Raw genomic sequence first — 54,894 nt, 5'->3', positions numbered from 1 at the left:
CGGGAAGGCCGCCAGGCAGCGCGCGCGGTGGATGAGTTCCTGATGGGGGAGAGCGACCTGCCACGTTGACAGGGTGGGGCGGCCTTCCCGGTCGCCCTTTGGGTCTCGTGAAACGGCAAGCTGAACGGTTGCCTTTGACTCACCGCCGCAAAACCAAGCCGCATACCGGAAGGTGTGCGGCTTTTTTGTTGGCAACTGGTGAACGGTTGGGCCCGTAAGGTGGTGTACTCCCCCTGAGTAATGGTGAATTTTCTGGATTTTGAGATTACTGGCTGTGCGCTTATCTTTTATACTGTCTACCAGTATCTGCAAAAACCTGCATCATGCCCCATTCGGTCGAAGACAAACGCCGTGCCATTACGCGCCTGAACCGCATTCGTGGGCAGGCTGATGCGCTGGCGCGCGCGGTGGAGGCGGGCACCGACTGCGCGCCCATCCTGCAGCAGCTGGCTGCGATGCGCGGCGCCGTGCATGGCCTGATGGCTGATCTGCTCGACAGCCATCTGCGCGAGACCATGGCCAGGCAGCCCGCGCCCTCGCAGACTGATATCGAAGAGATGCTGGCGCTGCTGCGCTCGTACCTCAAATAGGCGCGCTGCCCTGGCAGCGTTTGACCGTTCCACCCGTTTTTGACCCAAGGAGTCCACCCATGAAATCCCGCGCCGCTGTTGCCTTCAAAGCCGGAGAGCCCCTGCAGATCGTCGAGATCGACGTCGCGCCGCCCCAGGCGGGCGAGGTGCTGGTCAAGATCACCCATACTGGCGTGTGCCACACCGATGCCTTCACGCTGAGTGGCGATGATCCCGAAGGCCTCTTCCCCGCCGTGCTGGGCCATGAAGGCGCAGGCATTGTGGTGGAAGTGGGCGAGGGCGTGACCAGCGTCAAGCCTGGTGACCATGTGATTCCGCTCTACACCGCCGAATGCGGTGAATGCCTGTTCTGCAAAAGCGGCAAGACCAATCTGTGCACCGCCGTGCGCGCCACCCAGGGCAAGGGCGTGATGCCCGACGGAACCACGCGCTTCTCGTACAACGGCGAGCCCATCTACCACTACATGGGATGCTCCACGTTCAGCGAATACACGGTGGTGGCCGCCGTGTCGCTGGCCAAGATCAACCCCGATGCGAACCCCGAGCAGGTCTGCCTGCTGGGCTGCGGCGTAACCACGGGCCTGGGCGCCGTCAAGAACACCGCCAAGGTGCAGGAAGGCGACACGGTGGCCGTGTTCGGCCTGGGTGGGATTGGCCTGGCAGTCATTCAGGGCGCCAAGCTGGCCAAGGCCGGCCGCATCATCGCCGTCGATACCAACCCTGGCAAGTTCGAGCTGGCCCGCACCTTTGGCGCCACTGACTGCGTCAACCCCAAGGACCATGACAAGCCGATCCAGCAGGTGATCGTCGAGATGACCGGCTGGGGTGTGGACCACAGCTTTGAATGCATTGGCAACGTCCACGTCATGCGGGCCGCGCTCGAATGCGCGCACCGTGGCTGGGGCCAGAGCGTCATCATCGGTGTGGCAGGCAGCGGGCAGGAGATTTCGACCCGCCCCTTCCAGCTGGTGACCGGCCGCAAGTGGATGGGCACGGCCTTTGGCGGCGTCAAGGGCCGCTCGCAACTGCCTGGCATGGTGGAAGACGCGATGGCGGGCAAGATCCAGCTGGCACCGTTCGTCACCCACACCATGGGTCTGGCGCAGATCAACGAGGCATTCGACCTGATGCATGAAGGCAAGTCGATCCGCTCGGTCGTCAATTACGCCGAATAAAACCTCGCCGCACGCAATCGGCCCGCAGGCCCGACAATGGCGGGCTGAATGCTTTATTGCGGCAGCAGCCGCGCCCTTGTCTCCATGTCCTTCTCCACACTCGGCCTTGCGCCATCGCTCGCCCATGCCGCCCAATCGCAGGGGCTGATTGCGCCCACGGCCATCCAGCAGCAAGCCATCCCCGCCATTCTGGACGGTGGTGACCTGCTGGCTTGCGCGCCCACAGGCTCGGGCAAGACTGCCGCCTACGTGCTGCCGCTGTTGCAGGCCTGGATGCTGAGCGACGCGGGCGACAGGCCCGGGACGCGTGAAACCCAGGCCCTGGTTCTGGTGCCCACGCGTGAGCTGGCCACGCAGGTGGCAGAGCTGGTCTATTTTGTGGGCGAGGCACTGGGCCGCCGCCCCAAGGTGGCGGTGCTCACGGGCGGTGTATCCATCAATCCGCAACTGCTGGCCCTGCGCGGGGGCGTGGACATGGTGATTGCCACCCCCGGGCGTCTGCTGGATGTGGTGGACCACAGCAAACTGCGGCTGGACACCATTCGCACCCTGGTGCTGGACGAGGCCGACCGCCTGATGGACCTGGGTTTTGCCGACGAGCTGAACCGCGTGCTGGCCCTGGTGCCCGCCAAGGCGCAGCGCCAGACCCTGCTGCTGTCTGCCACGTTTGCCCCCGCCGTGCAGGCCCTGGTGCCCCAGCTGCTGTGCGACGGCCATGCGCGGGTCGAGATCGCATCCACCCACCTGGAAGACGCCACCATCGAGCAGCGCGCGCTGTACGTGGATGCCGCCAAGCGCACGCCGGTGCTGCGCGATCTGATCGAGCAGTACAAGGGCCAGCGCATGCTGGTGTTCGTGGCCAGCCGCTACAGCGCGGAGCACGTGGCCAACAAGCTGTACGACCGGGGCATCAACGCCACGGCCTTCCATGGCGAGCTGAGCCAGGGCGCACGCCAGCAGGTGCTGCAGGAGTTTCGCAGCAGCCAGTGGCAGGTGCTGATCACTACCGATCTGGCAGCGCGTGGCATCCATGTCGATGCGCTGCCGCTGGTCGTCAACTACGACCTGCCGCGCTCGCCGACCGATTACACCCACCGCATTGGCCGCACAGGCCGCGCAGGGCTGAGCGGCCTGGCCATCAGCCTCGTCACGCCCGCAAGCCTGGCGCACTGGAAGCTGATTGCCAAACGCAATGCGCTTGCTGTGGAGCTGGAGCAGTTGCCCTCCTATCCGGTGACCGAGCCCGAGCCCACGCTCCAGCCGCAGGAAGACGGAAACAACGGCGGCATCAAGGGCAAGCGCATGAGCAAGAAAGACAAACTGCGCGCGGCAGCACAACAGGCAGGCATGCCTGCGGCCCGCCCTGGCAAGACGACGCAGTGAATTAAAAAAGGATTTCCATGGTTGACGCCACCTCTACCCTCAAGCTCAACGCCGCCCATGCCTCTTTTGGCGGTGCGCAGCGCTTCTACGAGCACTTCTCCAGCGAGACGGGTCTGGTGATGAAGTTCTCCATCTATCTGCCGCCCAAGGCAGTTGAGGGTGAAAAGGTGCCTGTGCTGATGTACCTGGCAGGGCTCACCTGCACCGAAGAGACTTTCATGGTCAAGGCTGCAGCGCAGCGCCTGGCTGCCGAGCTGAATGTGGCTCTGCTGACGTGTGACACCAGCCCGCGCGGCGCGGGCCTGCAAGGTGAATCGGAGAGCTGGGATTTTGGCGTGGGGGCCGGTTTTTACCTCGATGCCACCGCCAAGCCCTGGGCGCTGCATTGGCGCATGGAAAGCTACATCCTCCATGACCTGCTACCGCTGGTGGGCGCCAGGCTGCCCGTCGATCTGCAGCGCCTGGGTATTTTGGGTCACAGCATGGGCGGCCATGGGGCGCTGACCCTGGCGCTGCGCCATCCCGGGGTGTTCAAATCGGTATCGGCCTTTGCACCCATTGCCAACCCCATTCACTGCCCTTGGGGCCAGAAAGCCTTTTCCGGCTACCTGGGCGACAACCAGGCAGCGTGGGCGCAGCATGATGCCACCGAGCTGATGACCGCGCAGTCGCAGGCGCCATACCCGGCAGGCATCCTGATCGACCAGGGGCTGGCCGACAAGTTTCTGCTCGAAAAGCAACTGCTGCCCGAAGCCTTCGAGGCTGCCTGCGCCAAGGCAGGCCAGCCGCTCACGCTGCGCCGCCATGCGGGCTACGACCACGGCTACTACTTCATCCAGACCTTCATGGATGAGCACCTGCGCTTTCACGCGCGCCAGTTGTAGGCTTGTGCGCGCTCCCGACCTGCTGCGGCCGGGCTACTTGCGCGCCTCGGTCAGCATCCGCAGGGCAAGACCCGCCAGTACGGTGCCCATCAACCAGCGCTGAACCTGTATCCAGCTGGGGCGCTGCGCCAAAAACACGGCGATGGAGCCTGCCAGCATTGCGATGGCGGCATTCACGCTGACGCTGATCACGATCTGCGTCAAGCCCAATGCGATGGACTGCGAAAAGACGCTGCCATGCGCGGGGGTGATGAACTGGGGCAGCAGCGACAGGTACATCACGGCAATCTTGGGATTGAGCAGGTTGGTGAGAAAGCCCATGGCAAACAGTTTTCGCGGGCTGTCCTGCGGCAGTTGCCGCACTTCGAACGGTGAGCGCCCCCCGGGTTTGACGGCTTGCCACGCCAGGTACAGCAGATACAGCGCGCCGCCAATGCGCAGCGCATCATAGGCAAATGGGATGGCCATCACGATGGCGGTGATGCCCAGAGCCGCGCACACCATGTAGAACACAAAGCCCAGTGCCACACCGCCCAGGGAGATCAGACCTGCGGTGCGCCCCTGGCAGATGGAGCGCGAGATCAGGTAGACCATGTTGGGCCCTGGTGTCAGCACCATGCCCAGCGAGATGAGGGCAAAGGCCAGCCAGTTGTTGAAATCAGGCATCGTCAATACTTTTCCGCAAGGTTGGAGGGCAAGCCGCACATCAGGTGCTGCGCGGCGATCCTACATCATAGACGCGCAGGTTTCTGTCACCCATCTCCAGCGCAGGCCATGCGGCGCGCCAGGTTTGGATGTGGCTGGATGCGAAATGCGCGTCCAGCGCGGTCTGGTCACTCCACAACTCCTTCACATGGATCAGGCCCGGCTCCAGCACGTCTTCGCCATAGCTGTACTCCAGGCACCCGGCCTCGGCGCGCGAGGCCTGCACCATCGCACGCATCGCAGGTCTGGCGCGCTCCAGGTTGGCGGCAGGCAGGCGGACGGTACCAACAATCAACAGCATGTGTTTTCCTTTCATGGATGCAAGCCAAGCAGGCAAGGGGCGGGGGGCGCCATCGAGATCCGCATTCGCGCCCCTCAGCCGGGCCGATTCTGGCGGTCAGCGCATCCAGCCTGGCACCCGGGTTTCCAGCAACTGGGGCACAGTATCGGCTGCGGTCCACAGCACCGCCAGCTGTTCCCATTCGGCGGCCCAGCGCTGGGCATCTTCGCGGCCCATGCCGATGACGAGAAAGCCCGGTTCGGCGGGCCAGCCGTTGGCAGGGTGCTGGGCCACGGTGGGCAGTGCCGCGTAGCCGGCGGCGCCCAGGGCGCGGCCCAACTGGGCATGGCGCTCGATGTTTTCGTCCTTGTCCAGCAATTCGCCCATGGGGTTGAAGGCGGTGATGAGGCAGGCGCAATCGGTCTGGTGCTGCTGGTAGAGAGCCGTGAGCACGGGCTGGGGCTGGCCCACCTGCAAGCCAAAGGGTGCTTGGTGCAGCACGTGGTACTGGGTTTCTTCAAAGGCCTTGCGCAGTGCGGGCGAGAGGGTGGTCATAGTTTGATAGCTGCCAGCGCTTTTTGGGTAAGCGCTGGCGGCATATTCCATTGAAAATCACGGCAGGGGCCAGCCTGTGCCAGCCAGGGTCGCCATCGTAGCGGCTTGCCGACGTCCGACTAGCCCGGCAGAGTTTTCCATAAAGGCGACACGAAATTCGTGTGATCGGAGACAATACCCGCTTCGCCCGCACTTGGTATCTTGTCCCGAACAAGCCAGGTGCTCTTATTTTGTCTTTCTCTTTGCGTTGTTGGACACCATGAAAAAACGTTCCTTCGTTGCCACCCTGGCGCTGTCTGCCCTGCTTGCCGCTTGCAGCAAGAATGAAGCTCCCAAGCCTGCGGCAGAAACGCCGGCGCCAGCGCCTGCACCGGTCGCTGCTGTGGCTTCCAAGCTGGTGGTGGGCCTGGACGACAACTTCCCGCCCATGGGTTTCCGTGACGAGAAGAACGAAATCGTGGGTTTTGACATCGACATGGCCCGCGAAGCGGCCAAACGCGCGGGCATCGAAGTGGAATTCAAGCCCATCGACTGGAACGCCAAGGAAGCCGAGTTGCTGGGCAAGCGCGTGGATGCGCTGTGGAACGGCCTGACGATTCTGGAAGAGCGCAAGGAAAAGATCCTGTTCACCGATCCGTACATGGTCAACAAGCAGATCATCATCGTGAAGGCTGGCTCGCCCATCAAGACCAAGGCCGACATGGCTGGCAAGGTGGTAGGCGCTCAGGAAGGCTCCAGTGCCGTGACGGCGATGGAAAAGGACAAGGAACTGTCGTCCAAGTTCAAGGAAACCAAGCTGTTTGGCGACAACATTGCTGCGCTGATGGACGTGGAAGCCGGCCGCCTGGATGTGGTGGTGGTGGACGAAGTGGTGGGCCGCTACCTGGTCAACAAGAAGCCTGACAACTATGTGGTGCTCGCAGACGACTTCGGCACCGAAGACTATGGCGTGGGCTTCCGCAAGGACGACGAGGCCACCCGCAACAAGATCAACGACGTGCTGGGCGAAATGAAGAAGGATGGCAAGGCCGAAGAGATCGCCAAGAAGTGGTTTGGCGCGGACGTGATCAAGCACTGATAGCGGATTGCAGGGTGCACACCGCGCCCTGCTGGTGCAAGAAATCTGCAAAAAACATAGCTGGTAGCGCGCAGCCATATTGACTCTTTGGCATGAAAGCCATTGAAGTTCAATGTGGATGAGCGCCACCAGCTCTCTTTTTGATAGAAGTGTGTGGCGGCGAGATGCGCCGCACACCGTCAGGCATACGGCGCGCGAGGCAGGGCGCCACCTGAGGGCATGCGATGGATTATGTAATTTCACTTCTGGGGCCGCTCTCCAATGGCGCCCTGGTGACTCTCAAGCTGTTTGTCATCACTCTGGTGCTGTCGGTGCCGTTGGGCCTGGCATTGGCGCTGGCGCGTATCTCGCCCTTCAAATGGCTCTCGCGCCTGGTCGAGGGCTACATCTGGCTGATGCGCGGCACGCCCTTGATGCTGCAGTTGCTGTTCATCTACTTTGCGCTGCCGTTCGTGCCAGTGGTCGGCGTTCGCCTGCCTGATTTTCCTGCGGCCGTGGTGGCGTTTGCGCTCAACTACGCCGCCTACTTTGCCGAAATCTTCCGTGCCGGCATCCAGAGCGTGGACCGTGGCCAGTACGAAGGCGCCAAAGTGCTGGGCCTGTCGTATGGCCAGACCATGCGCCGCATCGTGCTGCCGCAGATGATCCGCACCATCCTGCCGCCGGTCAGCAACGAAACCATCACCCTGGTCAAGGACACCTCGCTGATCTACGTGCTGGCACTGAACGACCTGCTGCGCGCCGCGCGTGGGATCGTTCAGCGCGATTTCACCACCACGCCTTTCGTGGTGGCTGCGGCCTTCTATCTCATCATGACCCTGGTGCTGACCTGGGGCTTCAACCGTTTGGAGAAACGCTATGCCAAGTACGACGCTTGATTTCACCCAGGCGGGCGTCATGGTGCAGGCCCGCGGCATCCACAAGGCCTTCGGCGGTGCCGAGGTGCTCAAGGGCGTGTCGCTCGATATCCACAAGGGCGAGGTCGTGGCAGTGATCGGACCGTCGGGCTCGGGCAAGAGCACATTCCTGCGCTGCCTGAACCACCTGGAGGTAATCGATTCCGGCTCCGTCGTGGTGGGCGGCGCCACCCTGGTGCAGAACAATGCCCAGGGCGTGGCGCAGTATGTGCCCGACGCCGAACTGCGCACCATTCTGCGCCGCATGGGCATGGTGTTTCAGTCGTTCAACCTCTTCCCGCACCTGACGGTGCTGGAAAACATCATCGAGGCACCGATGATCGTCAAGGGCATGACGCGCGACCAGATCATGCCCAAGGCGCAGGCGCTGCTGCGCAAGGTGGGCCTGTCGGAAAAGGCCGATGCCTACCCCGCCCGCCTGTCGGGCGGCCAGAAGCAGCGCGTGGCCATTGCGCGCGCACTGGCCATGGAGCCGGACATCATGCTGTTTGACGAGCCGACCTCCGCGCTGGACCCGGAGCTGACCGGCGAAGTGCTGCGCACCATGCGCGAGCTGGCCGAAGAGCACATGACCATGCTGGTGGTCACGCACGAAATGGGCTTTGCCCGGGAAGTGGCCAATACCGTTGTGTTCATGGACCAGGGTGAGCTGATCGAGGCCAAGCAGGCGAGGGCCTTTTTTGAGGAATGCAGCCACCCGCGCATCCGGTCGTTTCTGGAAAACATGCTCTGAGCGAGCGAAAGGGAAAGCTCCAGCGCGCAGAAAGATGCTGCCGGAGTGGCCATATTGACCTCAAGCGCCCGTCTGCCGGGCGCTTTTTGCTATTGAAAAAGAATTTTTCATAGCAGCGCCGTGGGTCGATGGCGCAGGGCTGCCGCACTGCAGCAAATCGTGCAACCGCCGCGCCAATAGCCTGCGGCGGCAAGGGGCCTCCCGCTGGCAAAGTGGCGATGTGATGCTATAAATACATGCGTGAATGTTTGTTGCAAATGTTGCTGCCAGAAGGTCGCTGCGTTCACCAATTGACGACAATGAGGATGACGGCGATCACGTATGATGATCAAGCCGGTTCCATCCGGTTTTTCTATGCCATCTACCGCTTCCACACCACTCGCAGAGCTACGCAACGTCACCTTTGGATATGGCGACCGCACCATCCTGCGCGATGTGTCGCTGACGATTCCGCGCGGCAAGGTAACGGCGCTGATGGGGGCGTCCGGCGGCGGAAAAACCACGATCCTGCGGCTGATTGGCGGCCAGGTGCGCGCCCAGGCTGGCGAAGTGCTGGTGGGCGGGCAGGATGTGGGTGCGATGAGCCAGGCCCAGCTGTATGCAGCACGGCGCCGCATGGGCATGCTGTTCCAGTTTGGCGCGCTGTTCACTGACATGAGCGTGTTCGAGAACGTGGCGTTTCCGCTGCGCGAGCACACCGATCTGGCAGAACCGCTGATCCGCGACATTGTGCTGATGAAGCTGCAGGCCGTGGGTCTGCGTGGCGCGCGCGATCTGATGCCCTCGCAGATATCGGGCGGCATGGCGCGGCGCGTGGCGCTGGCGCGGGCGATTGCGCTTGATCCCGAATTCATCATGTATGACGAGCCCTTTGCCGGGCTGGACCCGATTTCGCTGGGCACCTCGGCGCAGCTGATCCGTGAGCTCAACGACGCCATGGGACTGACGACCATCATCGTCTCGCACGATGTTGAAGAAACATTCAAGCTGGCCGATCAGGTGATCATTCTGGGCCCGGGCGTGGTGGCCGCACAAGGTTCGCCCGAAGAGGTGAAGGCCAGCACCGACCCACTGGTGCACCAGTTTGTGGGAGCACTGCCACAGGGCCCTGTGCCTTTTCATGTTCCAGGGCCCAGCATGGAAGAAGACTTCGGAGCGGGCGGCTCAGGCGTGGCCGGCTCAGTTGCAGCCGGCCCAGGCGCGGCTGCCAGGAAAGGAGGCCGCTGATGCGTTGGTGGCACCCTTCCGACATTGGTTTTGCATTGCGCAGCAAGGCGGTGGGCGTAGGCCAGGCTACGCGGTTGCTGCTGCGCTTGGTGGGCGCACTGGGCTACGTACTCAAGCGCCCGGCGCTGCTGCGCGACCAGATTCACTTTCTGGGCAATTATTCGCTCGCCATCATCGGCGTGTCGGGCCTGTTCGTGGGCTTTGTGCTGGGCCTGCAGGGCTACTACATCCTGCAGCGCTACGGCTCGACCGAAGCCGTGGGCATGATGGTGGCACTGACCCTGCTGCGCGAACTCGGGCCCGTGGTGACCGCCTTGCTGTTTGCCGGGCGTGCCGGCACGGCACTCACGGCCGAAATCGGCCTGATGAAAGCCGGCGAGCAACTGTCTGCCATGGAGATGATGGCGGTCGATCCCGTGGAGCGCATCCTGGCACCGCGCTTTTGGGCGGGCCTCATCACCATGCCTTTGCTGGCGGCCGTGTTCAGCGCAGTGGGCGTGGTCGGCGGCTGGATCGTGGGCGTGCTGATGCTCAATATCGACGGCGGCGCCTTCTGGGGCCAGATGCAGAATGGCGTCGATGTGCTGACCGATCTGGGCAATGGCGTCATCAAGAGCTTCGTGTTCGGTGTGACGGTGACCTTTGTGGCGCTGCTGCAGGGCTACGTGGCCAAGCCCACGCCTGAGGGCGTGTCGCGCGCCACCACGCGCACGGTGGTGATGGCATCGCTGGCGGTGCTGGCGCTGGATTTCCTGCTCACCGCAACCATGTTCAGTATTTGATGCTATAGAAAATAGAGTGACAAGAAACGGATTTGCATATGCAACCCTCTAAAACCGATTTTTGGGTCGGCCTGTTCGTGATGCTGGGAGCTGCCGCGCTGGTGTTTCTGGCGCTCAAGGCGGGCAACCTGCTGACCCTGGATTTCAGCAAGGGCTATGAGGTCACTGCCCGCTTCGATAACATTGGCGGCCTCAAGCCGCAGGCGGCGGTGCGCAGCGCTGGCGTCAAGGTGGGCAAGGTCAAGAACATTACGTTCAATGACAAGACCTTCCAGGCCGATGTGCACCTGGAGTTGAACAACGGCTATGCCTTTCCCAAGGACAGCTCGTTCAAGATCCTGACCAGCGGCCTGCTGGGCGACCAGTATGTGGGCGTCGAGCCAGGCTATGACGAGAAAACCCTTGCTGCCGGTGACACCATCACCAACACCCAGTCGGCCGTGGTGCTGGAAAATCTGATTGGCCAGTTCCTGTATGGCAAGGCTTCGGAAGGCGCGAGCGCCAAGCCGCAAGAATAATCCTAGATATAACAAGAGAACAACGATGACCAAGACGCAACCCCGATTTGGCGCGCGCCGCAGCTGGATGATGGCCGGGGCGCTGGGTGCCAGTGCCCTGATGGCCGGCTGTGCCACCGGCCCCAATGCCGACCCCCGCGACCCGCTGGAGCCCTACAACCGTGCGGTGTTCAAGTTCAATGACGCGCTGGACAACGCGGTGCTGGAGCCTGTGGCCACCGGCTACAAGGACATCACGCCCAAGCCCGTGCGCACGGCTGTGACCAATTTCTTTTCCAACTTGGGCGATCTGTGGTCTGTCGTCAACAACGCCTTGCAGCTCAAGGGCGAGGGCACCTACAACAGCGTGGTGCGTTTTACCACCAACACGGTGTTCGGTCTCGGCGGCCTGATCGACATCGCCTCGGACATGGACATCGAGCGCCGCAAGCAGGATTTTGGCCTGACCATGGCGCATTACGGCATGCCTGCTGGCGCCTATATTGTCTGGCCGCTGCTCGGCCCTTCGTCGGTGCGTGACTCGGTGGGCTTTGTCGTGGACTGGCAAGGCGATCCCGTTGGCTACGTCAACGACATAGGCGCGCGCAACTCCATCTATGCGTTGCGCGTAGTCAACACCCGCGCCAACCTGCTGGGCACCACCTCGCTGGTGGAGGCTGCAGCGCTCGACAAGTACAGCTTCACCCGCGACGCCTACCTGCAGCTGCGCCACCGTGCTGCAACGCCTGACGAGGTGGAGGACGAGACCCAGTGGATGAACGAATCCGCTGCCGAGCCCGCCCCGATGGGCAAGGTGTTCAAGAAGTAAGACATAAAGATTTACACCAGACACACGCCGGATTGAACTTCTCCGTCGGCGTTCGCGTCAAAAATGCAGTCATCTGCACTTGCAGAAGGCTGCTTGAAAGGAATGGACATGATGAATCGTCGCGCATGGGTGCAATACTCTGCCGCGTGGGCTGCAGTGGCATGCCTCGCGGGAGCGCCGCTGGCAGCGAGCGCTGCCGACATGGCTCCCGACGCCATGATCAAGCAACTGTCTGAACAGGTGCTGAACACCCTGAAGACCGACCAGAGCATCCGCGCAGGCGATGTGAGCAAGATCACCTCCTACGTCGACAGCGTGGTGATGCCCAATGTGGATTTCCGTCGCATGATGGCGTCTGCCGTCGGCCCCAAGTGGCGCACTGCCACGGCGGCCCAGCAGCAACAGCTGCAGGACGAGTTCAAGAAGCTGATGGTCAACACCTATGCGGGCGCCCTGCACCAGGTGAGCGACCAGACCATCAGCGTCAAGCCCGTGCGCATGCAGGAAGGCGACAAGGAAGTGGTGGTGCGCTCCGAGATCCTGGGCCGTGGCGATCCGATTCAGCTCGACTACCGCCTGGAGAAGACGCCTGGCCAAGGCATGGGCTGGAAGATCTACAACCTGAACGTGATGGGCATCTGGATGGTGGAGACCTACCGCAACCAGTTCCAGCAGGAGCTGAACAAGCCCGGTGGCAGTCCCCAGACGCTGATCGACTCCATCGTGGCCCGCAACAAGGCCAACGCAGGCAAGTAAGCCATGACCGCGCTGCGCCTGCCATCCACTCTCACCAACGCCCAGGCCACCGCCTGCCTGCAGCAATTGCAGGCGGGCTTGGCGCAGTTGCCAGCAGGCAGCGCAGCGGTGGTGGATGCCAGCGCGCTGGCGGTCTTCGATTCTGCGGCGCTAGCCGTATTGCTGGAATGCCGGCGCACGGCGCTGGCCGCAGGCCAGACTTTTCAGGTGGCGGGCCTGCCGGCGGCCGTTGCATCGCTGGCGCGCCTCTATGGCGTCGATGGCATGCTGCAGGTGGCATAACCCTGCTGCAGGCTACGCTTAAAGCACCCCTGTTGCATCTTTCTCCCCAGTTCAGCAGCCCGCGCGCGCTGCGCCTACAATGGCTGGCTCATGTCCGCCATCGCCTTCCAATCCGTCTCCAAGGTCTACCAGACTGCCAAGGGTTCTTTCCAGGCATTGAATAACGTCAACCTCGACATCGAGGAAGGCGAATTCTTTGGCCTGCTCGGCCCCAATGGTGCTGGCAAGACGACCATGATCAGCATTCTGGCGGGCCTGGCCCGCGCCAGCGGCGGCTCCGTCAAGGTGCTCGGCAGCGACGTGCGGGAGGACTATGCCAATGCGCGCCGCAAGCTGGGCATCGTGCCGCAGGAGCTGGTGTTCGATCCCTTCTTCAACGTGCGCGAGTCGCTGCGCATCCAGTCTGGCTACTTCGGGGTCAAAAACAACGATGCCTGGATTGACGAATTGCTGGAGAGCCTGGGCCTGGCCGACAAGGCCAACGCCAACATGCGCCAGCTCTCGGGCGGCATGAAGCGCCGCGTGCTGGTGGCGCAGGCGCTGGTGCACAAACCACCCATCATCGTGCTCGACGAGCCTACGGCAGGCGTGGACGTGGAATTGCGCCAGACGCTGTGGCAGTTTGTCAGCAAGCTCAACAAGCAGGGCCATACGGTGCTGCTCACCACCCATTACCTGGAGGAGGCCGAAGCCCTGTGCAACCGCATCGCAATGCTGCGCTCGGGCCATATCGTTGCGCTCTCCACCATGGCCGAGCTGCTGCAGGGCGGCTCGTCCAACGTGCTGCAGTTCAAGACCGATGCGCTGTTGCCTGCCGACCTGGCTGCGCAGGCCCGCATCACCGGCCGCATCGTACAGCTGCCCGCTGCCAGCGCGGTCGATGTGGAGCGCATTCTGGCGCAGTTGCGCAGCGTGGGCGTTCCCGTGGAAGATCTGGAGATCCGCCGCGCGGACCTGGAGGATGTGTTCTTGCAAGTGATGTCCCGCGATGCCGCATCCCCCCACGCCACTGCCCAGCTGGGCCAGGGGGTGGCGCGATGAACGGCTGGCAAACCCTGTTCTACAAAGAGGTGCTGCGCTTTTGGAAGGTGAGCTTCCAGACCATTGCGGCACCGGTGCTGACCGCCGTGCTGTACCTGTTGATCTTTGGCCATGTGCTGCAAGGCCGGGTGACGGTGTTCAACGACGTCAGCTACACCGCATTCCTGGTGCCCGGCCTCGTGATGATGAGCCTGCTGCAGAACGCATTTGCCAACAGCTCATCGAGCCTCGTGCAAAGCAAGATCATGGGCAGCCTGGTGTTCGTGCTGCTCACGCCGCTGTCGCACTGGGGCTGGTTCTTTGCCTTTGTGGGCGCGGCCGTGGTGCGCGGCCTGGCGGTGGGCGTGGGCGTGTACGTGGTCACCTTGTTCTTTGCGCCGCCCCATTTCGCGTCGCTGCCCTGGGCCCTGATGTTTGCGGTATTGGGCGCTGCGCTCATGGGCACTCTGGGCCTGATTGCCGGGCTGTGGGCCGACAAGTTCGACCAGATGGCTGCGTTCCAGAACTTCGTCATCGTGCCAATGACATTCCTCTCGGGCGTGTTCTATTCCATCCAGTCGCTGCCGCCGTTCTGGCAGAAGGTCAGCCACCTCAACCCGTTCTTCTACATGATCGACGGCTTCCGCTACGGCTTTTTCGGCCAGAGCGATACCTCGCCCTGGCTGAGCCTGGGCATTGTGGGCGTGGCATGGCTGTTGGTGAGCGCACTGGCCGTGCATCTGCTGCGCACCGGCTACAAAATCAGAAACTGAAATGACTGCTGACGAACTTCAAAACATCATTGCCGCGGGCCTCGCCTGCGACCATATCTCGCTGGAAGGCGATGGCCGCCACTGGTTTGCCACCATCGTCTCGCCCGCATTTGAAGGCAAGCGCCTGATTCAGCGGCACCAGTTGGTCTACGCCACGCTGGGCCAGAAAATGCACACCGACGAGGTGCATGCCCTGTCGATGAAGACCCTCACGCCCGCCGAGTGGGCGGCGCAATCGGTTTGATACTATTGTTTTGATAGCTGCTGGCGCGCATCCACCATGCGCTGATGGCTGGTTTCATTCAAAATCAGCAGCGAAAGTGCTTCCATGGACAAGAACACCATGATCACCCTGGCCCTCTCCAAGGGCCGCATCTTTGACGAAACCCTGCCACTGCTGGCCGCTGCCGGCATCGAGGTGCTGGAAGACCCGGAAAAGTCGCGCAAGCTGATTTTCCCCACCACCCAGCCCGATGTGCAGGTGGTGCTGGTGCGTGCCACCGATGTTCCCACCTATGTGCAGTATGGCGGCGCCGATGCCGGTGTGACCGGCAAGGACACCTTGCTGGAGCATGGCGGCAGCGGCTTGTTCCAGCCACTGGATCTGCAGATTGCCAAGTGCCGCGTGAGCGTGGCAGTGCGCAACGATTTTGACTATGAGCAGGCCGTCAAGCGTGGTGCCCGCCTGCGCGTGGCCACCAAGTACACCGAGATCGCGCGCGAGTTCTTTGCCAACAAGGGCGTACACGTCGACCTGATCAAGCTCTACGGCAGCATGGAGCTGGCGCCGCTCACAGGCCTGGCCGATGCCATTGTCGATCTGGTGAGCACCGGCAACACGCTCAAGGCCAACAACCTCAAGGAGGTCGAGCACATCATCGATATCAGCTCGCACCTGGTGGTCAACCAGGCCGCGCTCAAGCTCAAGCAGCAGCGCCTGCGCCATATCATTGATGTGTTTGCGGCAGGCATTGCCAAAAACAACTGATCCCTTTCTTGGCCACCCGGTCGATTGCCTTCCTCACGGGATCCTGATGGCCAAGACATGGAAAATGATGGACTTCACACCCTGGTAATCACTATGGAATTCGTAGCTGCTCCCGCCCGACTGTCAACTGCTAGTGCCACTTTTGAGCATGATTTTGCGCAGCGCCTGCATTGGTCGGCCGATACGGATGCAGCCATCGAGCAGCGCGTGGCAGACATCCTGGCCGATGTGCAAAAGCGCGGCGATGCGGCTGTGCTGGAGTACACCGCACGCTTCGATGGTCTGCAGGCCGAGGGCATGGCTGCGCTGGAGCTCAAACAGGACGAACTCAAGGCGGCCTTCGAGGGCCTGCCCTCCGAGCAGCGCGAGGCCCTGGAATCGGCCGCACGCCGCGTGCGCAGCTACCATGAGGCGCAGAAGAAGGCCAATGGCGAAAGCTGGAGCTACCGCGACGAAGACGGCACGCTGCTGGGCCAGAAGGTCACGCCGCTGGACCGCGTGGGCATCTACGTGCCGGGCGGCAAGGCGGCCTATCCCTCCAGCGTGCTGATGAACGCAATCCCCGCCCATGTGGCAGGTGTGCAGGACATCATCATGGTCGTGCCAACGCCCAAAGGCGAAAAGAATGCGCTGGTGCTGGCTGCCGCCTATGTGGCGGGTGTACACCGGGCCTTCACCATCGGCGGCGCGCAGGCCGTAGCGGCCCTGGCCTACGGCACGGCCACCATTCCCAAGGTGGACAAGATCACCGGCCCCGGCAACGCCTATGTGGCCAGCGCCAAGAAGCGCGTGTTCGGCATCGTGGGCATCGACATGATTGCCGGGCCCTCCGAGATTCTGGTGCTGGCCGACGGCACGACGCCCCCCGAGTGGGTGGCGATGGACCTGTTCAGCCAGGCCGAGCATGACGAGTTGGCGCAGTCCATTCTGCTGTGCCCCGATGCCGCCTACATCGAGGCCGTGCAGCGCGAAATTGACCGACTGCTGCCCGAGATGCCGCGCATGGCCATCATCGCCAAGAGCCTGACCGACCGTGGCGCGCTGATCCTGACGCGCGATATGGAAGAGGCCTGCGCCATCTCCAACCGCATTGCTCCTGAGCATCTGGAAGTCTCCAGCAGCGACCCGCACCGTTGGGAGCCATTGCTGCGCCATGCAGGCGCGATCTTCCTGGGCGCCTACACCAGCGAAAGCCTGGGCGACTACTGCGCTGGCCCCAACCACGTGCTGCCCACCAGCGGTACGGCGCGCTTTTCGTCACCCCTGGGTGTGTACGATTTCCAGAAGCGCTCCAGCCTCATCGAAGTGAGCGAAGCCGGTGCGCAGATTTTGGGCAAAACAGCTTCCGTGCTCGCCTATGGCGAAGGCCTGCAGGGCCATGCCCGCGCGGCGGAAATGCGGCTGAAGCGTTAAGGCTCTTGGCCCGTACGGTGTCCTGAACCACCCGGCACGCCAGCAGCTGTGCCGGGCGACTGGTTCAACGCCGCTCGCAGGCCGCAGGCACATATGCCCGCCATTGCACCACCAGCGGCTGCTGCTTTTGTGCGCGTGGCCAGGGAATGCTCCAGGTGCCTTCCTGCATCCGCATATCGGGGCGGCTGCCCAGGTCTTGCAGAACGGCCACCGGCGCTGGCTCTCCGTCCTCGGCGTCTTCCGGTCTCCATGCCCAGAGCGCGCCGTGGCGCTGCACGCGCTCGGCCGTCACCCACGGGGTAAAGCGCGGGTCGCCAAAAAGCAGTACCGATGGCTGGCTGGGCGTGTGGATGGCAATCAAGCCAGCGGTCCAGGCATCGCCGGCCACGGTGTTCAGCGGGCAGGTGGAGAGCTGGTTCCAGGTCTGGTTGGCCTGCTGGGCCAGGGCTGCGGCGGGCCAGTCGGAGCGCACGGGGCGCTTGCGCCAGTCGTGCACGTAGGCCAGGTACGAGCCTGAGAGCAGCGAAATCAGCACCAGCCATACGGTGATGCCGCGCAGCAGGTAGGGCCGCATGCTGGCAAGCCACGCCGTAGGCAGCAGACTGGCTACCAGCAAGCCGGTGAAGGGCCAGATGGGAACGCCCCACATGTCACGCAGGCGCACTCCGGCCAGCAGGCCCACCAGTACCAGCAGCAGGCCCGGGGCCAGAGCGATCAGCAGCAGGTAACGCGGCTGGCTGCTGTGGATGTGCCAGCCGGGTTGCACAGGTGGCAGCTGCTTGGTGAATCGGGTTCGCGCCCAGGCGAACAGCACCACCAGCAGGAGCGGCAGGTGGTTGAGCATCTGGGTCAGCAGAAAGGACAGGGCCCCCATCTGCGGCGAGGAGCCGACCTTGGCGGCGCGCCCCTGCGCATAGGCAAAAGGCAGCCAGTCGTTCTGCTGCAGCCAGAGAGCGTGCGGGGCAAAGACGAGCGCCATGGCCCCAATGGACAGCCACGGGCCGGGCTGGCGCAACACGCTGCGCGCCGGTGTCAGCACGGTGAAAAGCGCCAGGCATGCCAGCAGCAGGCCGATGGAATACTTGCACAGCAGCCCCACGCCCGCCAACAGGCCCAGGGCCAGCCACTGGCGCAGTTTTCCGTCTTGCCAGGCGGCCAGATAGAAGTAGCAGATGCCCGCCCAGAAAGGCATCTGCGCGATGTTGTGGTTGAACTCCAGCGCAGGCCGGGTGTAGAAGACCACGCCCATGGTCAACACCGTGCCGATCAGTGCGCGGTCGCGCGAGACGAGGCGGCAGGCCGTGAGCCACACCAGCCACAGCGTCAGGCCAACGCACAGCTGGCTCAGAATGAAGGGTCCAAAGCGGCCAAACGCCACCCAGAACACATGCAGCGCAATAGGGGGTAGCGGTGGGTGCTTGTAGGTACCCCATTGCCACTCCCGGCCCCAGCCCAGGCTCTCCACAACGTCCAGTGGAAAGCTGGGTGCAAGAAAGGGCGGTACGAGCGACCAGGCCAGCGCATAAATGGCTGCGATCCAGAAAAGGGCACGCGGCAGGGGTGTTGACGGCAGAGAGGCGCTGGTCATGAGAGGTTGAGCAAAATCAAATGGCGGATGAACGGGCGATGCAGGGGCACACTGTAAACGCTCCGGGCCGCACTGGTGGCCTGGATCGACAGCGGTTGCTGGCGGTGTGGCTACGGGCTGGGGTTGCCCGCAGGCGCTTTCAGCACGGCAGACAGCTGGGCCAGGGCCTCGTCACAGGGCGCGCGCAGTTTGAAATCCAGCTCGGCATCGGCTCGCGTGGCGCCCAGGTTGATGGCTGCCACTGGCAATCCCTGCTGCTTGGCCGCATGCACGAAGCGCAGGCCGGAATAGACCATGAGCGAGCTGCCGACCACCAGCAGGGCGCGGCTGGCACCGAGCTGCTCCATCGCATATTGCTTGCGGGCAAGCGGCACATTCTCGCCGTAAAACACCACATGGGGCTTCAGAATGCCGCCGCACACCGGGCACGCAGGTACCGAAAAGGCTGAAAAATCCACGCCGCTCAGGTCGGCATCGCCATCCGGTGCGGCAGGTGCATTGTGGTGGTGCCAATGCGGGTTGGCGGCCACCAGCGCATGTTGAAAAGCGGCACGTGGGCTGATGGTGCCGCAGCCCATGCAGATGACCTCGTCGAGGCGGCCGTGCAGATCCACCACATTGCGGCTGCCTGCCTGCTGGTGCAGGCCGTCAACATTCTGCGTGATGACGGCTTGCACCAAGCCTGCGTGCTCCAGCTGCGCGAGCGCCTGGTGTGCAAGATTGGGCCGCGCCTGTGAAAAAACGGGCCAGCCTGCCAGGCTGCGCGCCCAGTAGCGCTGGCGCGTGGTGGCATGTGCCATGAAGTCCTGGAAATTGACCGGGGCGGGGCGCTTCCATGCACCGTGCTCGTCGCGGTAGTCGGGAATTCCGCTGCCGGTGCTGATGCCGGCACCGGTGAGCACCGTCCAGGGGTGGTGGCGGGTCAGCACGGCGGTCAGATCCTGCAGCGTGCAGGAGGAGGGCGAGGAAGAGGTGATCGACATGGGTGGCACTAGAGATGGCCGCCATCATGGCATGGGCCGAAAGCCAGGGTGAATGGGTCGGCGGGGCTGTGTTTTGAAGCACGAATTTCGTGTGGCACGAAATTCGTGTAAACTTCGATCCATGAAGAATTTGACCATCACCGTGGACGACAGTGTGCTGGAGTGGGCGCGCGTAGAGGCGGCCCGCCGGGGTACCAGTGTTTCGCGCATGGTAGGCGACTTCATGGCCGAGATGAAGCAGCGCGAAGACACCTACGAGCGGGCCTATCTCGCCTGGCGTACCGACGAGCGCACCTGGCAGGGCGGCGTTGGCGCTGCTGAAAAGGAAGCGCGCAGTGCACAATTGGTGCGCGCTGGTGGCCAAAATGGCAAAAATAACCCCAGCGACAAGAAGGAGCAGGCATGAGCACGGTGTTTGTGGACACCTCGGTCCTGATCGCATCCGAAAACGTATCGGACGGCGCGCTGTACGAGGCCACCCTGGGCTGGCTCGACTGGCTCTGGCGCACACGCACGGGCCGCACCGGCAGCCAGGCCCTCACCGAGTTCTACGATCAGGTCACCACTGCCGCCAACCCCATGCCCCAGGGCGATGCCCGGGCTGCCATCCGCCGTTACCAGACCTGGACGCCATGGAAAACCGATGCCGCCACGCTGGAGACCGCATGGGCCGTGCAGGCCCGCCATGCCTTGGATTTTGGCGACTGTCTGGCTGTGGCCTGCGCCCAGCACAGCGGCTGCCGCCACATGCTGAGCCTGCACCTGCCCCATGGTGCAGAGTTTGGCGGCGTGACCGTGCTGCACCCGCTGCTGCAGTCCGCTCCCCAAGAAGAGAAGGCGTAAGAACGTGTTTACGATCTCCTCGTGCTGCGTAGAGATCGTAAACACGTTCTAAGCGCCGTCCCAATTGGTCAACCCGTGCCCTGTGTGAAAGACTCCACCCCATGACCGTTCCAGACACCCAGTCCAAAGCCCTGCAACGCATCCGCGCCGATGTGCGCGCCATGCAGGGCTACCATGTGCAGGCCTCGCAAGGCCTGCTGAAGATGGACACGATGGAGAACCCGTACCGCCTGCCTTCCGAGCTGCAAAAGCAGCTGGGCGAGCGGCTGGGAGCCCTCGAAATCAACCGCTACCCGGGCGAGCGCCAGGAAGTCCTGAAAAACATGCTGGCCAGCTATGCAGGCGCGCCGGCGGGCTCGGTCGTGCTGCTGGGCAATGGTTCGGACGAACTCATCACTCTGCTGGCGCTGGCTACTGCGCAGCCTGCCCAGGGCGGCCGCGCCACCATGCTCGCGCCGATGCCCGGCTTTGTCATGTACCCGCTGTCGGCCAAGCTGCAGGGGCTGGACTTCATCGGTGTCGATCTGACGGCCGATTTTGACCTGGACGTGCCCGCCATGCAGGCGGCGATAGCCACCCGCCAGCCTGCCATCACCTACCTCGCCTATCCCAACAACCCCACGGCCACGCTGTGGGATGAAGACAAGGTGCAGGCCGTCATCGATGCGGTAGCGCAGGTGGGAGGCCTGGTGGTGATGGACGAGGCCTACCAGCCCTTTGCCTGCCGCAGCTGGATCACCCGCATGCAGGCAGAGCCGCAGCGCAACGCGCATGTGCTTTTGATGCGCACGCTCTCCAAGTTTGGCCTTGCGGGCGCGCGCCTGGGCTACCTGATCGGGCCTGCGGCCATCGTCAATGAGCTGGACAAGGTGCGGCCGCCCTACAACGTGAGCGTGCTCAATTGCGAAGCTGCTATCTTTGCGCTGGAGCACGAAGCGCTCTACGCGGAGCAGGCCGCGGCCATCCGCGCTGAACGCCAGCCGCTGATCGACGCGCTGGTGGCCATTGCCGGTGTCGAGAAAGTCTGGCCGTCCGAGGCGAACATGGTGCTGCTGCGCGTGCGCGATGCAGGCCGGGTGCAGGCCGAGATGAAGGCGCGCGGTGTACTGGTGAAGAACGTCTCTGCCATGCACCCCCTGTTGAACAACTGCCTGCGCCTGACCGTGGGCACCCGCGAAGAAAACGCCCAGATGCTGGCGGCATTGAAAGAAAGCCTATGAGCAATATCATCCCCTCTGCAGCCCAACCACTGCCCCGCATCGCCGAGGTGCAGCGCAACACGGCGGAAACCCGCATCGCCGTGCGCGTCAACCTCGACGGCACCGGCAAGGCGCGCCTTCACTCCGGCATCGGGTTTCTCGACCACATGCTCGACCAGATCGCCCGCCACGGCCTGATCGATCTGGACATCGAATGCGCAGGCGACTTGCACATTGACGGGCATCACACAGTCGAAGACATCGGCATCACCCTGGGCCAGGCCTTTGCCAAGGCCGTGGGCGACAAGAAAGGCATCCGCCGCTACGGCCACGCCTATGTGCCGCTGGACGAAGCGCTCTCGCGCGTGGTGATCGACTTCTCGGGCCGCCCCGGCCTGCACATGGAAGTCAAGTTCACCGCAGGTAGCATCGGCCAGTTCGACACGCAGCTGGTGTATGAGTTCTTCCAGGGGTTTGTGAACCATGCGGGCGTTACCCTGCACATCGACAACCTCAAGGGGTTCAACGCCCACCACCAATGTGAAACCATCTTCAAGGCCTTTGCACGTGCGCTACGCTTTGCGCTGGAGCATGATGAGCGCATGGCGGGCGTCATCCCTTCCACCAAGGGTGCTCTCTAAATAAGAGCGTGTAGCAATTGCTGCATATAGTTTTTAATGTGAATTCATTCTGAAATCCCCTATCAAAAAGCGGTAGCTGCTATGAATTTGAAGGACAACACCGTGGCGGTGGTTGATTACGGCATGGGCAACCTGCGTTCGGTATCGCAGGCGGTGCAGGCCGCCGCAGCCGGCTCGGCGGTGCAGGTCGTGGTCACCTCGGACCCGGATGTGGTGCGCGCTGCCACCCGCATCGTGCTGCCCGGCCAGGGCGCCATCCGCGATTGCATGGCCGAACTCAGGGCCTCCGGCCTACAGGAGAGCGTGCTCGAAGCTGCGGCCACCAAACCGCTGTTTGGCGTGTGCGTGGGCATGCAGATGCTGCTCGACCACAGCGAAGAAGGTGATACCCCGGGCCTGGGCCTGATTGCCGGACAGGTGAGAAAATTTCAGCTGGCGGGCCGCTTGCAGGCAGACGGCAGCCGGTTCAAGGTGCCGCAGATGGGCTGGAACCAGGTGCGCCAGGCGACCCCGGCGGGCAAGCCGCATCCGGTCTGGCAAGGGGTGCCGGACGAATCGTATTTCTACTTCGTGCACAGCTTCTATGCCGAGCCCGCAGAGGCCAGCCAATGCCACGGCACGGCCGAGTATGGCGAGCGCTTTGCATGTGCGATTGGCCGCGATAATATTTTTGCGACACAATTCCACCCAGAAAAGAGTGCGGACCAGGGCCTGGCGCTGTACCGTAACTTCCTGCACTGGAATCCCTAAGTCTTTTTCTCAATCCTTTTTGTTTTCAACGTCAGCCAACCACCACCATGCTGCTCATTCCTGCCATTGATCTGAAGGACGGTCACTGCGTACGCCTGAAACAGGGCGATATGGATCAATCCACCACGTTCGGCGAAGACCCTGTCGAGGTTGCGCGCCGTTGGTTTGATGCGGGCGCGCGCCGCCTGCATCTGGTGGATTTGAATGGCGCATTTGCCGGTCAGCCCAAGAACCTGCATGTCATCAAGGCGATCCTCCAGGAGTTCGGCGATGAACTGCCGGTGCAATTGGGCGGCGGCATCCGCGACCTGGACACCATCGAGCGCTATATCGATGCCGGCATGCAGTACGTCATCATTGGCACCGCAGCCATCAAGAACCCCGGTTTTCTGCAGGATGCCTGCACTGCATTTGCCGGTCACATCATCGTGGGCCTCGATGCCAAGGACGGTATGGTGGCCACTGATGGCTGGAGCAAGATCACCAACCACTCGGTCATCGAAACGGCCAAGCGCTTCGAGGACTGGGGTGTGGAGTCGATCATCTATACGGACATCGGCCGCGATGGCATGTTGACTGGCATCAATGTAGATGCCACGGTCAAGCTGGCACAGGCCATCCGCATTCCGGTGATCGCATCGGGCGGCCTGTCGGGCATGGCCGATATCGAGGCGCTCTGCGCGGTCGAATCCGAAGGCGTGGAAGGCGTGATCTGTGGCCGCGCCATCTACACCGGCGACCTCGATTTCGAAGCGGCGCAGAGCCGCGCCGATGAGTTGAGCGAAGGCTGAAGCCAGCTGCTCCGCTTGCCAAGCCGCACGCTGTGCGGCTTTTTCTATTGCAACAAACCGTTGGCGTGTGTGTCAGGGGGCTGTCTGAAAAATGCCAGCCGCAGCGGTGGAAAGGCGATGCTGGCGCGTTGTCGTACTGGCGAATCCTGGTTGAACATTGATAAATGTCAACAAATGCCAGTTGTTACCGCGTGGCACATATGATATGGGCCAAATTCGCCGCAATTTCCCGGCGTATCGGACAATAGGCCTCGCGCGAAATGTCAGAATCCATAGCAGATGCTGGACACGCATTCCGCAGACTGTTAGAAAGCACCCCGTGATACTCGTGACTGGCGGAGCCGGCTATATCGGCTCTCACCTCTGTGTTGCCCTCGCAGAAGCAGGGCTGCCTTTTTTGATCCTGGATAACTTCAGCAATGCGCGCCGCTCGGTGTTGCAGCGGCTGGAGAAGATCTTGGGTTTCGCGCCTCCGTGTATCGATGCTGACGTGCGCGACACCGCCATGCTTGAGCAGTTGTTTGACGAGCAGCATTTCGATGCGGTGATCCACAACGCCTTTCTCACATCATCAGCGGACGCCGCGCGCGAGCCGCTGCGTTATTACGACAACAATGTCTCTGGCACCGTGGGCCTGTTGCGTGCGATGCAGACCGCTGGCATCCGCAATCTGATTGTCTCGTCGTCGGCCATCGTCTATGGCGACACGCCTGCCATGCCGGTGCGCGAGGATGCGCAGGTCTGCGCGAGCACGCCCTATGGGCAGACGGCCCTGATGGTTGAGCAGGTGCTCTCCAGCCTGGATGAGGCCTCCCCCAAGCGCTGGCGCATGGCGTTGCTGCGCAGCTTCAATGCCGTGGGTTGCCACGAAAGCGGCCTGATCGCCGAAGACCCGCCACGCATGTCCACCCATGTGGCGCCTTACCTGGCCCAGGTGGCAGCGGGCAAGCGCGACTGCCTGCGCATCTTCGGCAACGACTATGCCACCCCGGACGGCTCGCCGGTGCGCGACTACCTGCACGTGACCGATCTGGCGCGTGCCTATGTCGCCACCTTGCACTATCTGCGGGGCCACGCGGGACTGCTCAAGCTCAATATCGGGTCGGGCCAGCCGACATCGGTGCTCGGGCTGGTGCGCGCGTTCGAACATGCCAATGGCCGCGCCGTGCCTTTCCGTGTCGGGCCGCGCCGCAATGGCGATGCGGCCCACTGCTGGGCTGATATCAGCCAGGCGCGTGCGCTGCTGGGCTGGCAGCCGCAGCTGGGGCTCGATCGCATGATGGAAGACGTCTGGCGCTGGCAGATCGGCATGGGCCGCAGTGTGCATTGATCCTGTGGGTCCCTTCCGGAAAACCGCCGCAGAAATCGCTGATTTCGCGGCGGTTTTTCATTGTCAGACCTTGGCAGAGGGTTCCTGCAGCTTTGTGTGGGTGCCCTGTGGCTGCGGTGACGCACAGGTGAAGAGGGCAGGGGCTTTTCACCGGCGAATGGCTACCGCCAAGGCCTGGCGTGGTATGGTTTTGCCCTGTAGAAAATTCGCCTGCCTTCTTCCATCTTTCACGAGAGTCTCCATGCTTGCCAAACGCATCATCCCCTGCCTGGACGTCACGGGCGGCCGTGTCGTCAAAGGTGTCAATTTTGTCGAACTGCGTGATGCTGGCGACCCGGTGGAAATCGCGGCGCGCTACAACGCGCAGGGTGCGGACGAGCTGACTTTCCTGGACATCACCGCCACCAGCGATGGGCGTGACCTGATCCTGCCCATCATCGAGGCCGTGGCCAGCCAGGTGTTCATCCCTCTGACCGTCGGCGGCGGCGTGCGTACGGTCGAAGACGTGCGCCGACTGCTCAATGCCGGTGCGGACAAGACCAGCTTCAACTCGGCAGCCATTGCCAATCCGGAAGTCATCAACGCCGCCAGCGACAAGTACGGTGCGCAATGCATCGTGGTGGCCATTGATGCCAAGCGCCGCAGCGCGCAGGACGAGCAACGCATCGGTGCCAATGGCCAGCCCGTAGGCGCAGGGTGGGATGTGTACAGCCATGGCGGCCGCCAGAACACAGGCATGGATGCCGTGCGATGGGCCTCTGAAATGGCCACCCGTGGGGCCGGGGAGATTCTGCTGACCAGCATGGACCGCGATGGCACCAAGAGCGGCTTTGACCTGCAACTGACGCGCGCCGTGGCTGATGCCGTTGGCGTGCCCGTGATCGCATCGGGTGGTGTTGGCAATCTGGAGCACCTGGCCGATGGCGTCACTGTGGGGGGGGCGGACGCGGTGCTGGCCGCCAGCATCTTCCATTACGGCGAATACACCGTGGGGCAGGCCAAGGCACTGATGGCGCAGCGGGGCATTCCTGTGCGGCAGTAGACACTTCCTGGCCTTGCGGGCCAGACGCGCTAAAAAAGAGCTGCCAACGCCTGGCTTCAGGGCGCTGGCAGCTCTTTTTTTGTCGTCTCATTTTTGATCTCCACCCTGCTGCTGGGTCTCTTTGCGCTTCGGCATGTCAGCAGGGAAGACGCCTTTGTCATTATTTTTAAAATATATCTAACCAGTTTTTTTGTAAATTCTGACCAATGCTGCCTGCGTGCAGGAGTGTGCTGTGACCCAAGCACACGCCGGATTTCCGGCCCTTTTCATAGGGAGAAAAGCTTTTGCATAGAATTATTAACAATTCGATTAAAACTTATAAGTTGATTTATTTGTACAATAGTTACAAATATTAATAAACAATAGCAGATCTTAGATCTATTTGATATTTAAGAGCCTGTATCAGCACGCAAAGCGGCGGAGGGTGGGGTGTCGAGGATATGTCCTCGCACTCCCACACTCCGCCGCTTTGCATTTGCTGGTGCGCTTTGTTGGATGAAGAGCAATGATGACCATGAAAAAAACGCATCGGAACCCGGCACCCACCCAGGCACAGTCTTCCTTGGTCTCAGATGCCCTCAGAACGACGCATGTCTCGCGCTGGCGTCTCGGGGTGATGGGGGGAGTTCTGGCCATGGCTGCGGCCGTTACAGCACCGGCGCAGGCGCAGGTTCAGCGTATTTTTCTCAACCCGAGTTTTGAGACACCGACACTTCCGAATGGCTGTTACAGGCTGATCCCCAGTGACAATGTCCCGGGCTGGGAAACGACCCATCCAGCCGGCGCCACCAGTGGCACCTGCAGCATGACTGGCCTGTTGACGACAGGCGGGCTGATCGAGATGTGGAGCACAGGCTTCAGCTCCGTCAATGCAAGAGATGGCCGGAATTTTGTGGAGTTGAATGCCAACCAGGCTTCCCGCCTCTACCAGAGAATATGCCTGGTCCAAGGTGAGACGGTGGGCTGGCAGTTCAGCCACCGGGGGCGTTCGAGCACCACAACCAGAGATGTCGCCGAGGTCAAGATCGGTGCCGCCACGGCGGTGGCACGGGTGGGGACAACATCGAATGGCAGTATGGATACTCCTCAGGCCATACTGGGGTCAATCAATACGCCACCGAGCCCGAATGGTGGCTGGCGGGACTACAGCGGCTCCTTTCCCTACACCGGAGCGACTGGCGGCACCAACTTTGGATTTGAGTCCATCAGCTCTGCGGGTGGAGACAATTCGGTGGGCAATTTTCTGGACAACGTCCAGTTGAACCTGACTCCGTTTGTCGATTTCTCCAAGACCAGCTATTCCACCCTGGAAGGTGACGGGGCCGCCCAGCTGGGAACTGACCGACCCACCTTTCGGGTGAATGGCGTGGTTCCTGCGGGAGGCATGACCGTCACCGTCAAGATTACCGGCGGAAGTGCGGTGCGAGGTACCGATTACTACACGAACACCAGCAACGGTACCAGCGATACCTTGACGATCGTTGTGCCAGCCGGCATCTACGACGGCATATCGTCTGCCAGCATGTTCCAGCTGCCGATCTACATCGCCGGCAATACCGTGGCGGAGTCCAACAGGACCATCGGCATGGCAATTCAGCCAGCAGCCCAGTATGCGCGCAGCTCCAATGACGTGTGCGGCCAGGATGCCGCGCCTGCGGTCTACACCATTGTGGATGACGATGGCCCCTTGAACGTGACCAAGACTGTGGCATCGGCTCCTGTACCGGTGTCTGGCAAACCCGATCAGTTCGATATTGGCTACACCGTCGTGGTAACGAATGACGCGGTGAGCTCCAGAAACTACACGCTGACCGACACGCCGGGCTTTGATGGCGATGTGACCATCAACAGCCTGCAGTCCCTGACTTGTGTTCGTTCTGGAGGGAACAATGCCAATTGCGGTGGCAATGGCCCGACCTTGCCTGTCAACAGCGCAGGCCCATGGGCATTGAGGGGATCCCATGTCCTCGCGAGCGGGGAGACCGAAACTTATTCGATGGTTGTGCGCTTCACGATCAAGCCGGGCAAGGTGGGGGCTGACATTTGTGACGGCACCGCCGGCAAGGGCTTGTTCAACAGTGTCACGGCCAATGTCACAGGCTCGGGTGCGGGCAGCAGCAGCGCCGCTGCCTGCCAGAACACGCCCACCCCGGTGTGGGTTACGCTCAACAAGAGCCTGACGGGCCGTATCGCGTCAACCGATCAGTTCCAGATCCGCATGTCTTCCGGAGGCATTCCGGCATCCAGCGCAACCACGACTGGCACTACCGTACCCGCCACTGCAACCACTGGCCTGCAGGTGCTCCAGGCAGGCAAGACGCTGCAGTTCTTTGAGGCCCTCAAGGCCAATGGCACGGGTGCAGACCAGTTGCCCAGCGCGTACACATCCAGCATCAGTTGCACGGGCTCCACGGCAGCAGCGCCCAGCGGCCCGGGAACCGCGCAGGGCACGCAATTGCAATGGCCCGAGTTCAACCCCGTAGCCGGTGACAACATCGTCTGCACCATCACCAACGCCCCCATCACCTATAACGTCACGGCCACGGTCAACCCGGTGGGCGGGGGCGTTGTCAATGGCGGCAGCGCCAGTTGCACGCCATCACCGGTAGCGAGCGGCGTCTCCAGCACCTGCCAGGTCACCACCATCACACCGGGTTGGAGCTTCACAGGCTGGACGGGCGCCGCCTGCAGTCAGGGCCAGAACACAAACAACTGCACCTTGACGCCCACGAACGCCGACATGGCCGTGGTGGCCAATTTCTCGCCACTGCCGGGTACCTTGACGGTCAGCAAGACTGTGTCTGGTGGCCCCAGCCCGCTTCCCGCGCTGAGCTTCCCTTTCACCGTGAATTGCACAGGGGGCTCGGCTCCATTCAGTACCAGCAGCAGTGTGTCCGCCGGTAGTTCGGCGCAGGTGACCGGCATTCCCGCAGGCTCCACCTGCAGCGTGACCGAAGGCAGCAAGCCTGCCGTGCCTGGCTATACCTGGGGGGCAGAGCAAATCACGAACCCTTCGGGGGCCATGGCTCCCGGTGGCGCATTGGCGGCAGGCATTGCCAATTCTCTCAGTGCCAATCCAGGCACCTTGACGGTGAGCAAGACCGTGACAGGCGGCCCCAGCCCGCTGCCTGCCCTGAGCTTTCCTTTCAGCGTGAGTTGCACCGGTGGTGCAGCACCCGCTGGCGGCTTCTCCGCGAGCGGTAGTGTGTCTGTAGGGTCCTCGGCATCGGTTGGCAATATCCCAGCCGGCTCCAGCTGCACGGTGACTGAAGGGGCCAAGCCGCCGGTAGCCAATTACACCTGGGGAACAGAGCAGATCACGAATCCTGGTGGCCCCATGGCAGCGGGCGGCACGCTGGCAGCTACGATCGCCAACTCCCTGACACGCGATCAGGTGAGCGTCACCATCAACAAGACGGTGACGGGCGCGCCAGCCACTGGTGCGCCAGGCAACTATGGTTTCTCGCTGGTCTGCGATACCGGCACCTACACCGGCGCGGTGGGCATTGCGGCCAATGGCGTCTCCGGCAGCACCACGGTGCAGGTGCCGAAAGGAGCCACATGTTCCGCCCTGAATGAAACCGGCAAGGCCACACCGCCTGCGAACTACAGCTGGGCTGCGGAAAGCACGACCCCGCCAGCGGGCGCCATCGCCACTGGTGCCGTGGGCAGCATCGTCAACCCGCTCAAGACCAATGCCAAGGTCACCCTGCAAAAGACGGGTCCACGTGTCGTACTGACCGGTGAGCAGTTCAACTACACATTGACGCTGACCAACACTGGCGAGCTGCCGACGGGACCGGTCCTGACCGTGCAGGATCTGCTGCCTGAAGGCATGGAGTTCGTGTCGGCCCAGGGCGACATCTGTACTGGCGCTGCCAGCGACAAACAGACCTTGCTGACCTGCGCCGTGCCTGGCCCCTTGACCGAGGCCGGCGGCGCCACGCCTTCGGCAACCTTCACCGTGACGGTCAAGGCACCGGCCACGGCGGGGGCCTTGACCAACTACGCAGCAACCCACCCCAGCGGCAGCGGCAATCCGCCAAGCCCGCCAGGCGCCGCCTGCGATGCGACAACGACCAGCTGCGCCAACTGGTCCACCGATGTGAACACGCCAGCGGCGCTGACGGTGGAGAAGTCTGCACCTGCGATCAATGCCGCCGCAGGTCTTAACCAGTACACGGCAAGCTACCAGCTGACGGTGAGGAACACGGGCGGCTCGGAGGGCAGCTACACGCTCTCTGACACCCCTGGCTTTGCCGGCAGTGCCACCTTGACCAGCATCAATGCCCAGCCAGCTGGCGGCGGTGTGCTGGGAGGCAGTGCCTTTCCGCGCAGCAACCCAGCCAACGGAGCCGAGCAGCAGATTGGCGCATCCAGCCTGCCCATCGCAGCCGGTGCAACGCACACCTATACGGTCACCATTGATTACACGATGGTGGGGGGCACGGCGTTGGCCTGCAACGGCAGTGCCGGCAATGGCGCCTTCAATACCGCCAGCATTACGGGTACAACGGCTGCAAGTGCCAATGCCTGCGGCGACCTGACAGGGCAGGCCACAGCTGGAATCACGCTCAAGAAGGCATGGAGTAACGGCAAGAGCGGTGATGCGGTGAGCCTGGCCATCACTGGCTCCGGCGTGACCGGTGCGGTGGGCGGCAGCTCGGCCGTGGGCGGCGCAGTGGTGGATGCCACGGCGACGGCCATCGTGGGTAGCACCGTGGCGATTGCAGAAGGCTGGACGGCAGGCAACAGTGCCAACTATGACGTGGCCTACAGCTGCGACAACGGCATTGGCGCTGTCACCAGCTTTGCCATGCCCAATGCGGCAGTCACCTGCACGGTCACCAACACGCGCAAGAGCGCGCAGCTCAAGCTGGCCAAGCAGTGGATCAACGGCACCAGCGGTGAGACGGTCAACATCACGGCGGCCTACAACGGCACCACGGCCTCCATCATCTCGACCGCCACGGACTCGGACAAGACCGATACCGGCACCAACGCGGCTACCGTGTATGCGGGCGACGTGCTGACGCTGCCCGAAGAAGTGTTCTCCAATCCTGACAACGCAGCAAAGTACACCAAGACGGTGTCGTGCAGTGCTGGCAGCCTGGCGGGCAAGGATCTGACGGTGCCAGCCGGTGCGCCTGAGTTGCTGTGTACCTACAAGAACAGCGGCTTGCCGCAGGTCTCGGCCACCAAGGTGGCAGAGCCTGCTGCGCTGATCAAGGGAGCGTCGGGCCAGAAATACGTGATCACCGTGACGGTGGCCGGTGCGCCGACCACAGACGTGATCACGATTGCCGATGCACTGCCCAGCGGCATCAAGCTGTCGGGTGCGCCGACGGTAGAGGCGGGCACGGGAGCGAGCGTGCCCAAGCTGGAAGCCTGCGGTGCAGCGGGAGACACCAGCCTGGGAGCGAACTGCGTACTCAGTGGCACTACAAGCGTGGCTCTGAGCCTGGGCACCTACATCATCACGATCCCCATCGACACGAGTGATGCCACCGTGGGGACGACAGCGGGCACCAACACAGCGCACCTGAGCGGCGGAGGCGACCCAGCCTGCAAACTCGATGGCAACCCGCTGGCCTGCAACCCCAGCACGGAGGATGTACCGGTGAATACGCCAGCTGCGCTGACGGTGGAGAAGTCTGCACCTGCGATCAATGCCGCCGCAGGTCTTAACCAGTACACGGCAAGCTACCAGCTGACGGTGAGGAACACGGGCGGCTCGGAGGGCAGCTACACGCTCTCTGACACCCCTGGCTTTGCCGGCAGTGCCACCTTGACCAGCATCAATGCCCAGCCAGCTGGCGGCGGTGTGCTGGGAGGCAGTGCCTTTCCGCGCAGCAACCCAGCCAACGGAGCCGAGCAGCAGATTGGCGCATCCAGCCTGCCCATCGCAGCCGGTGCAACGCACACCTATACGGTCACCATTGATTACACGATGGTGGGGGGCACGGCGTTGGCCTGCAACGGCAGTGCCGGCAATGGCGCCTTCAATACCGCCAGCATTACGGGTACAACGGCTGCAAGTGCCAATGCCTGCGGCGACCTGACAGGGCAGGCCACAGCTGGAATCACGCTCAAGAAGGCATGGAGTAACGGCAAGAGCGGTGATGCGGTGAGCCTGGCCATCACTGGCTCCGGCGTGACCGGTGCGGTGGGCGGCAGCTCGGCCGTGGGCGGCGCAGTGGTGGATGCCACGGCGACGGCCATCGTGGGTAGCACCGTGGCGATTGCAGAAGGCTGGACGGCAGGCAACAGTGCCAACTATGACGTGGCCTACAGCTGCGACAACGGCATTGGCGCTGTCACCAGCTTTGCCATGCCCAATGCGGCAGTCACCTGCACGGTCACCAACACGCGCAAGAGCGCGCAGCTCAAGCTGGCCAAGCAGTGGATCAACGGCACCAGCGGTGAGACGGTCAACATCACGGCGGCCTACAACGGCACCACGGCCTCCATCATCTCGACCGCCACGGACTCGGACAAGACCGATACCGGCACCAACGCGGCTACCGTGTATGCGGGCGACGTGCTGACGCTGCCCGAAGAAGTGTTCTCCAATCCTGACAACGCAGCAAAGTACACCAAGACGGTGTCGTGCAGTGCTGGCAGCCTGGCGGGCAAGGATCTGACGGTGCCAGCCGGTGCGCCTGAGTTGCTGTGTACCTACAAGAACAGCGGCTTGCCGCAGGTCTCGGCCACCAAGGTGGCAGAGCCTGCTGCGCTGATCAAGGGAGCGTCGGGCCAGAAATACGTGATCACCGTGACGGTGGCCGGTGCGCCGACCACAGACGTGATCACGATTGCCGATGCACTGCCCAGCGGCATCAAGCTGTCGGGTGCGCCGACGGTAGAGGCGGGCACGGGAGCGAGCGTGCCCAAGCTGGAAGCCTGCGGTGCAGCGGGAGACACCAGCCTGGGAGCGAACTGCGTACTCAGTGGCACTACAAGCGTGGCTCTGAGCCTGGGCACCTACATCATCACGATCCCCATCGACACGAGTGATGCCACCGTGGGGACGACAGCGGGCACCAACACAGCGCACCTGAGCGGCGGAGGCGACCCAGCCTGCAAACTCGATGGCAACCCGCTGGCCTGCAACCCCAGCACGGAGGATGTACCGGTGAACATGCCAGCGGCGCTCCTCGTGAGCAAGACCAATGGCGTGAACCAGCTGACGGCGGGCACCCAGACCACGTACACGGTGACCATCACCAATACCGGCGGCACGGTGGCAAACGGGGTGGAGTGGCGCGACGCGGTGGTCAGCGGCCTGTCGGGCATCACCAGCATTGCCCCGGGGGCTGCTTCGGCCGGGTCTGATCTTGGCACCTGCGCAGGCCTGGCTTGCACGGGTATCACGGTGGCGGCCAATGGTGGCTCAGTCAGTTACACCGTGACTGGCACCGTCGGGGCAGCAGCACCTGGGGCGCGGGCCGTGAACACGGCCAACGTGGTGGGCGGCGGCTGCGTAGCCGGTGTTGGCACTGAGCCCAGCACGCCAGCGAGCTGTACCGCCACTGACAGCGATCCGATCGAGCCGGTGCCGCCGGTGGTCGTCGACCCGCCTTTCATCACCAAGGCTGCCGCACTGGGCAGTGACGGACATGTGAAGTGGAGCATCGTGCTGGACAATCCCAATCCTGCGGCGATGGTGGTGCAGATGCGTGACCCGATGCCCGATGGCATGACGTTTGTCAGCGGCAGCGTGAGCTGCGCGGCCAATGGCGCCTCCACGGTAGTGGCGCCGCCTGCGGGCTGCTACTACGATCAGGCCAACAACCGCCTTGTCGTGGATGCCACGCTGGCACCGGACAACGGAACTGCCACAGGTGCAAACCGGGTCGAGGTGGTGTTTGAGGCGCAGTTCGTGGCCACTCCCGCCCCTGTCACCAATACGGCGCAGGCCTGTTGGGACACGCAGAATGATCCGGCAGGCATCAATGCCTGTACGGCGAGCCTTTCGGCTGCCGCCACCTACACGCCGGGCCCGAAACCGCCCGCAGTGCCTGCGCCCGTGCCGGTGGATTCGCGCACGATGCTGTTGCTGCTGGCCGTACTGCTGATGCTGGCTGCAGGCTGGCAGAGCAGGAGCGGCAGGCGATAGGGCGCGATAGGCGTTGAACTGACGGTGGAAGGCTGGCGTGCGGAGCGCCAGCCTTTTTTATTTCTTTTCCTTGTCAACCCGGAATTACTGATTGCTATAAAAGAATGAGCTGTCTGCGCTTTATGGATATGCGATACAGCTACTGAAAATGTGAAATCTATTGCTGGATAAGCGCACTTTGCTCACTTTTTTACGAAGAAAAATCAATGCCCGGGACATCGTTTGGCGGGTTCAGGGGGTATCGCAGATCGCCGACAATCGCCACATGACTTGGCTAGACGACATAAAGTGGGATGCGCAGGGTCTGGTGCCCGTGATTGCGCAGGAAAAAGGCTCGGGCGACGTCCTGATGTTTGCCTGGATGAACCGCGAGGCGCTGCAGAAGACGGCAGAGCTGCAGCGGGCGGTGTACTTCAGCCGCTCGCGTGGCAAGCTGTGGTTCAAGGGCGAGGAATCCGGCCACGTGCAGCAGGTGCACGAGATCCGCATCGACTGCGACAATGATGTGATCCTCCTGACCGTGACGCAAACCGGCCATGAGCCGGGCATTGCCTGCCACACGGGCCGCCACAGCTGTTTCTACAGCGTGCTGCGCGAAGGCCAGTGGCAACCGGTCGATCCGGTCTTGAAAGATCCCGAATCCATCTATAAATAATTGCCATGGCCCAAAGCCCTGGCCCGAAGCCTTCGCCATAAGGGCAGGGCGAAATACATTGTTGTTATGACCGAAAAGAATTCTTCTTCTGCCCTGCCTGCAACCGATGCGCTGATGCGCCTGGCGGAGCTGCTGGAGTCGCGCAAGCCCGCCAATGGTGGCGATCCAGAGTCCAGCTACGTGGCCCGCCTGCTGCACAAGGGGCCGGATGCATTTCTGAAGAAAGTGGGCGAAGAGGCTACCGAAGTCGTGATGGCTGCCAAGGATGTCGACCACGGCGCGCCCGCAGCCAAGCTGGTGTACGAAGTGGCCGATCTGTGGTTTCATACCATGGTGGCGCTGGCCCACTATGGCCTCAGCCCGCAGGATGTGGTCAATGAACTGGTGCGCCGTGAAGGCTTGAGCGGCCTGGAAGAAAAGGCCATGCGCAAGGTCAAGAGTCGTGAAGCCGAAGAAGGGAGTGTTCCATGAGTGATGTGATCGAAGTCAAAGCCGTGGATGCGGCCGAAATGGAAAGCCTGAAAACCTGGGGTTGGGTGAGCTATTTTCTGCACCTGATCGTGGCAGTGGCTGCGGTGGTGCCGAGCGCGCAGGTCAGCGTATTTCTGCTTGTCGTGGCGTTGGTGATTGATCTGGTCAAGCGTGGCGATGCCAGGGGAACCTGGCAGGAGAGCCATTTTTCCTGGCGCATCCGCAGTGTGATCTGGGCGGGCATCCTGTATGTGGTGACGGCACCGCTGTGGATATTCTTTCTGGTGCCGGGCTGGATCGCCTGGACCATTATCTCGATCTGGTTTCTCTACCGCATCGTGCGCGGCATGGTCGCCATGAACAAGGACCAAGCCATCCATGGCTAACCACATCGAGCCGGCAGACGGCGCGCTGTCCCCGCAGGCAGCCGAGGCGGGCGGAACTGCGCCGCAGCGCACACGGCTTGCACGGTCCAAGGGCGTTGACGAGAATACGCCGCCCATCAGCCTGGCGCTGCAGGGCGGCGGTTCGCACGGCGCTTTCACCTGGGGGGTGCTGGACGCCCTGTTGGAAGAGCGCAGCCTGTGGTTTGAAGGTGTCAGCGGCACCAGTGCCGGGGCCATGAACGCCGTGGTGATGGCCTATGGCTATGGCCGCGCGGCCGTCGAAATCAAGGACCGGCGCGAAGCCCATGAAGCGGGCTGTGAAGCCGCCCGGGCCAGCCTGCGCCAGTTCTGGGAAGGCGTGGGCACCATGGGCAGCCTGATGGCGGGCGTGCCTGCGGCGGGCAAGGCCATCATGGACATGATGAGTCAGTGGTTCTCGCCCTACCAGACCAACCCGCTCGATATCAATCCGCTGCGCCGCCTATTGGAACGCGTGGTGGATTTTGACTTTCTGCAGCAGGAGCAGGGCAAGAGCGCACCGCGCGTCTTCGTCTGCGCCACCAATGTCCGCACCGGCAAGGGCGAAGTCTTCAGCGGCAAGCGGCTCTCGGCAGACGCAGTGATGGCGTCCGCCTGCCTGCCCATGCTGTACAAGGCAGTCGAGGTGGGTGACCAGTTCTACTGGGACGGTGGCTATTCCGGCAATCCGCTGCTCTATCCGCTGATTTACCAGACGGGCAACAGCGATGTATTGCTGGTGCAGCTCAACCCCATCGAGTATGACGAGGTGCCGTCCAACGCGCAGGAAATCATGGACCGCGTCAACGAGATCACATTCAACGCCAGCCTGCTGGCCGAGTTGCGTGCCATGGGCTTTGTGCGTCGTCTGCTGGAAGAGGGCAAGCTCGACTCCGAGCGCTACAAATACATGCTGATGCACCATGTGGATGGCGGCAAGGTGCTCAAGGCCTATGGGGCATCGAGCAAAAACCGCTCCGACATGGCCTTTGTGCGCGAGTTGATGGACAAGGGGCGCGAATCGGGCCTTGCGTGGCTCAAGCGCCACCGCGCCGATGTCGGCGTGCGCTCAGGCTTCAAGGTGTGACGTCGCTGTCGCCCGTGCTGCGGGTGCAGGAGATAGATTGCGCTATGCTTGGTATAGCTGCATGCGCACAGTGGATGCGCGCCAAGGCATCTTTTTACTCATGAATCTTATGCACGATCCAAACTGCATTTTCTGCAAAATCATTGCGGGCGATATCCCTTCGAGCAAGGTGTATGAAGACGAGGACATGCTGGTCTTCAAGGACATCCACCCGTCCGCACCCGTGCATTTGCTGATGGTGCCCAAGGGCCACATCCCGTCGATGGCCCAGGTGAGCGCCGACGATGCCCCCCTTCTGGGTCGCATGCTGGTCAAGGCGCCCGAACTGGCCCGGGCCAATGGCTGCAACCCTTATCCCGAAGGCGGTTTTCGCCTGATGGTGAATACGGGCGAAGAGGGCGGCCAGGAAGTGCACCACCTGCACATCCACATCCTGGGAGGCGCGCGCCCCTGGCGCAAGGGCTGATTGCAGCCATCGCTCAGGTAATACCGCGCTGCGTGACAGTATTACGAAACTTGCAGGCGCCCGGGGCGTCTAAAATGTTTGCATTCGCAAGGAGAAATTCATGGGTTCCTTTTCTATTTGGCATTGGCTGATCGTTCTGGCCATCGTGGTGCTGGTGTTTGGCACCAAAAAGCTCAAGAACATCGGCTCGGACCTGGGCGGTGCCGTCAAGGGCTTCAAGGATGGCATCAAGGACGGCAACGAAAGCGCCGCTGCCCCAACATCTACCACTACGGCTCAGCAGCAGGTGGGCCAGACTCCCGTGGCGGACAAGACCACGATCGACGTCGAAGCCAAGAACAAGGGCTGATGCGCTGCATGCTCGTGACGACCGTGCTGGCCATGCCCGTGCGGCCGCAGTCGCTGGCCTGCCATCGTTGGGACTGGAATGTTTGATCTCGGTATCTCCAAAATGGCCTTGATCGGTGCGGTGGCACTGATCGTGATCGGCCCTGAAAAACTGCCGCGCGTGGCCCGCACGGTTGGCACCTTGCTGGGCAAGGCGCAGCGCTATGTCAATGACGTGAAGGCCGAGGTCAATCGTTCGATGGAGCTCGACGAGCTGCGCAAGATGAAGGACAGCGTCGAATCGGCAGCGCGCGATGTGGAAAGCACGATCCGCACCAATGCCTCCGATTTCGAAAAGAACCTGAACGACGAGGCGCATGGCGTCAAGGGCGCACTGTCGGGGGAGTCGTCGGCGGGCGAAGACAGCTTCTACACCGCAGACCCTTATGCCGAGAGCTATGGCAGCACGGCTTCGTCCGTCTCTCCGGTGTACCAGCACCCGCGCAAGAACTGGCGTGTCAAACGCGGCGCGACCCCCCAGTGGTACAAGCACCGCGCAGGCGTGCGTACCCACGTGCAATCGGGGGCAGCCCGGGTCGCCCGTTTCCGGCCCAAGTCACGCGGACCCAAGGCGTGATGCGGAAAATGCAGGGTAGCGGCTTCGCGTGCGCCCGCAACTGACGGCAGGCACCTGTTCACAAGAATTTTTCCATGTCCGAAACTCCCTCCCAAGAAGACGAACTGGCCGGCACCGAGCAGCCCTTCGTGCAGCACCTGATGGAGCTGCGCAACCGCCTGGTCTACAGCATTGGCGGCATTGTCGTGGCCTTGATCCTGCTGGCCATCTGGCCGGGCCCCGATGGGCTGATGAACTTCATCGCCCACCCCATCAAGGCACACATGCCGCCTGACGCCAAGCTGATTGCCGTTGGCGTGTTCTCGCCCTTCATCGTTCCGCTCAAGGTGCTGGGGATGGCGGCGGTGCTGCTGGCCCTGCCCTGGATCATGTACCAGCTGTGGGCCTTTGTGGCTCCCGGGCTCTACAGCCATGAAAAGCGCTTTGCACTGCCACTGATCTTTTTTGGCAGCCTGCTGGCCTACGCGGGCATTGCCTTTGTGCAATTGTTCGTGCTGGACCGCATGTTCGGCTTCATCCAGCATTTCACGCCGTCGAGCGTGGCGGCAACGCCGGATATCGCCTCTTATGTCGAAGCCATTCTGTCGCTGTATCTGGCTTTCGGCCTGGCGTTTCAGGTGCCGATCGTGGTGATCCTGCTGGTGCGTCTGGGCATTGTCGAAATTGACAAGCTCAAGTCCTTTCGCGGGTACTTCATCGTGCTGGCCTTCATCATTGCCGCAGTGGTGACGCCGCCCGATGTGCTCTCGCAGATCTCGCTGGCGGTGCCCATGTGCATTCTGTACGAGATTGGCATCTGGGGTGCAACTTGGTTCTCGCGCAACGCGCCAAAGAAAGACGAAGAGGCGGATTCCAACAGCGCAGCCTGAGCGGCTGCAGATGCGATGGCCCGTTACGGGTCTCAAGAGCAAAAAAAAGCCCCGGATGCTTGCGAGCACGGGGCTTTGTTCTTTGTTTTTGCCGATACTCGCTGCGGGGGGCCTCTCGGTTGAAGATTGCTACAAAAAGCAGAGTTTCTTGTGCTTGAGGCTATAGAATTTCAGCGATTTCCCTTGGCGTTGGCAGCGGCATTGCAGCAAGCGGTGTCAGCTGAAATGCCGGGAATGTACTCTGCCAGGGCCTGGAGGCCGGTTCCTATGGACAGCGGTTCAGCGTCGCCCCTGAGGCATCTGCGGCACGGCGCGCCCGCTGGCGGGGCGGGTATCCGGCGTGATGCGGATGGTCAGGCTGCTTTCGTTACGGCGAATCTGCATCTGCGCTTCGGTGCCCGGCATCAGGCCGGCCACGGCGGTCAAAAGCTCCTGCACATGGCGTACGGGCTTTTCGCCCACCTGAGTGATTACGTCGCCAGGGCGGATGCCGGCCAGGGCTGCCGGGCCATTTTGCAGCACACCGGTGATGATGACGCCTTCGTCGGCTTTCACGCCGAAGGTTTCGGCCAGCTCGGGCGTCAGGTCGTTGGGTTCCACACCGATCCAGCCGCGCGTTACCTTGCCGTCGCGCACGATGCTGTCGAGCACATTCTTGGCAATGGCCACGGGGATGGCAAAGCCGATACCCATGCTGCCGCCCGAGCGTGAATAGATGGCGGTGTTGATGCCCACGAGGTTGCCATTCACATCGACCAGCGCGCCGCCGGAGTTGCCGGGGTTGATGGCGGCATCGGTCTGGATGAAGTTCTCGAAGGTGTTGATGCCCAGCTCGCTCCTGCCCAGTGCGCTGATGATGCCGCTGGTAACCGTCTGGCCTACGCCGAAGGGGTTGCCGATGGCCAGCACCTGGTCACCGACTTCGACCGATTCCGAATTGCCCAGAACGATCACGGGCAGCTTGTCCAGCGTGATCTTGAGAATGGCCAGATCGGTTTCCGGGTCGGTGCCAATCACTTGTGCCTTGGATTTGCGGCCATCGGTCAGGGTTACTTCGATGTCGTCGGCTGCTTCCACCACATGGTTGTTGGTCAGCACATAGCCATCGGGGCTGATGATGACGCCGCTGCCCAGGCCTGCCTGGTTCTGTACGCCCTGGTCGCCAAAGAAGAACTGAAACCACGGATCGTTGGCACGCGGATGGCGGACCTCGGTGCTGGTATTGATGCTGACCACGGCGGGGGCGGCCTTCTTGGCCGCTGGGCTGAAACTGCTGGTGGCGACTGCGGCATGGGTGCTGTCGTCCTTGGGCGCTTCAATCAGGGCGATGCCCGCATTGCTGCGCACATTTTTATTGCGCTGCAGCCAGCTGGGCTGCAGCGTAGCCACGACGAAATAGATGCCAAGCAGTACGGTGACCACCTGGGTAAACAGAAGCCAGAGGCGTTTCATAGAGGCGAGAGGGATGAGGAAGCCATGGATCTGGAGCGCACCGGTGGCGGCCCCGCATGGGGTGATTATGTCATTCGTGTCCGGACGCCTCTGCTTTTGCGGCCGCGCCACCCCTTTGTATCGCGCACGGAGGCTGCGGGCATCGCTGATGGCGATGGCTGGTGGGTGCTTGGGCGGCGATTGCTGCCAGGGTTTATACCTAAAATCGTCGTTTTGACTGCGCCTTTCCTGCACATTGCGGTTCCTCGCGAACTGGCCATCCTCCAGGCTTGCCTGCCACGATCCCGTACCCCGGCGATCCCGAACCCGGTGATTGCGCTCATAACTGCGCCGCATTGCACCGCGCTGTCTTCTGAACGCTAGAGGACACATGACTTCGCAAACCTTCCCCCAAGGCGCTGCCGCTGCAGCGCCTGCCCGCGCGTTGACGCGCGGCGACTACAAGACTCTGGGCCTGTCCGCCCTGGGCGGCACCTTGGAGTTCTATGACTTCGTGGTGTTCGTCTTTTTTGCCAACGTGATTGGCTCGCTGTTCTTTCCAGCCGAAATGCCGGACTGGCTGCGCCAGCTGCAGACGCTGGGCATTTTTGCTGCCGGCTACCTCGCACGGCCGCTGGGCGGCATACTGATTGCGCACTTTGGCGATATCCTGGGCCGCAAGAAGATGTTCACGCTGTCCATCTTTTTGATGGCGGTGCCCACGCTGGTGATCGGCCTGCTGCCCACCTATGCCTCCATCGGCATTGCCGCGCCCTTGCTGCTCTTGCTGATGCGCGTGCTGCAGGGCGCAGCCATTGGCGGCGAGATGCCTGGCGCCTGGGTGTTTGTGGCCGAGCACGCACCGACGCGGCACTACGGCTTTGCCATCGGCGCGCTCACCTCAGGCATTACCGGCGGCATTTTCCTGGGCTCCATCATTGGCGTATGGCTCAACAGCAGCTACAGCGCCACCGAGATCCACGACTGGGCATGGCGCATTCCGTTCATTCTGGGCGGTGTCTTCGGCCTGGTGTCCGTGTACCTGCGCCGCTTTCTGCACGAGACGCCGGTCTTTCAAGAATTGCAGGCACGCAAGGAGGCCGGGCGCGAGTTGCCGATCAAGACCATTCTGCGCGAGCACCGCGCGGCCTGTGTGCTGGTGGCGCTGATGACCTGGGTGCTCTCCACCGCCATCGTGGTTGTCGTGCTGTTCACCCCCGCCTATCTGCAGAAGGTGTTCCACATTGCTCCGGCCTCGGCCATGAAGGCCAATGCGCTCGCCACGGTCACCCTGACGCTGGGCTGCGTGTTCTGGGGCTGGCTGTCGGACCGCCTGGGCACCCGCGTGGTGATGGTGGTGGGCTGGCTGGGCATGAGTGCTACCGCCTATATCTTCTACCTGGGCCTGCCGGGCACCGATGCGTCGCTGCTGTGGTCGTATGCGCTGGTGGGTTTCTTTGTGGGCAGTATCTCGCTGCTGCCGGTGGTGGGGGTTCGCGCCTTCCCGGCGCCGGTGCGGTTCACCGGACTGTCCTTTGCCTACAACATGGCTTATGCGGTGTTTGGCGGGCTCACGCCCATGCTGGTTTCCGTCTGGCAGCAGACCGATGTGATGGCGCCCGCCCACTACGTGGCAGCCATGGGCATTCTGGGCGCGGTGCTGGGTTTTTGGCCCCTGGCCAGCAAGGGCTGGCAACCGGGGTCTACCAGCGGCCGGTGAGCATGAGCAGCCCCGGCGCCCAGCAAGTGCCTACGCCGCAGGCAACGGTGTAGTGTGGCAGGAGGCGCAGGCGGCGGCCCAGGCCCATGGATACGAAGAACAGCAGCCACAGGCTGGCCCACAGCAACCAGAGTGTCGCCATGCGCCAGTCCTGTTGCACTGCAGCAAAAGCCAGGGCGCTGACAGCCACGAAGCCGCTGTACCAGCCCAGGCCCTCACCCTTGAGGCCAAACCAGTGGGTGGCCGCCGCATACAGGTAGGTGAAGGCGAACAGCAGGCCGCCCGCGCTTGCAAGGTAATCCGGCGTGCCGTCTGCGCGCACCAGCCCCAGCAGGTTGGTGAACAGCGCCAGCAGCCCCACCAGCAAGTTGAGCATCACCGTGTCCTTGGGCTCGATGCGGCCTGCCAGCGACAGGCCATTGACGATCAGAACTGCGCCGATGAAAAGAAGTGCAACGCCAAGCATGGGGAAATCAGGTGGAGGGACAGGAGGAGGGCGCGCCAGTGTAATGGCCACTCTGCGGTGGTTATCGCGTGTTTCAGGCATAAGAGAAATTCCCTTCTGAGACAATCGCGCCATGACGACCACCCGCCAAGACATGCTGCAGGCCTTCAATACCCTGCTGCAACCCGAACGATTCAAGGACTACGGCCCCAATGGCCTGCAGATCGAGGGCAAGACCGAGATCCGCAAGCTGGTGAGCGGCGTGACCGCATCGCGTGCGCTCATCGATGCGGCCATTGCTGCCGGTGCAGATGCCATCTTTGTGCACCATGGCCTGTTCTGGCGTGGGTATGACGGGCGCATCACCGGCTGGATGAAGCAGCGCATCGAGCGCCTGATCAAGAACGATATCAACCTGTTTGCCTACCACCTGCCGCTCGACGCCCATCCCGAGCTGGGGAACAACGCGCAACTGGGCGTGCGCCTGGGTTGGCAGGCAGACGGACGCTTCGGGGAGCAGGATCTCGGCTTTATCGGCAGTATCCCGGAAGCGCCTGCACAGCAGATTGCGGCGCAGATACAACAGGCCCTGGGTCGCTCCGTCACGCTGGCGACAAGCGAAAACCCTCGCCCCATCTGTCGCATGGCCTGGTGTACCGGAGGGGCGCAAAGCTTTTTTGAGGCCGCCATCGCGGCCGGTGCCGATGGCTTTTTGACGGGCGAAATCTCGGAACCGCAGGCGCATCTGGCACGCGAGACAGGGGTGAGTTTTTTTGCCGGTGGTCACCATGCCACGGAGCGCTATGGTGCGCCCGCTGCGGCATCGCTGGTCGCGCAGCAACTGGGCATTGCGCACGAGTTCATCGACATTGATAACCCAGCTTGATTTAGCTATATATTTAATAGCTTAAAGCGCTCAATGGTTGCGCGCTGTAGCTTGTTTTCTCTCAAAGGTTTGTGTTGTGAGCCGCATCCCACTTCTGGCTATCACCCAGGGCGATCCCGCAGGTATTGGCCCCGAAATCATTGCCAAGGGCTTTCGTGATGCGCCTGAGTGCATGCGCGGCTGTTTTGTTGTGGGCGACGTAGCCACCTTGCGCCGCGCCGCGCAGGTGCTGCAAGGGCCCGGTCGGTGTGCCTTGCCCGTCGCGGTGATTGCAACTGCGCAAGATGCGCTGCAGGTACCGCAGCGTTGTATGCCGGTGCTGCCGCTGCCCGGTTTGCCCGGCCCGCTGCCCTTTGGGCAGGTGCAGGCAGAGGCGGGGCGCGCTGCTGCTGCCTGTGTGCAGTGGGCGGCACGCGCGGCCTTGCGCGGAGAGATCGATGGTCTGGTGACAGCCCCCCTGCACAAGGAGGCACTGCATCTGGCGGGAGTGGATTTCCCCGGACATACGGAGCTTTTGCAGGCGGAAGCTGCCATCCATGCCGGTGTGCCCATTGCACAGATGCCGGTGCGCATGATGCTGGCCAATGAATCGCTGCGTACCGTGCTGGTGAGCATCCATGTCTCTCTGCGCGACGCGATTGATGCAGTGACCAGTGCCAATGTGCTGGAAACACTGCGCATCACGCATGCTGCGCTTTCCCGATCACTCGGCCGCGCGCCGCGCATTGCGGTCGCAGGGCTGAACCCGCATGCAGGCGAGGCTGGACACATGGGGCGCGAAGAGATCGAGCAGATCGCCCCGGCCATTGCACAGGCACGAGCGCTGGGCATGGATGTGGCAGGCCCGGAAGCCCCGGATACCGTATTCATGCGTGCCCGCAGTGTGCCGGGCAAGACCGGAGAGTTTGATGTGGTGGTGGCGATGTACCACGACCAGGGCCTGATTCCGGTGAAGTACCTGGGCCTGGATCAGGGGGTGAACGTGACCCTGGGTCTGTCATTGGTGCGCACCAGTCCGGATCATGGCACGGCTTTCAACATTGCCGGGCAGGGTGTGGCTGATGCAGCAAGTTTGATAGAAGCGGTGCAGGTGGCGCGGCGCTTGGTGGCTGCCTGAGCGAGTTCAGTTCGCGAAGCTCCTTCTGAGGAGCGGGATGGGCCGGAGAAACCATCTCTTGGCCGCAGGCAGCCCAAGCCGTAAAAAAGAAAGCAGCCAGGCGGCTGCTTCTTTTTCAGGATTTTATGCAACACACATCGTTGCGAAAGATCAACGTTTCTGCTGCAGACTGTCGCGAATTTCACGCAGCAGCACGATGTCTTCTGCAGGCGCAGCGGGTGCTTCTGCAGGTGCTTCGCGCTTGAGGCGATTGATCTGCTTGACCATCATGAAGATGATGAAAGCCAGGATCAGGAAGTTGACCGCGACCGTGATGAAGTTGCCATAGGCAAAGACCGGGATGCCAGCCTTCTTCAGGGCATCGAGCGTGCGTGGCACGCCGTCGGGGATAGTGCCCAGCACCACGAAAAGATTGGAAAAATCCAGCTTTCCAAAGATCATGCCCACCAGCGGCATGATCAAATCGTTCACGACCGAATCGACAATCTTGCCGAATGCACCGCCGATGATCACGCCGACGGCCAGATCCATCACGTTGCCCTTGACCGCGAACTCACGGAATTCCTTCATGAAGCTCATTGTTGGCTCCTGTCAAAAAATAAACATGGGCTACAGTATCGCTCAGGTTTTGCCGCATTGCATGACTGCCAGCTCCATCCGTACAATCCGCGAAAACCGAGACACAATTGTTGATCAAGGAGCCCCATGAGTGATTCTTCCATCGACTCCAGTAAGCGGACGTGGCTGATAGCGTCAGGATGTGCAGGTGCAGTAGGTGGAGTCGCCACTGCCGTTCCCTTTGTCAGTTCTTTCCAGCCTTCGGAAAAGGCCAAGGCCGCCGGTGCAGCGGTCGAGGTGGATATCTCGGAGCTCAAGCCCGGCGAGAAGATCACTGCAGAGTGGCGCGGCAAGCCCATCTGGATCATGCGTCGCACCCCGGAGCAACTGGCCGAATTGCCCAAGCTAGACGGCCAGCTGGCCGATCCCAAATCAGAGCGTACGGCGTATCCCACGCCGGACTACGCCAAGAACGAAACCCGCTCCATCAAGCCCGATGTACTGGTGGTGATTGGTATCTGCACCCATCTGGGCTGCTCGCCGACCGACAAGCTGGCACCCGGCCCGCAGCCTTCGCTGCCCGATGACTGGAAGGGCGGCTTTCTGTGTCCCTGCCACGGCTCGACATTCGACCTCGCTGGCCGCGTCTTCAAGAACAAGCCCGCACCCGACAACCTCGAAGTGCCAGCGCACATGTATCTCTCGGATACCAGGCTGCTGATCGGCGAAGACAAAAAGGCATAAGGAGGCGGCATGGCACACGAATTCAAGGACATATCGCCCAATGCCTCCATTGGGGCCAAGGCGAGCAACTGGCTGGAAAACCGTTTTCCCACGGCTTTTGATGCCTATCGCGTTCACATGTCGGAGTACTACGCTCCGAAAAACTTCAATTTTTGGTACATCTTTGGCTCCCTGGCGCTTCTGGTGCTGGTGATCCAGATCGTCACCGGCATCTTCCTCGTGATGCACTACAAGCCAGACGCCAATCCGGTGGGTGGCGTGATTGGGGCGCCAGCTGCGGCTTTTGCCTCAGTTGAATACATCATGCGAGACGTTCCCTGGGGCTGGCTGATCCGAACCATGCATTCCACGGGCGCCTCGGCCTTCTTTGTGGTGGTGTATCTGCACATGTTCCGTGGCCTCCTGTACGGCAGCTACCGCAAGCCGCGCGAGCTGGTCTGGATCTTTGGCTGCGCCATCTTCCTGTGCCTGATGGCAGAGGCATTCATGGGCTACCTGCTGCCCTGGGGCCAGATGTCGTATTGGGGCGCGCAGGTGATCGTGAACCTGTTCTCGGCCATTCCCTTCATCGGCCCTGATCTGGCGCTGCTGATCCGTGGTGACTATGTGGTCGGCGATGCCACGCTGAATCGCTTCTTCAGCTTCCACGTGATTGCCGTGCCGCTGGTGTTGCTCGGCCTGGTGGTGGCCCACTTGCTGGCTTTGCATGATGTGGGATCGAACAACCCGGATGGCATCGAGATCAAGGGCCCCAAGGCGCCCAAGGATGCCAAGGGCAACCCGCTCGATGGCGTGCCCTTCCACCCGTACTACACGGTGCACGACATCTTCGGTGTGGCTGTTTTCCTGTTCATCTTCTCGGCCATCGTGTTCTTTGCGCCGGAGATGGGGGGCTATTTCCTCGAATACAACAACTTCATCCCGGCTGATCCATTGAAGACGCCGAACCACATTGCACCTGTGTGGTACTTCACGCCGTTCTATTCGATGCTGCGTGCCATCACCAGCGAAATGATGGTTGCGCTCTCGGCCATCCTTATCATTGCCGTTGCCTTTGTCTGCGTGAAAACGCGCATGGCAGGCGCCCTCAAGGGCCTGCTGATTGCGGTGGCTGTCGTGGTGCTGGCAATGTTTGGTGCCTTTGCCTTCACGGGCATCAAGGCGCTGTCGGGGATTGATGCCAAGTTCTGGGGCGTGGTGGTGATGGGTCTGGCGGTCATCATCCTGTTCTTCCTGCCCTGGCTCGATCACAGCCCGGTCAAGTCGATCCGCTACCGTCCGCACTGGCACAAATATGTGTACGCGGTGTTCGTGGTCAATTTCATCGTGCTGGCATACCTGGGTGTGCAACCGCCGTCGCCCATTGGCGAAAAAGTATCGCAGGTAGGTACCTTGTTCTATTTTGGTTTCTTCCTGCTGATGCCTTGGTGGAGCCGCAAGGGAACACCTAAACCGGTGCCTGATCGGGTCACCTTTCATGCGCACTGAGCCCGGGAGAGCATCACGATGAAAAAAATAATTCTTTCCACCTTGCTGGCCGTTGGTGTCTGGATGGGGGCAGCCCCGGTGCAGGCCTCTGAAGGCGGTGTTGCCTGGGACAAGTTCAAGACCAGCACCAACGATACGGCGTCCTTGCAAAATGGCGCCAAGCTGTTTGTCAATTACTGCCTGAGCTGCCACTCCGCCTCGTTCGTGCGCTACAACCGCCTCAAGGATATTGGCCTGACCGAGCAGCAGATCAAGGACAACCTGCTTCTGACCACCGACAAGGTGGGCGAGACCATGAAGGCGGCCATTGATCCCAGGCAGGCCAAGGAGTGGTTCGGAGCCAATCCGCCCGATCTGACCCTGGTGGCGCGCTCGCGTGCCGGCAGCCAGGGCACGGGCGCGGACTACCTCTACACCTTCCTGCGAACTTTCTACAAGGACGACACCAAAGCCACAGGCTGGAACAACATGGCCTTCCCGTCTGTAGGTATGCCGCATGTGCTGTGGGAGCTGCAGGGGGTGCGCACACCGGTGTATGAGGAAGTGGACGAACACGGCCACAAGGTGCAGCTGTTCAAGGGCTGGAATCAAGTGACCCCCGGCAAGATGAGTTCGGCCGAATTCGATAAGAATGTGGGTGATTTGGTGAACTATCTACAATGGATGGGTGACCCCAGCCAAAACACCCGCATTCGCGTGGGTGTTTGGGTGCTGATCTTCTTGCTGGGTCTGATTCTCATCACCTGGCGCCTGAATGCAGCGTTCTGGAAAGATGTGAAGTAATCACTGTTTTTGCGAGCAGCCAGGCCCCGCCCTGTTTTCAGGGCTTGAATTCTGGTTGCCGATTTGTGTAGAGTGGGCGGCATTGACTGCTACCCACTCTTTTTGATTTTAGGAGCCTTCCACCATGATGGTGCTTTATTCGGGAACGACCTGCCCTTTCTCCCACCGCTGCCGCTTTGTGCTGTTTGAGAAGGGAATGGACTTCGAAATCCGTGATGTGGACCTGTTCAACAAGCCCGAAGACATCAGCGTGATGAATCCCTATGGGCAAGTGCCCATTCTGGTGGAACGCGATCTGATCCTGTACGAATCGAACATCATCAACGAGTACATTGACGAGCGCTTCCCGCATCCCCAGTTGATGCCTGGTGACCCTGTGGAGCGTGCCCGCGTGCGCCTGTTCCTGCTCAACTTCGAAAAAGAGCTGTTCACCCACGTGCACACCCTGGAAGAGCGTGCGGCCAAGGGCAATGAAAAGGCGCTGGAAAAGGCGCGTTCGCAAATCCGTGACCGCCTGACCCAGATGGCGCCAGTGTTCCTGAAGAACAAGTTCATTCTGGGCGAGAACTTCTCCATGCTGGATGTGGCCATTGCTCCGCTGCTGTGGCGCCTGGACTACTACGGCATTGAACTGTCGAAGAATGCTGCGCCTCTGCTCAAGTACGCCGAGCGTATTTTCTCGCGCCCTGCCTACATTGAGGCACTGACGCCTTCGGAAAAGGTGATGCGCAAGTGATGACCGCCTGGCCCGGCTTGGCGGCCGGGCTCCCCGGGCTGGCCCTGTGCGGCAGCCTGGGTGACAAGCAGAAAGTGCCGAATGAGTGAAATCCAGACAACCTCCACCCAGCCCTATCTGATCCGCGCCTGGGTGGAGTGGTGCAACGACAACGGGCTCACGCCTTATCTGAGCGTACGCGTGGACAAGACCGTGCAGGTGCCGCGCGAATTTGTCAAAGATGGTGAAATTGTGCTGAACATCAGCTACGACGCCACCAATGCGCTCAAGCTGGGCAATGACTACATTGAGTTCACTGCCCGTTTTGGCGGTGTGCCGCGTGAAATCATGGTGCCAGTCACCCGCGTCATTGCCATTTTTGCGCGTGAAACCGGCCAGGGCATGGGCTTTCCGCCACCCGAGGACCTGTTGGATGACGACGCAGGTATTGCAATGCAGGCATTGCAAGGTCCGGCCGATGAGGAGGATGCCTTCGATGCTTCGGCTTCATCGCCGCCGGTGATGCAGGTCGTATCGTCCAGTGACGACACGGCTCCGCCCGAGGGCGATGGACCAAGCAAGCCCCCCAAGGCTGGCAAACCTTCGCTCAAGCTGGTGAAATAGGCAGAATTCGGCTTTTTTGCGCGCTTTCGCGTATAGAATGCCGCATGTTGCCGATTTAGCTCAGTTGGTAGAGCAACCGCCTTGTAAGCGGTAGGTCATCAGTTCGATTCCGATAATCGGCACCATCCCAATCCCCGGGGCCTGCATTGCGATGCAGGCCTTTTTTATTGCCAAAACAAGTCTTGGGTGATTGATAGGAGCGTGCTGACCGCTATTGATTTAATAGTGAGTGGAGGGGCGATTTGTCCCCTGGCCCAGCACTTTCAGCCGGATGTCGGCCGTTGGATAGCCTTTGACGCGCAAGTGTGCGGCCATGGCGGGGAGCAGTTGCTTGAGCTTGGCGGCGCAGGCATTGTTGGCCACCAGCAGGCACCATTGATCTCCGTCAATGGGGCCGGGCTTGATGGCAGGGCGCAGCATCGGAGGCACCAGGAACTCCACCAGCTTGTACCGGGTGGTGGATTCGCGTGTCAGCGCGGCCAGGCTTGCGAGCGTTGGCGCCTCGCTGGCGGCTTGTTCGACGGTGATGGCGTAATGCCTGCGGTTGGAGGGTGTCATAGGCTGTGCGCTGGCGGATGACCATGGATTGGTGAACCTGCCACGACGTATTCTAGTCAGGGTTGTAGAATGTTTTATTTAGCAGGTGGTGCAGCCGGTATTGAATCCGGGTGCATAGTCTCCATCTGACACAACACTAATCACTAGGAATTCCGGTCGCGCGGCGGAATTGGCACCAGTGCTGATTTGCGCCGCGTGGTTTTGTTCGCATGGCAACCAATTTCTTCACCAAAATTTTTGGCAGTCGCAATGATCGCCTGCTCAAGCAATACCGCAAGGTCGTGGCGCGCATCAATGCGATGGAGCCAGAGTACGAAAAGCTGAGCGACGAGCAATTGCGCCAGAAAACCCAGGAATTCAAGGACCGCATTGCCGGGGGCGAATCGCTGGATAACATCCTGCCGGAAGCGTTTGCCGTGGTCCGCGAGGGTTCCAAGCGCGTGATGAAGATGCGCCACTTCGATGTGCAGATGCTGGGCGGCATGGCGCTGCACTACGGCAAGATTGCTGAAATGCGCACAGGCGAGGGCAAGACGCTGACCGGTACCTTGCCGGTGTACCTGAATGCGCTGGCGGGCAATGGCGTGCATGTGGTGACCGTGAACGATTATCTGGCCACGCGCGATGCGACCTGGATGGGCCGCCTCTACAACTTTCTGGGGCTGTCGGTGGGCATCAACCTGTCGCAACTGCCCAAGCATGAAAAGCAGGCTGCCTACAACGCAGACATCACCTACGGCACGAACAACGAATACGGCTTCGACTACCTGCGTGACAACATGGTGCAGGACAAGACGGAGCGCGTACAGCGCCATCTGAATTTCGCCATCGTTGACGAGGTGGACTCGATCCTGATCGATGAGGCGCGCACTCCGCTGATCATTTCCGGCCAGGCTGAAGACCATACGGCCGCCTATCTGGCCATGCGCACCGTGGTGCCGCTGCTCACCCGCCAGGAAGGCGAAGCTGACCCGCGCACGGGTGAAGGCGTCACCAAGCCGGGCGATTTCACGGTCGATGAAAAGGGCCACCAGATCAACCTGACCGAAGCGGGGTACGAGGCTGCCGAGCGCATCCTGGCCGAGAAGGGTCTGATTGCCGAAGGCGCTTCGCTGTACGACCCTACCAACATCACCCTGGTGCACCAGTTGTTTGCGGCGCTGCGCGCCGAGCACCTCTACCATCGCGACCAGCACTATGTGGTGCAGAACGGCGAAGTGGTGATCGTGGACGAGTTCACCGGACGTCTGATGTCGGGCCGCCGCTGGAGCGAAGGCCTGCACCAGGCCGTGGAGGCCAAGGAAGGTGTGGAGATCCAGGCCGAAAACCAGACGCTGGCTTCGATCACGTTCCAGAATTACTTCCGCCTGTACGCCAAGCTGGGCGGCATGACGGGGACGGCCGATACGGAAGCCTACGAGTTCCAGGAAATCTACGGCCTTGAGACTGTGGTGATTCCGCCGAACCGCCCCAGCAAGCGCGATGACCAGCTCGACCGGGTCTACAAGACCACGCCCGAGAAATACATGGCCGCGATTGCAGATATCCGCGAATGCTACGAGCGCGGCCAGCCAGTGCTGGTGGGAACCACTTCGATTGAGAACTCGGAAATCATCGACGAGCTTCTGAAGAAGGAAAACCTGCCGCACCAGGTGCTCAACGCCAAGCAGCACGAGCGCGAGGCCGACATCATTGCCCAGGCAGGCCGCCCCGGCATGATCACCATCGCCACCAACATGGCCGGCCGTGGTACCGACATCGTGCTGGGTGGCAACATCGAAAAGCAGATTGCCGCCATCGAGTCCGACGAGTCGTTGTCCGAGTCGGAGCGCAAGAACAAGGTGGAAGCCTTGCGCGCCGAATGGAAGCTGGAGCATGACAAGGTGACCGAGCTGGGTGGCTTGCGCATCATTGCGACCGAGCGCCACGAATCGCGCCGCATCGACAACCAGTTGCGTGGCCGTGCAGGCCGCCAGGGCGACAAGGGCTCCTCGCGTTTCTATCTGTCGTTGGACGACCAACTGATGCGCATCTTCGCGGGTGACCGCGTCAAGGCCATCATGGAGCGCTTGAAGATGCCCGATGGCGAAGCCATTGAAGCGGGTATCGTGACCCGCTCCATCGAAAGCGCACAGCGCAAGGTGGAAGCGCGCAACTTCGACATGCGCAAGCAACTGCTGGAATATGATGACGTGGCCAATGACCAGCGCAAGGTCATCTACCAGCAGCGCAATGAAATTCTGGACTCCGCCGATCTGTCGCCCATGATCGACGGCATGCGCGACAGCACCCTGGCCGACATCGTTCGCCAGTATGTGCCCGAGCAGTCGATGGAAGAGCAATGGGACCTGCCGGGCCTGGAGAAGGCGCTGCGCGAGGAAATGCAGATCGACCTGCCACTGGCGCAACTGCTCGATGGCTCCGAATCGCTGACCGACGAAGAGATCGAGGAAAAGGTCGTCGCCGAAGGCGCGCGCATTTTCAGCAGCAAGCTGGAGCAGGCGGGCAAGGAAAACTTCATGCAGTTCATGCGTGCCGTGCTGCTGCAGACGCTGGACTCCTCGTGGCGTGATCACTTGGCTGCACTGGACTATCTGCGCCAGGGCATCCATCTGCGCGGCTATGCGCAAAAGCAGCCCAAGCAGGAATACAAGCGCGAAGCATTCGAGTTGTTCCGCCAGCTGATCGACCACGTCAAGAACCAGGTCACCCGTGTGATGATGCAGGTGCAGATCCGCTCACCCGAGCAGCTCGACGAAGCCACCGAACAGCTGGAGCAAAGCAATGCCCGCACCAGCGTCCACTACAGCGGTGCGGAGGAGCCTTCAGCGGAAGAGGCTGCCGCCATGGAGCCGCTGGAGCTGCCCGAAGGCATGCGCGTGGGCCGCAACGATCCCTGCCCATGCGGCAGCGGCAAACGTTTCAAGCTCTGCCACGGTAAACTCGCTTGACACTGTAATGCTGTAGAAGACGGGCTTTGACAGGTGCAGAGCCCGTTTTTTTTCTTGGTTTTTTCCCTTCTTTCTCATTCATTTTTGAAAGACTGACATGCCCGTCAATTTGAAAGCCCCTGTGGCGCAGGATCTGGCACCGATCGCCGGTGTTCGCATTGGTGTGACGGAGGCCGGTGTGCGCAAGGCCAACCGCAAGGACCTGACCGTATTCCTGCTTGATGAAGGCAGCCACGTGGCCGGGGTGTTCACCAAAAACCGCTTCTGCGCTGCACCCGTGCAGATCTGCCGCGAGCACCTGGCTGTCCAGGGCAAGGCAGATGGCGGCATTCGCGCCATGGTCATCAATACCGGCAACGCCAATGCGGGCACCGGTGCCGATGGCCTGGCCCGTGCCAATGCCACTTGCGACGCATTGGCGGGCTTGCTGAAAATCGATGCCAAGCAGGTGCTGCCGTTCTCGACCGGCGTCATCATGGAGCCGCTGCCGGTGGACCGCATCACGGCTGGTCTGCCCGCCGCCATCGCAGACGCGCAGGCTGGCAACTGGGCCAAGGCGGCCGAAGGCATCATGACGACCGACACCATTGCCAAGGCGTTTTCTGCCAAGGCCGTGGTGGGCGGGAAGACGGTGCATGTCACTGGCATCAGCAAGGGGGCTGGCATGATCCGCCCCAACATGGCAACCATGCTGAGCTTCCTGGCAACGGATGCCGCCATTGATGCGGCACTGCTGCCCGCGCTGGCCAAACAACTGGCAGACCAGTCCTTCAACCGCATTACGATTGACGGCGACACTTCGACCAATGACTCGTTTGTGGTGGTTGCCACCAACCAGGCAGGTAACGCGGTGGTGACCGACTGGAGCAGCGCCGACGGGCAGGCCTTGATGGCTGCGTTGCGTGATGTTGCGCAGAAGTTGGCGCAGGCCATCGTGCGCGATGGTGAAGGGGCTACCAAGTTCATCCAGATCGAGGTGGAGCAGGGCCGTACCGAGGAGGAATGCCGCCAGGTGGCCTATGCGATTGCCCATTCGCCGCTGGTCAAAACCGCCTTCTTCGCCAGCGACCCCAACCTGGGCCGCATTCTGGCCGCTGTGGGCTATGCCGGCATTGAAGACCTGGACCAGACCAAGATCGAGTTGTACCTGGACGATGTGCATGTGGCCACCCATGGCGGTCGCAACCCGTCCTACGAAGAAGCCGATGGTCAGCGCGTGATGAAGCAGCAGGAAATCGTGGTGCGTGTGCAGTTGGGCCGTGGCACGGCCAATACCACCGTGTGGACCTGCGACCTGAGCCACGACTACGTCAGCATCAACGCCGACTACCGCTCCTGAGCAGTGCAGCCGGCATCTGCGGCTCCCGGCCCTGCCGCCCCTCTGCAGTGGGAAAGGCAGCCTCCGCAGCTTGCGATATACCACCAAGGGCCTACGGGCCCTTTGTGCTTTGTATTGTGGTATTTTTAAGCGTTATTGCGTTCTGGTGCCTGCCCGTCAAGCGCTGGTAGCTATTGAAAATATAGTAAATCGGAGACAGATACCATGTCCTTGGATTCCTCTTTTTCTCCATTGGAACGCCTGGTGGTGCGTGCCGAGCAACTGATGCAGCGTATCGAGGCGGTACTGCCGCAGGCGCTCCAGGCTCCGGCCGACTGGAATGACGCGATTGCCTGGCGCTACCGCAAGCGCGCCAACGGCTGCGGTGTGCTGGAGCCGGTGCGCCACGTGGGGGCGATGCAATTGAGTGACTTGCAGAACATTGATGTTCAGAAAGACAAGATTGCGCGCAATACCGAGCAGTTTG

The 54,894-nt window shown here is 61.8% G+C and carries 56 protein-coding genes and 1 tRNA gene; 48 read left to right on the top strand and 9 right to left on the bottom strand.

Annotation, left to right across the window (positions count from 1 at the left end; genetic code table 11):
* The first annotated feature begins 323 nt into the window (after positions 1-323).
* From ACH2DG_RS17270 to fghA, 4 genes are all read left to right on the top strand, one after another.
* On the top strand, positions 324-590 hold the full coding sequence (locus ACH2DG_RS17270; RefSeq protein WP_395025451.1) for a metal/formaldehyde-sensitive transcriptional repressor: 267 nt from the start codon (positions 324-326) through the stop codon (positions 588-590).
* 59 nt (positions 591-649) lie between these two features.
* Positions 650-1,765 (top strand): S-(hydroxymethyl)glutathione dehydrogenase/class III alcohol dehydrogenase, encoded by a 1,116-nt coding sequence (locus ACH2DG_RS17265; RefSeq protein WP_395025452.1) that lies wholly within the window; start codon positions 650-652, stop codon positions 1,763-1,765.
* A gap of 84 nt (positions 1,766-1,849) precedes the next feature.
* Positions 1,850-3,148: a DEAD/DEAH box helicase gene (locus ACH2DG_RS17260; protein ID WP_395025453.1), complete on the top strand. Its 1,299-nt coding sequence runs from the start codon at positions 1,850-1,852 to the stop codon at positions 3,146-3,148.
* Positions 3,149-3,165: 17 nt separating this feature from the next.
* Positions 3,166-4,032, top strand: coding sequence for an S-formylglutathione hydrolase (fghA, locus tag ACH2DG_RS17255; RefSeq protein WP_395025455.1), 867 nt, complete (start codon positions 3,166-3,168; stop codon positions 4,030-4,032).
* A 33-nt stretch (positions 4,033-4,065) separates the two neighbouring features.
* Here the strand turns inward: fghA and ACH2DG_RS17250 are convergent, their stop codons facing one another.
* The 3 genes from ACH2DG_RS17250 to ACH2DG_RS17240 all read right to left on the bottom strand — a co-directional run bounded on the left by ACH2DG_RS17250 (position 4,066) and on the right by ACH2DG_RS17240 (position 5,572).
* Positions 4,066-4,698, bottom strand: coding sequence for a LysE family translocator (locus ACH2DG_RS17250; protein WP_395025456.1), 633 nt, complete (start codon positions 4,696-4,698; stop codon positions 4,066-4,068).
* Between the two features lie 40 nt (positions 4,699-4,738).
* The gene (locus ACH2DG_RS17245) at positions 4,739-5,038 is read right to left on the bottom strand and encodes a putative quinol monooxygenase (protein ID WP_395025458.1); all 300 of its coding nucleotides are present in this window, start codon (positions 5,036-5,038) and stop codon (positions 4,739-4,741) included.
* Between the two features lie 96 nt (positions 5,039-5,134).
* Positions 5,135-5,572, bottom strand: a complete 438-nt coding sequence (locus ACH2DG_RS17240) for a DUF3293 domain-containing protein (RefSeq protein WP_395025460.1) — start codon at positions 5,570-5,572, stop codon at positions 5,135-5,137.
* A gap of 259 nt (positions 5,573-5,831) precedes the next feature.
* Here ACH2DG_RS17240 and ACH2DG_RS17235 point away from each other — a divergent pair, with 259 nt between their 5' ends.
* The 14 genes from ACH2DG_RS17235 to hisD all read left to right on the top strand — a co-directional run bounded on the left by ACH2DG_RS17235 (position 5,832) and on the right by hisD (position 16,867).
* Complete coding sequence (locus ACH2DG_RS17235; RefSeq protein WP_395025461.1) at positions 5,832-6,650, top strand: amino acid ABC transporter substrate-binding protein; 819 nt, start codon at positions 5,832-5,834, stop codon at positions 6,648-6,650.
* Positions 6,651-6,874: 224 nt separating this feature from the next.
* Positions 6,875-7,528 (top strand): amino acid ABC transporter permease, encoded by a 654-nt coding sequence (locus ACH2DG_RS17230; RefSeq protein WP_224150217.1) that lies wholly within the window; start codon positions 6,875-6,877, stop codon positions 7,526-7,528.
* Entirely contained in the window at positions 7,509-8,300 is a 792-nt protein-coding gene (locus ACH2DG_RS17225; RefSeq protein ID WP_395025462.1) for an amino acid ABC transporter ATP-binding protein, read from the top strand. The genes ACH2DG_RS17230 and ACH2DG_RS17225 overlap by 20 nt, the downstream gene beginning before the upstream one ends.
* 354 nt (positions 8,301-8,654) lie before the next feature.
* Positions 8,655-9,527: an ABC transporter ATP-binding protein gene (locus tag ACH2DG_RS17220; protein ID WP_395025463.1), complete on the top strand. Its 873-nt coding sequence runs from the start codon at positions 8,655-8,657 to the stop codon at positions 9,525-9,527.
* On the top strand, positions 9,527-10,309 hold the full coding sequence (gene mlaE, locus ACH2DG_RS17215) for a lipid asymmetry maintenance ABC transporter permease subunit MlaE (protein ID WP_395025465.1): 783 nt from the start codon (positions 9,527-9,529) through the stop codon (positions 10,307-10,309). The genes ACH2DG_RS17220 and mlaE overlap by 1 nt, the downstream gene beginning before the upstream one ends.
* 38 nt (positions 10,310-10,347) lie before the next feature.
* Positions 10,348-10,827: an outer membrane lipid asymmetry maintenance protein MlaD gene (gene mlaD / locus ACH2DG_RS17210; protein ID WP_184707030.1), complete on the top strand. Its 480-nt coding sequence runs from the start codon at positions 10,348-10,350 to the stop codon at positions 10,825-10,827.
* 25 nt (positions 10,828-10,852) lie between these two features.
* The gene (locus ACH2DG_RS17205) at positions 10,853-11,635 is read left to right on the top strand and encodes a VacJ family lipoprotein (RefSeq protein ID WP_395025466.1); all 783 of its coding nucleotides are present in this window, start codon (positions 10,853-10,855) and stop codon (positions 11,633-11,635) included.
* A 108-nt stretch (positions 11,636-11,743) separates the two neighbouring features.
* The gene (locus tag ACH2DG_RS17200) at positions 11,744-12,391 is read left to right on the top strand and encodes a phospholipid-binding protein MlaC (protein WP_395025467.1); all 648 of its coding nucleotides are present in this window, start codon (positions 11,744-11,746) and stop codon (positions 12,389-12,391) included.
* Positions 12,392-12,394: 3 nt separating this feature from the next.
* Positions 12,395-12,673: a lipid asymmetry maintenance protein MlaB gene (locus tag ACH2DG_RS17195; protein ID WP_395025468.1), complete on the top strand. Its 279-nt coding sequence runs from the start codon at positions 12,395-12,397 to the stop codon at positions 12,671-12,673.
* Positions 12,674-12,763: 90 nt separating this feature from the next.
* Positions 12,764-13,714 carry an ABC transporter ATP-binding protein gene (locus ACH2DG_RS17190; protein ID WP_395025469.1) on the top strand — a complete coding sequence of 317 codons (951 nt, stop codon included), beginning with the start codon at positions 12,764-12,766 and terminating at the stop codon, positions 13,712-13,714.
* Entirely contained in the window at positions 13,711-14,466 is a 756-nt protein-coding gene (locus tag ACH2DG_RS17185; protein WP_224150211.1) for an ABC transporter permease, read from the top strand. The genes ACH2DG_RS17190 and ACH2DG_RS17185 overlap by 4 nt, the downstream gene beginning before the upstream one ends.
* A 1-nt stretch (position 14,467) precedes the next feature.
* Positions 14,468-14,710: a BolA family protein gene (locus ACH2DG_RS17180; RefSeq protein ID WP_395025471.1), complete on the top strand. Its 243-nt coding sequence runs from the start codon at positions 14,468-14,470 to the stop codon at positions 14,708-14,710.
* A 99-nt stretch (positions 14,711-14,809) separates the two neighbouring features.
* Positions 14,810-15,454, top strand: coding sequence for an ATP phosphoribosyltransferase (hisG, locus tag ACH2DG_RS17175; RefSeq protein WP_184707169.1), 645 nt, complete (start codon positions 14,810-14,812; stop codon positions 15,452-15,454).
* A gap of 93 nt (positions 15,455-15,547) precedes the next feature.
* Positions 15,548-16,867, top strand: coding sequence for a histidinol dehydrogenase (gene hisD / locus ACH2DG_RS17170; protein ID WP_395025473.1), 1,320 nt, complete (start codon positions 15,548-15,550; stop codon positions 16,865-16,867).
* 64 nt (positions 16,868-16,931) lie between these two features.
* Here hisD and ACH2DG_RS17165 read toward each other — a convergent pair whose 3' ends face one another.
* Both ACH2DG_RS17165 and ACH2DG_RS17160 read right to left on the bottom strand, forming a co-directional pair.
* A complete protein-coding gene (locus tag ACH2DG_RS17165) occupies positions 16,932-18,455 on the bottom strand; it encodes a glycosyltransferase family 39 protein (RefSeq protein ID WP_395025474.1) in 1,524 nt (507 codons plus the stop codon).
* 110 nt (positions 18,456-18,565) lie between these two features.
* Positions 18,566-19,438 carry an NAD-dependent protein deacetylase gene (locus tag ACH2DG_RS17160; RefSeq protein WP_395025475.1) on the bottom strand — a complete coding sequence of 291 codons (873 nt, stop codon included), beginning with the start codon at positions 19,436-19,438 and terminating at the stop codon, positions 18,566-18,568.
* 121 nt (positions 19,439-19,559) lie between these two features.
* On the opposite strand from ACH2DG_RS17160, the gene ACH2DG_RS17155 reads away from it, so the two are divergent.
* From ACH2DG_RS17155 to tatC, 17 genes are all read left to right on the top strand, one after another.
* Positions 19,560-19,844 (top strand): DUF6364 family protein, encoded by a 285-nt coding sequence (locus ACH2DG_RS17155; protein WP_395025476.1) that lies wholly within the window; start codon positions 19,560-19,562, stop codon positions 19,842-19,844.
* Positions 19,841-20,281: a PIN domain-containing protein gene (locus ACH2DG_RS17150; protein WP_395025478.1), complete on the top strand. Its 441-nt coding sequence runs from the start codon at positions 19,841-19,843 to the stop codon at positions 20,279-20,281. Before ACH2DG_RS17155 ends, ACH2DG_RS17150 begins: the two co-directional genes overlap by 4 nt.
* Before the next feature lie 101 nt (positions 20,282-20,382).
* Entirely contained in the window at positions 20,383-21,501 is a 1,119-nt protein-coding gene (gene hisC, locus ACH2DG_RS17145; RefSeq protein ID WP_395025479.1) for a histidinol-phosphate transaminase, read from the top strand.
* Entirely contained in the window at positions 21,498-22,121 is a 624-nt protein-coding gene (hisB, locus tag ACH2DG_RS17140; protein WP_395025480.1) for an imidazoleglycerol-phosphate dehydratase HisB, read from the top strand. Before hisC ends, hisB begins: the two co-directional genes overlap by 4 nt.
* 81 nt (positions 22,122-22,202) lie before the next feature.
* Positions 22,203-22,871 carry an imidazole glycerol phosphate synthase subunit HisH gene (hisH, locus tag ACH2DG_RS17135; RefSeq protein ID WP_395025481.1) on the top strand — a complete coding sequence of 223 codons (669 nt, stop codon included), beginning with the start codon at positions 22,203-22,205 and terminating at the stop codon, positions 22,869-22,871.
* A gap of 47 nt (positions 22,872-22,918) precedes the next feature.
* Positions 22,919-23,662: a 1-(5-phosphoribosyl)-5-[(5-phosphoribosylamino)methylideneamino]imidazole-4-carboxamide isomerase gene (gene hisA, locus ACH2DG_RS17130; RefSeq protein ID WP_395025483.1), complete on the top strand. Its 744-nt coding sequence runs from the start codon at positions 22,919-22,921 to the stop codon at positions 23,660-23,662.
* A gap of 319 nt (positions 23,663-23,981) precedes the next feature.
* Entirely contained in the window at positions 23,982-24,992 is a 1,011-nt protein-coding gene (galE, locus tag ACH2DG_RS17125) for a UDP-glucose 4-epimerase GalE (RefSeq protein WP_395025485.1), read from the top strand.
* Positions 24,993-25,233: 241 nt separating this feature from the next.
* Positions 25,234-26,034 carry an imidazole glycerol phosphate synthase subunit HisF gene (gene hisF / locus ACH2DG_RS17120; RefSeq protein ID WP_395025487.1) on the top strand — a complete coding sequence of 267 codons (801 nt, stop codon included), beginning with the start codon at positions 25,234-25,236 and terminating at the stop codon, positions 26,032-26,034.
* Positions 26,035-26,839: 805 nt separating this feature from the next.
* The gene (locus tag ACH2DG_RS17115) at positions 26,840-34,153 is read left to right on the top strand and encodes a beta strand repeat-containing protein (protein ID WP_395025488.1); all 7,314 of its coding nucleotides are present in this window, start codon (positions 26,840-26,842) and stop codon (positions 34,151-34,153) included.
* 265 nt (positions 34,154-34,418) lie between these two features.
* Positions 34,419-34,808: a phosphoribosyl-AMP cyclohydrolase gene (gene hisI, locus ACH2DG_RS17110; RefSeq protein ID WP_395025490.1), complete on the top strand. Its 390-nt coding sequence runs from the start codon at positions 34,419-34,421 to the stop codon at positions 34,806-34,808.
* Positions 34,809-34,874: 66 nt separating this feature from the next.
* Entirely contained in the window at positions 34,875-35,279 is a 405-nt protein-coding gene (locus tag ACH2DG_RS17105) for a phosphoribosyl-ATP diphosphatase (RefSeq protein ID WP_395025492.1), read from the top strand.
* The gene (locus tag ACH2DG_RS17100) at positions 35,276-35,665 is read left to right on the top strand and encodes a DUF4870 family protein (RefSeq protein ID WP_395025494.1); all 390 of its coding nucleotides are present in this window, start codon (positions 35,276-35,278) and stop codon (positions 35,663-35,665) included. Before ACH2DG_RS17105 ends, ACH2DG_RS17100 begins: the two co-directional genes overlap by 4 nt.
* A complete protein-coding gene (locus ACH2DG_RS17095; RefSeq protein ID WP_395025496.1) occupies positions 35,658-36,770 on the top strand; it encodes a patatin-like phospholipase family protein in 1,113 nt (370 codons plus the stop codon). The genes ACH2DG_RS17100 and ACH2DG_RS17095 overlap by 8 nt, the downstream gene beginning before the upstream one ends.
* Before the next feature lie 109 nt (positions 36,771-36,879).
* Positions 36,880-37,236, top strand: coding sequence for a histidine triad nucleotide-binding protein (locus tag ACH2DG_RS17090; RefSeq protein WP_395025498.1), 357 nt, complete (start codon positions 36,880-36,882; stop codon positions 37,234-37,236).
* A gap of 100 nt (positions 37,237-37,336) precedes the next feature.
* A complete protein-coding gene (gene tatA, locus ACH2DG_RS17085) occupies positions 37,337-37,585 on the top strand; it encodes a Sec-independent protein translocase subunit TatA (protein ID WP_395025500.1) in 249 nt (82 codons plus the stop codon).
* 78 nt (positions 37,586-37,663) lie between these two features.
* Positions 37,664-38,200, top strand: a complete 537-nt coding sequence (gene tatB, locus ACH2DG_RS17080) for a Sec-independent protein translocase protein TatB (RefSeq protein WP_184707079.1) — start codon at positions 37,664-37,666, stop codon at positions 38,198-38,200.
* 74 nt (positions 38,201-38,274) lie between these two features.
* Entirely contained in the window at positions 38,275-39,069 is a 795-nt protein-coding gene (gene tatC / locus ACH2DG_RS17075) for a twin-arginine translocase subunit TatC (protein WP_395025502.1), read from the top strand.
* Between the two features lie 279 nt (positions 39,070-39,348).
* Here tatC and ACH2DG_RS17070 read toward each other — a convergent pair whose 3' ends face one another.
* Positions 39,349-40,521, bottom strand: coding sequence for a S1C family serine protease (locus ACH2DG_RS17070; RefSeq protein ID WP_395025503.1), 1,173 nt, complete (start codon positions 40,519-40,521; stop codon positions 39,349-39,351).
* 24 nt (positions 40,522-40,545) lie between these two features.
* Here ACH2DG_RS17070 and ACH2DG_RS17065 point away from each other — a divergent pair, with 24 nt between their 5' ends.
* Together ACH2DG_RS17065 and ACH2DG_RS17060 are read left to right on the top strand one after the other, a co-directional pair.
* Positions 40,546-40,884 (top strand): hypothetical protein, encoded by a 339-nt coding sequence (locus tag ACH2DG_RS17065; protein ID WP_395025504.1) that lies wholly within the window; start codon positions 40,546-40,548, stop codon positions 40,882-40,884.
* Positions 40,885-40,891: 7 nt separating this feature from the next.
* Positions 40,892-42,220 (top strand): MFS transporter, encoded by a 1,329-nt coding sequence (locus tag ACH2DG_RS17060; protein WP_395025506.1) that lies wholly within the window; start codon positions 40,892-40,894, stop codon positions 42,218-42,220.
* On the opposite strand, the gene ACH2DG_RS17055 is transcribed toward ACH2DG_RS17060, so the two are convergent.
* Entirely contained in the window at positions 42,204-42,686 is a 483-nt protein-coding gene (locus ACH2DG_RS17055) for an AmiS/UreI family transporter (protein ID WP_395025507.1), read from the bottom strand. The two genes, ACH2DG_RS17060 and ACH2DG_RS17055, sit on opposite strands and share 17 nt — an antisense overlap.
* 112 nt (positions 42,687-42,798) lie before the next feature.
* On the opposite strand from ACH2DG_RS17055, the gene ACH2DG_RS17050 reads away from it, so the two are divergent.
* Positions 42,799-43,551, top strand: coding sequence for a Nif3-like dinuclear metal center hexameric protein (locus ACH2DG_RS17050; RefSeq protein WP_395025508.1), 753 nt, complete (start codon positions 42,799-42,801; stop codon positions 43,549-43,551).
* 85 nt (positions 43,552-43,636) lie between these two features.
* Positions 43,637-44,668, top strand: coding sequence for a 4-hydroxythreonine-4-phosphate dehydrogenase PdxA (gene pdxA, locus ACH2DG_RS17045; RefSeq protein ID WP_395025638.1), 1,032 nt, complete (start codon positions 43,637-43,639; stop codon positions 44,666-44,668).
* A 150-nt stretch (positions 44,669-44,818) separates the two neighbouring features.
* Here the strand turns inward: pdxA and mscL are convergent, their stop codons facing one another.
* Complete coding sequence (mscL, locus tag ACH2DG_RS17040) at positions 44,819-45,247, bottom strand: large conductance mechanosensitive channel protein MscL (protein ID WP_395025510.1); 429 nt, start codon at positions 45,245-45,247, stop codon at positions 44,819-44,821.
* Between the two features lie 126 nt (positions 45,248-45,373).
* On the opposite strand from mscL, the gene petA reads away from it, so the two are divergent.
* The 6 genes from petA (at position 45,374) to ACH2DG_RS17010 (ending at position 49,705) form a co-directional block, all read left to right on the top strand.
* Positions 45,374-45,970, top strand: coding sequence for a ubiquinol-cytochrome c reductase iron-sulfur subunit (petA, locus tag ACH2DG_RS17035; RefSeq protein WP_224150183.1), 597 nt, complete (start codon positions 45,374-45,376; stop codon positions 45,968-45,970).
* Positions 45,971-45,979: 9 nt separating this feature from the next.
* Positions 45,980-47,458, top strand: a complete 1,479-nt coding sequence (locus tag ACH2DG_RS17030; protein ID WP_395025511.1) for a cytochrome bc complex cytochrome b subunit — start codon at positions 45,980-45,982, stop codon at positions 47,456-47,458.
* Between the two features lie 18 nt (positions 47,459-47,476).
* Entirely contained in the window at positions 47,477-48,241 is a 765-nt protein-coding gene (locus tag ACH2DG_RS17025; RefSeq protein ID WP_395025512.1) for a cytochrome c1, read from the top strand.
* 124 nt (positions 48,242-48,365) lie between these two features.
* Positions 48,366-48,977 (top strand): glutathione S-transferase N-terminal domain-containing protein, encoded by a 612-nt coding sequence (locus ACH2DG_RS17020; protein WP_184707100.1) that lies wholly within the window; start codon positions 48,366-48,368, stop codon positions 48,975-48,977.
* A gap of 81 nt (positions 48,978-49,058) precedes the next feature.
* Positions 49,059-49,580 (top strand): ClpXP protease specificity-enhancing factor, encoded by a 522-nt coding sequence (locus ACH2DG_RS17015; protein WP_395025514.1) that lies wholly within the window; start codon positions 49,059-49,061, stop codon positions 49,578-49,580.
* 49 nt (positions 49,581-49,629) lie between these two features.
* Positions 49,630-49,705 (top strand) — tRNA-Thr (locus tag ACH2DG_RS17010).
* Between the two features lie 94 nt (positions 49,706-49,799).
* Here ACH2DG_RS17010 and ACH2DG_RS17005 read toward each other — a convergent pair.
* Positions 49,800-50,138, bottom strand: a complete 339-nt coding sequence (locus ACH2DG_RS17005; protein WP_395025515.1) for a hypothetical protein — start codon at positions 50,136-50,138, stop codon at positions 49,800-49,802.
* A gap of 209 nt (positions 50,139-50,347) precedes the next feature.
* Between ACH2DG_RS17005 and secA the strand changes: the two genes are divergently transcribed.
* From secA to ACH2DG_RS16990, 3 genes are all read left to right on the top strand, one after another.
* The gene (gene secA / locus ACH2DG_RS17000) at positions 50,348-53,089 is read left to right on the top strand and encodes a preprotein translocase subunit SecA (RefSeq protein WP_395025516.1); all 2,742 of its coding nucleotides are present in this window, start codon (positions 50,348-50,350) and stop codon (positions 53,087-53,089) included.
* Positions 53,090-53,186: 97 nt separating this feature from the next.
* The gene (gene argJ, locus ACH2DG_RS16995) at positions 53,187-54,428 is read left to right on the top strand and encodes a bifunctional glutamate N-acetyltransferase/amino-acid acetyltransferase ArgJ (protein ID WP_395025517.1); all 1,242 of its coding nucleotides are present in this window, start codon (positions 53,187-53,189) and stop codon (positions 54,426-54,428) included.
* A gap of 204 nt (positions 54,429-54,632) precedes the next feature.
* Positions 54,633-54,894 (top strand): DUF815 domain-containing protein (locus ACH2DG_RS16990; RefSeq protein WP_395027614.1); only part of this gene is annotated, 262 nt, incomplete at its 3' end.

This window comes from Comamonas odontotermitis, assembly GCF_040396735.1.
Taxonomy (GTDB): domain Bacteria; phylum Pseudomonadota; class Gammaproteobacteria; order Burkholderiales; family Burkholderiaceae_C; genus Comamonas; species Comamonas odontotermitis_C.
The sequence above is the reverse complement of the archived record's forward strand: the minus strand, read 5'-3'. Positions and strand labels throughout refer to the sequence as shown.

What these genes read in the sequence shown, in the direction of transcription:
- ACH2DG_RS17070 (WP_395025503.1), bottom strand. Translation starts at nt 40,521, where the DNA reads ATGAAACGCCTCTGGCTTCTGTTTACCCAGGTGGTCACCGTACTGCTT.
- ACH2DG_RS17155 (WP_395025476.1), top strand. Translation starts at nt 19,560, where the DNA reads ATGAAGAATTTGACCATCACCGTGGACGACAGTGTGCTGGAGTGGGCG.
- ACH2DG_RS17060 (WP_395025506.1), top strand. Translation starts at nt 40,892, where the DNA reads ATGACTTCGCAAACCTTCCCCCAAGGCGCTGCCGCTGCAGCGCCTGCC.
- ACH2DG_RS17245 (WP_395025458.1), bottom strand. Translation starts at nt 5,038, where the DNA reads ATGCTGTTGATTGTTGGTACCGTCCGCCTGCCTGCCGCCAACCTGGAG.
- hisF (WP_395025487.1), top strand. Translation starts at nt 25,234, where the DNA reads ATGCTTGCCAAACGCATCATCCCCTGCCTGGACGTCACGGGCGGCCGT.
- hisB (WP_395025480.1), top strand. Translation starts at nt 21,498, where the DNA reads ATGAGCAATATCATCCCCTCTGCAGCCCAACCACTGCCCCGCATCGCC.
- ACH2DG_RS17220 (WP_395025463.1), top strand. Translation starts at nt 8,655, where the DNA reads ATGCCATCTACCGCTTCCACACCACTCGCAGAGCTACGCAACGTCACC.
- mscL (WP_395025510.1), bottom strand. Translation starts at nt 45,247, where the DNA reads ATGAGCTTCATGAAGGAATTCCGTGAGTTCGCGGTCAAGGGCAACGTG.
- ACH2DG_RS17205 (WP_395025466.1), top strand. Translation starts at nt 10,853, where the DNA reads ATGACCAAGACGCAACCCCGATTTGGCGCGCGCCGCAGCTGGATGATG.
- ACH2DG_RS17260 (WP_395025453.1), top strand. Translation starts at nt 1,850, where the DNA reads ATGTCCTTCTCCACACTCGGCCTTGCGCCATCGCTCGCCCATGCCGCC.
- ACH2DG_RS17195 (WP_395025468.1), top strand. Translation starts at nt 12,395, where the DNA reads ATGACCGCGCTGCGCCTGCCATCCACTCTCACCAACGCCCAGGCCACC.
- argJ (WP_395025517.1), top strand. Translation starts at nt 53,187, where the DNA reads ATGCCCGTCAATTTGAAAGCCCCTGTGGCGCAGGATCTGGCACCGATC.
- hisH (WP_395025481.1), top strand. Translation starts at nt 22,203, where the DNA reads ATGAATTTGAAGGACAACACCGTGGCGGTGGTTGATTACGGCATGGGC.
- ACH2DG_RS17090 (WP_395025498.1), top strand. Translation starts at nt 36,880, where the DNA reads ATGCACGATCCAAACTGCATTTTCTGCAAAATCATTGCGGGCGATATC.
- ACH2DG_RS17235 (WP_395025461.1), top strand. Translation starts at nt 5,832, where the DNA reads ATGAAAAAACGTTCCTTCGTTGCCACCCTGGCGCTGTCTGCCCTGCTT.
- ACH2DG_RS17185 (WP_224150211.1), top strand. Translation starts at nt 13,711, where the DNA reads ATGAACGGCTGGCAAACCCTGTTCTACAAAGAGGTGCTGCGCTTTTGG.
- ACH2DG_RS17165 (WP_395025474.1), bottom strand. Translation starts at nt 18,455, where the DNA reads ATGACCAGCGCCTCTCTGCCGTCAACACCCCTGCCGCGTGCCCTTTTC.
- fghA (WP_395025455.1), top strand. Translation starts at nt 3,166, where the DNA reads ATGGTTGACGCCACCTCTACCCTCAAGCTCAACGCCGCCCATGCCTCT.
- tatA (WP_395025500.1), top strand. Translation starts at nt 37,337, where the DNA reads ATGGGTTCCTTTTCTATTTGGCATTGGCTGATCGTTCTGGCCATCGTG.
- ACH2DG_RS17240 (WP_395025460.1), bottom strand. Translation starts at nt 5,572, where the DNA reads ATGACCACCCTCTCGCCCGCACTGCGCAAGGCCTTTGAAGAAACCCAG.
- tatC (WP_395025502.1), top strand. Translation starts at nt 38,275, where the DNA reads ATGTCCGAAACTCCCTCCCAAGAAGACGAACTGGCCGGCACCGAGCAG.
- ACH2DG_RS17025 (WP_395025512.1), top strand. Translation starts at nt 47,477, where the DNA reads ATGAAAAAAATAATTCTTTCCACCTTGCTGGCCGTTGGTGTCTGGATG.
- ACH2DG_RS17230 (WP_224150217.1), top strand. Translation starts at nt 6,875, where the DNA reads ATGGATTATGTAATTTCACTTCTGGGGCCGCTCTCCAATGGCGCCCTG.
- ACH2DG_RS17115 (WP_395025488.1), top strand. Translation starts at nt 26,840, where the DNA reads ATGACTGGCCTGTTGACGACAGGCGGGCTGATCGAGATGTGGAGCACA.
- hisI (WP_395025490.1), top strand. Translation starts at nt 34,419, where the DNA reads ATGACTTGGCTAGACGACATAAAGTGGGATGCGCAGGGTCTGGTGCCC.
- ACH2DG_RS17105 (WP_395025492.1), top strand. Translation starts at nt 34,875, where the DNA reads ATGACCGAAAAGAATTCTTCTTCTGCCCTGCCTGCAACCGATGCGCTG.
- secA (WP_395025516.1), top strand. Translation starts at nt 50,348, where the DNA reads ATGGCAACCAATTTCTTCACCAAAATTTTTGGCAGTCGCAATGATCGC.
- ACH2DG_RS17050 (WP_395025508.1), top strand. Translation starts at nt 42,799, where the DNA reads ATGACGACCACCCGCCAAGACATGCTGCAGGCCTTCAATACCCTGCTG.
- mlaD (WP_184707030.1), top strand. Translation starts at nt 10,348, where the DNA reads ATGCAACCCTCTAAAACCGATTTTTGGGTCGGCCTGTTCGTGATGCTG.
- ACH2DG_RS17100 (WP_395025494.1), top strand. Translation starts at nt 35,276, where the DNA reads ATGAGTGATGTGATCGAAGTCAAAGCCGTGGATGCGGCCGAAATGGAA.
- ACH2DG_RS17150 (WP_395025478.1), top strand. Translation starts at nt 19,841, where the DNA reads ATGAGCACGGTGTTTGTGGACACCTCGGTCCTGATCGCATCCGAAAAC.
- ACH2DG_RS17005 (WP_395025515.1), bottom strand. Translation starts at nt 50,138, where the DNA reads ATGACACCCTCCAACCGCAGGCATTACGCCATCACCGTCGAACAAGCC.
- ACH2DG_RS17250 (WP_395025456.1), bottom strand. Translation starts at nt 4,698, where the DNA reads ATGCCTGATTTCAACAACTGGCTGGCCTTTGCCCTCATCTCGCTGGGC.
- ACH2DG_RS17055 (WP_395025507.1), bottom strand. Translation starts at nt 42,686, where the DNA reads ATGCTTGGCGTTGCACTTCTTTTCATCGGCGCAGTTCTGATCGTCAAT.
- hisC (WP_395025479.1), top strand. Translation starts at nt 20,383, where the DNA reads ATGACCGTTCCAGACACCCAGTCCAAAGCCCTGCAACGCATCCGCGCC.
- hisG (WP_184707169.1), top strand. Translation starts at nt 14,810, where the DNA reads ATGATCACCCTGGCCCTCTCCAAGGGCCGCATCTTTGACGAAACCCTG.
- ACH2DG_RS17020 (WP_184707100.1), top strand. Translation starts at nt 48,366, where the DNA reads ATGATGGTGCTTTATTCGGGAACGACCTGCCCTTTCTCCCACCGCTGC.
- mlaE (WP_395025465.1), top strand. Translation starts at nt 9,527, where the DNA reads ATGCGTTGGTGGCACCCTTCCGACATTGGTTTTGCATTGCGCAGCAAG.
- ACH2DG_RS17095 (WP_395025496.1), top strand. Translation starts at nt 35,658, where the DNA reads ATGGCTAACCACATCGAGCCGGCAGACGGCGCGCTGTCCCCGCAGGCA.
- hisD (WP_395025473.1), top strand. Translation starts at nt 15,548, where the DNA reads ATGGAATTCGTAGCTGCTCCCGCCCGACTGTCAACTGCTAGTGCCACT.
- ACH2DG_RS17065 (WP_395025504.1), top strand. Translation starts at nt 40,546, where the DNA reads ATGGATCTGGAGCGCACCGGTGGCGGCCCCGCATGGGGTGATTATGTC.
- ACH2DG_RS17190 (WP_395025469.1), top strand. Translation starts at nt 12,764, where the DNA reads ATGTCCGCCATCGCCTTCCAATCCGTCTCCAAGGTCTACCAGACTGCC.
- ACH2DG_RS17225 (WP_395025462.1), top strand. Translation starts at nt 7,509, where the DNA reads ATGCCAAGTACGACGCTTGATTTCACCCAGGCGGGCGTCATGGTGCAG.
- petA (WP_224150183.1), top strand. Translation starts at nt 45,374, where the DNA reads ATGAGTGATTCTTCCATCGACTCCAGTAAGCGGACGTGGCTGATAGCG.
- ACH2DG_RS17270 (WP_395025451.1), top strand. Translation starts at nt 324, where the DNA reads ATGCCCCATTCGGTCGAAGACAAACGCCGTGCCATTACGCGCCTGAAC.
- ACH2DG_RS17015 (WP_395025514.1), top strand. Translation starts at nt 49,059, where the DNA reads ATGAGTGAAATCCAGACAACCTCCACCCAGCCCTATCTGATCCGCGCC.
- ACH2DG_RS17160 (WP_395025475.1), bottom strand. Translation starts at nt 19,438, where the DNA reads ATGTCGATCACCTCTTCCTCGCCCTCCTCCTGCACGCTGCAGGATCTG.
- hisA (WP_395025483.1), top strand. Translation starts at nt 22,919, where the DNA reads ATGCTGCTCATTCCTGCCATTGATCTGAAGGACGGTCACTGCGTACGC.
- ACH2DG_RS17180 (WP_395025471.1), top strand. Translation starts at nt 14,468, where the DNA reads ATGACTGCTGACGAACTTCAAAACATCATTGCCGCGGGCCTCGCCTGC.
- tatB (WP_184707079.1), top strand. Translation starts at nt 37,664, where the DNA reads ATGTTTGATCTCGGTATCTCCAAAATGGCCTTGATCGGTGCGGTGGCA.
- ACH2DG_RS17265 (WP_395025452.1), top strand. Translation starts at nt 650, where the DNA reads ATGAAATCCCGCGCCGCTGTTGCCTTCAAAGCCGGAGAGCCCCTGCAG.
- ACH2DG_RS17030 (WP_395025511.1), top strand. Translation starts at nt 45,980, where the DNA reads ATGGCACACGAATTCAAGGACATATCGCCCAATGCCTCCATTGGGGCC.
- ACH2DG_RS17200 (WP_395025467.1), top strand. Translation starts at nt 11,744, where the DNA reads ATGATGAATCGTCGCGCATGGGTGCAATACTCTGCCGCGTGGGCTGCA.